This window comes from Aliidiomarina sanyensis, assembly GCF_003987175.1.
GTDB lineage: Bacteria > Pseudomonadota > Gammaproteobacteria > Enterobacterales > Alteromonadaceae > Aliidiomarina > Aliidiomarina sanyensis.
The window spans coordinates 346,030-403,700 of record NZ_PIPM01000001.1; the positions used below are offsets into that span (position 1 = coordinate 346,030).

Below are 57,671 nucleotides of genomic sequence, written 5' to 3' on the forward strand. Positions count from 1 at the left end.
TTTGACGAGCTGGTTAATGGGCACACTTTCAGGTGGAACAGGCATGTTGGCAAGTTGCTGCAACAGACCAATGCGGTCCTTCTGGTCTTCCCCCATGCCAACAATTCCCCCCGAACAAACCTTCATCCCAGCAGTCCGCACATGACTCAATGTATTCAGGCGATCTTGGTAGGTACGGGTTGTAATGATGTCCCCGTAGAACTCGGGCGAGGTATCGAGGTTATGGTTGTAATAATCGAGTCCAGCTTCGGCCAGTGCTTGTGCTTGCGCCTCGCTCAGCATGCCCAATGTCATGCAGGTCTCCAGACCCATGTCTCGAACACCCTGAATCATTGCGAGAAGTTTCGGCATATCGCGCTCTTTCGGGTTGCGCCATGCCGCTCCCATGCAAAACCGCGTCGCGCCGGTCTGCTTTGCACGCCCCGCTTGTTCCAGTACTTTCTGAACCTCCATCAGCTGTTCTTTTTCAAGGCCGGTATCGTAGCGGGCGCTTTGCGGACAGTATTTACAGTCTTCTGGGCAAGCGCCTGTCTTGATGGAAAGTAAGGTGCTTACCTGCACTTCGTTCGGATTGAAATGATCACGGTGAACTTGCTGAGCGCGAAACAGCAAATCATTAAACGGAAGATCAAACAATGCTTGAATTGCATCGCGCGTCCAGCGCATGGTGGATTGAGTCGTCGCCATGGGTTTCTCATTATTCTGGTTGAGGAAATTCTCGACTAGCTTACGGCCAGACCGTACACTGTCAACTTAAACAAGATTCACAAATTTACATCTAGTTAAATTATAGACTATGCAATTGATTGATCATGTGTTCGACCAGCGTCATATATGGCATCCCTACACATCTCTGACCACCCCACTGCCCGTCTATCCGGTCGTTTCAGCGCAGGGTGTTGAGTTGCAGCTTGAATCAGGCGAACGGCTTGTTGATGGCATGGCGAGCTGGTGGTCCGCTGTACACGGTTACAATCACCCCGAGTTAAATGCGGCGGCCAAGGCACAAATCGACCAGATGGCCCACGTCATGTTCGGGGGAATTACTCATGCCCCAGCCGTCGACGTCAGCAAGCGTCTGGTGGCCCTTACCCCCGATCCCTTAGACGCTGTTTTCCTCGCAGACTCGGGCTCTATCGCGGTGGAAGTGGCGATTAAGATGGCATTGCAGTATCAAGTGAGTCGCGGCAAGCCGAGTAAATCTTCGTTGATTACCATCCGCCAGGGATATCACGGCGATACGTTTGCTGCCATGTCTGTGTGTGATCCAGTGAATGGCATGCACGAACTTTTCACAGGCATCCTACCGAAGCACTATTTCGTTCCGGCGCCGACCCTGCGGCCATGGGACGCTTGGGATGAGCACGAGATGGCTGCGCTTAGAAACGAGCTTGAACAACATCATGAACATATTGCAGCGCTCATTCTCGAACCGATCGTGCAAGGCGCGGGTGGCATGCGCTTTTATCACCCGAACTATTTGAAGCGAGCTCGTGCGTTGTGCGACCAATTCGACATTCTGTTGATCGCTGATGAAATTGCGACGGGATTTGGCCGGACCGGTAAGCTATTTGCCTGTGAACATGCCCAGATAGTGCCTGATATTTTGTGTGTGGGTAAGGCACTAAGCGGTGGCTATATGACACTCGCTGCGACGCTGACAACCCGCGAGGTCGCCGACACCATTGGCCACGGTCCTGGCGGAGGTGCGCTTATGCATGGGCCGACTTTCATGGGCAACCCCCTCGCCTGTGCGGTAGCAGCAAAAAGTCTTGAATTGATCGCACGAAATGACTGGCAAGCCCAAGTTGCGGCGATAGGAAGGCAACTCAGCGAGGAATTAGCACCCTGCGCGGCACTTCAGGGGGTTGCCGATGTGCGATGCTTTGGTGCAATTGGGGTGGTGGAGATGCATCAACCCGTTGATGTTGCTGAAGCGCAGCGTTTTTTCGTTTCCCAAGGCGTTTGGATTCGGCCTTTTGGCAAGCTGATCTATATCATGCCGCCCTACATCATAACCCAAGCTCAACTTGCACGATTAACCACTGCGATTTTTGCTTGGTGTAAACAGGTTTCAGATTGAGATCAGGATTGCACGGATCGCAGCAAAAAAGTAACATACCGGGCTTATTCTTGTGCGATTTGTGCACTCCTTTTACTTTTATCTCGTTGCGAAGCGTTCCGGAGACAACTGCCCCATGACGATAGCCGTAATTAAAGACGTATTAGCTGGTAAATTTGCCGTTGGCGACACGGTCACAGTCCGCGGATGGGTCCGTACCCGTCGGGACTCGAAAGCCGGTATCTCATTCATCAATATTCACGATGGAACATGTTTTGATGCGGTTCAAGCAGTTGCCCCCAATACGTTGTCTAATTACCAAAATGAGGTGGTACGTCTAACCACGGGTTGTTCTGTGGTCGTGACCGGCACTGTGGCGGAGTCTGCAGGTCAGGGCCAAGCGTTCGAACTTCAAGCCACTGACGTTGAAGTGATTGGTTGGGTGGAAGATCCTGATACCTATCCAATGGCTCCGAAGCGGCATAGCATGGAATATCTCCGTGAGTTTGCCCACCTTCGTCCACGGACCAACATCACCGGAGCCGTCACACGTGTACGGCACTGCCTCGCCCAAGCGGTCCACCGCTTTTTCCATGAGCGCGGATTCTACTGGATCAGCACGCCAATCATCACGACGAGCGATGCTGAGGGGGCCGGTGAATTATTCCGCGTCTCGACCTTGGATTTAATGAACCTCCCACGCACTGAAAATGGTCAGGTTGATTTCAAAGAAGACTTCTTTGGTAAAGAAGCATTCCTCACGGTATCGGGTCAGTTAAACGTTGAGACATACGCCTGTGCGTTATCGAATGTGTATACCTTTGGTCCAACCTTTCGTGCAGAAAACTCAAATACCAGTCGTCACCTCGCTGAATTTTGGATGATTGAGCCAGAAGTTGCCTTTGCCGATTTAAACGATATGGCTGCGCTTGCTGAGGACATGCTTAAATATGTGTTCCGCGCGGTCCTCGAAGAACGCGCAGATGACATGGCTTTCTTTGCTGAGCGCATTGATAAAGAGGCTATTTCACGCCTGCAACATGTGATCGACAACGATTTTGTCCATATGGATTACACCGACGCCGTGGAGATCCTTCAAAAATGTGGCAAGACCTTTAATTATCCCGTGAGCTGGGGAACCGATTTACAATCCGAGCATGAGCGCTACTTGGCCGAAGAACATGTTGGCGCACCGGTTATCTTGAAAAACTATCCTCGCGATATCAAAGCGTTTTATATGCGCCAAAACGACGATGGAAAGACCGTCGCAGCGATGGATGTTCTTGCGCCAGGCATCGGAGAGATCATTGGTGGAAGTGCCCGTGAGGAGCGCCTCGACCTACTTGACCAGCGCCTTGAGGAAATGAACCTGCCGAAAGAAGAATACAGCTGGTATCGTGATCTGCGTCGTTATGGCACAGTTCCCCATGCGGGCTTCGGACTCGGGTTTGAGCGGCTCGTTGCCTATGTCACTGGCGTTCAAAATATCCGTGACGTAATTCCATTCCCACGTTCACCGAAGAACGCAGAATTCTAATCACGCTCCTACGCGATAAATGAACCAATAGAAAAAGCCGGTCGTCTCGCGACGACCGGCTTTTTGCTGTTTTGACTACGTCCTACAAGCGTATTTCGAGGCCTGTTTCATCGCAAGCATGCTTCCGCGGACAAAACTCGCAATCTTTCATGACTTTTTCAGGCCAACGACTCTTATCCGCCACAGCGAACCCAAGTTTCGCGAAGAATGCGGGCGCGCGGGTCAATGCAATCACACGCGCAATGCCAAGATTACGCGCTTGATCGAGCAAGAAATTCACCAACTCTGCACCCATGCCCTTTCCTTGCAATCCCGGCTGCAAGCCCAGGGAGCGTATCTCCGCTAACCCCGTGCCATAAACGTATAAGGCACCACAGCCAACTACCTCGCCGTCAATTTCCGCGACCGCAAACTGATGAATCGCCTGCATGATATCTTGCTCTTGGCGCGGCAAATGTTCGCCTTTGCCCGCCCAATAACGAATCAGATCCGCTATCTTGGGAACATCGGTCAGTTTTGCTTGCCGCACGTGGGTTAACGCCGCTGCGTGCGCTTGCGCCCGTTGACGTGCTCGACGTAACGCCGAATGTACTTTCGCTGGCGCAGTCCCGCCAAGCGCTGCCCGTCGACTCATACCGGCATCTAGTGCGAGGGCTGCGTACACGTCTTCAGCGATCGCATCATGTACTTCGCGCATGTCATTCAAAGAAAGTCCTTCGAGGGGGACTCCTTTACGCAACGCGGCAAGAACCAATTTTCCACTCAGCTCGTGCGCATCACGGAACGGCACCCCCTTCCCGACCAGATAATCAGCAAGATCCGTGGCATTTGAATAGCCAAGCTCTGCAGCAGCTTGCGCCGCTTGGGTATCGACGCGCAAATGAGGTAATGCATAAGCGATGATCGACAAACATTGCTGCCACTGCGCAAGCCCATCGAAAAACCCTTCTTTGTCCTCTTGCATATCTTTGTTGTAGGCCAGTGGTAAACCCTTGACGGTCATCAACATCGCTTGTAAATGCCCAGCAACCCGGCCTGTTTTTCCGCGAATAAGCTCAAATACATCGGGATTCTTCTTTTGCGGCATCAATGAGGAACCACTGGAGATGGCATCACCGAGGAGAAAGAACCCTGCCTCACCGGAACAATAAAACACTAGATCTTCCGACAGGCGTGACAAATGGACCATGCTCAAACTTGCGACACTCAAAAGCTCAATCACAAAATCTCGGTCAGACACGGCATCAAGGCTGTTCCGACAGGCACCGTTGAGACCGAGATCTTGCGCGATCTGATGGCGATCCACCGCAACACCTGATCCAGCCAAGGCGCCACAACCGAGTGGCGCTTGCGCGGTCCGCTCGCGTGCTTGCGTCAGACGCTCGAGGTCACGCTCAAGCATTTCTACATATGCGAGTGCCCAGTGGCTAACTAAGACCGGCTGTGCCCGTTGGAGATGCGTATAACCTGGCATGACCGCGTGTTCATATTGCTCAGCAAAAGCTAATAAGCTGTCCATGGCGGCGAGCAAATGTTCACCAATCACATGGGTTTGCGTGAGCGCCCAAAGACGCAAGTCCGTCGCTACGAGATCATTGCGCGATCGTCCGGTATGCAGCTTTCGGGCAACCTTTCCGACGATCTCCTGAAGCTCCGTTTCGACCCAACTATGAATATCTTCTTCGGATGAACTCAGTGGCGCTTTCGGGTTCGCTTCCACGCGCGCAAGCAACGTATCGAGGCCCGCTTGCAAGGTCGCTTGTTCCTCTGCATTAATCATTGCTTCTCGCGCTAATGCATCAACCCACGCCTTACTTGCCGCAATATCAAAAGGTGCAAGAACATAGTCAAATTTCAGCGAGTCATTGAACGCGCGAAATTCACCGGCAGTCGCTTGCTCGAAGCGACCTCCCCACATACTCATTGGAGGCCTCCTTGTTTTAAGGCACGGATCCGACTCGAAAGACTAAATAAGCGAATAAACCCTTCCGCGTCTTTTTGATGATAGACTTCGTCCTCCTCGAAGGTCGCAAAGGCCTCCGAATACAGGCTGAATTCTGATTTTCGTCCAACGACGGTGATATTTCCTTTGTACAAGGATACGCGGACCGTTCCAGTTAGTTTCTCAGCAAGCGTCGCTACCGCCGCGAGCAGCGCGTGGCGCACCGGGGTAAACCACTGCCCGTCATATAACAGATCCGCGAGTTGTTGCCCGAGCTGATGACGCAAGCGCTGACACGGTCGATCATGTACCAACTCCTCCAATCCACGCAGTGCGGTATACCAGATCGCCCCACCGGGAGTCTCATAACAACCTCGGGACTTCATACCCACCAAACGATTCTCAACAATATCAATACGACCAACCCCGTGCTCAGCACCGATTTGGTTTAACACAATCAAGGCCTCGGTTTGGCTGACTGACTGACCGTTCAGCTTAATGAGCTGACCGTTTTCAAAACTCAGCTCCACCAACTCACTTTGGTCTGGTGCGTCTTGCGGTGACTTGGAAAGCGTCCATACTTGCTCGCTTGGGGCTTGCCACGGGTCTTCGAGCTCGCCGCCTTCATGGGAGATGTGCCACAGGTTGGCATCACGGCTATAAATTTTCGTCGCACTGGCCGAAGTTTTAATGTCACGCTCGGCTAGGTAGTTCAGGAGGTCTTGCCGTGAACGCATATCCCACTCACGCCACGGCGCGATTACTTTTAAGTGTGGAGCAAGTGCCGCAAATGTGCTTTCGAAACGAACCTGATCATTACCCTTACCGGTGCATCCGTGACATACCGCATCAGCCCCTACTTCGAGCGCGACTTGCACTTGTGCCTCGGCAATGACCGGTCGAGCAAGGGCCGTTCCAAGCAAATACTGCTCCTCATAAATAGCCCCCGCCTGCATTGCGGGTGAAATCAACTCATTTACGAATTTGTCTTTAAGATCCACCACATAACAGGCGCTTGCACCCGTTTTCAGCGCTTTCTCCTCAATTCCCGCCAGCTCCTCTTCGCCTTGTCCAACGTCTGCCACAAACGCGATCACTTCGCATTGGTAATGCTCGCGTAACCACGGAATAATTGCTGACGTATCAAGACCGCCTGAATAAGCGAGAACCACTTTTTGCACGTCTGCGTGCGATGATGAATGATGTGCACTCATACGTTGCTAAACTCCTGAAATAAGTGATGGAAAACTGCTTTTTGTACGTATAACCGGTTTTCGGCCTGTTGCAAAACGGCACTGATTGAACTGTCCATGACCTCATCCGTAATTTCATCGTTTCGATGGGCCGGAAGGCAATGCATGACGGTGGTCGCAGTAAGCCGCGACACCAACGCTTGGTTCACCTGATATGGCGCAAAAATCTCGCAGGTTTTTTGATAATCCCGCGCATCGCCCATAGATAACCAAGTGTCCGTATAAATGACATCCGCGTGGCGAACGGCATTTAAATCGGTTCCTATTTCAATGCGATGATTGGGATACCGCGCATTTAACGTATCTAAAAACGATTGTTTCGGTCCATAGCTGGGCGGACAAATCACCGTAAGCTTTAAATCCAATGCCGCTGCACCTACCATGAAACTCTGACAGACATTATTCCCCTCGCCGACATAGAGGATATCCACGACCTTCATATCAATCGGGTAGCGCTCTTGAATTGTTAACAAATCCGCGAGGGTTTGGCATGGATGATGAATATCACATAGTGCGTTAATCACCGGAATGTTTGCTGCGGTCAGTTTATGTAGCGTCTCATGTTTAAACACCCGCGCGACAATTCCGTGAGTCCAACACGCTAAATTACGCGCGATATCCTCAACGGATTCCCGCTGACCGGGTTGCACCATTTGCGCATCCAAATAGATCGGCTGAGCACCTAACTGATGGATACCAACTTCGAAACTTACCCGCGTTCGCAAGCTTGGTTTTTCAAACAGCATCGCGATGGATTTATGCTTGAGCGAATTCTGAAAGCTCGCTGGATGCGCCTTCATATAGCCCGCCAAGGTCAGCATATGCGTAATTTCTTCAGCGCTGACGTCAAATAAAGACAACAAATGCATTGGGTTCTCTCTGCTACAAATATTCAAATAAGGGAAAACGTGGGGCGTTAGGCAGGATAGATCTGGGTGCCGCCTGCATGCCCATGAAGGAGTGCGATCACCGTGTCGGGGTCCGCCCAACCAGCAATCGCTGTGGTTCGTCGAGCCCGCTGGGCTGCATGAATGGCTGCAGCAAGTTTTACCCGCATGCCACCCTGAACAAAGTCTTGCTCAAGCAAAGCTTCCGCCTCGGGAATTGTTAATGAACCCACAGGATGGCCTTGAGCGTCAAGAATGGCTGGGACATCACTCAATAAAATCAGTGGCGCTTCAAGCAAATCCGCAACAGCTGCAGCTGCAAGGTCGGCGTTCACGTTGCATAAGATTCCGTCCTCTGTCACCCCAATAGAACTAATAATCGGGAGTGCCTTTGCGCGGAGTAACGCTGCCAAGACCATACGTCCCGACTCAAGTTTTCCATGGACAGATGGCTCACCAACACAACCAAGGGATGCATTGTGTTCTAGGGAAACTAACGGCCCATCCGCAAGACTTAAACCAACAGCAACAAAGCCGACCGCTTGGGCTTGAACCACCAGTGATTTGTTCGCAACGCCTGCAAGGGCCCCAGTCACCACGCGCATCTGCTCGGTTGGCGTAATACGCTGGCCGTCTCTTTTCTCGGTCTTAAAACCCGCTTGCGCGAGCATTTCATCGGTCATCTGCCCACCGCCGTGCACTAAAACGAAAGGAAGTGCACTGACATGCAGAGCCGATAATAGGCGATTTAAGGCGGCTGGGTTTGAAAGCACAGCGCCGCCAACTTTGATCACTGTGACCGTGGGCGTTTGATACTCAAACATTAGAAGCGCCCCCGCAAACCTGCTGTTTCTGGTTTACCAAATACCACGTTGGCTGCTTGCATGGCTTGTGCTGCAGCGCCTTTGAGCAAGTTATCAAGCACACTTACAACCACCAATGTACCGGCTTTGACATGGACATTGAGAAGACACATGGGCGTATGCGCCACATGATCCACGGCAACGGGTGTTTCCCGCACCTGAACCAACGGCGTATGCTGATAGGCTTGTTGATAAATGTCTTTGACCTGTTCTTCGGTAACTCCCGCTTGGAGCTCAGCCACACATGTCGCCAGAATGCCCCGTTTATAGGGGCCTAAAACTGGCGTAAAGACCACCTCCCGGTGGAGATTTTTCGCAATTTCCGGCGTATGGCGGTGATTCAACACACCATAAGCCTGCAGACTCACTTCACAAAATGATGTGCGTAGATTCGCTCCCCGGCCGGCGCCCGAAACACCGCTAATTGCAGTAATCACCGGACGTGCGTCCGGCACGAGAAGCGCACTCTCACACGCAGGTTTAAGCGCTAGTGTGGCAGCTGTTGGATAACAGCCAGGGATGGCAAACAACATTCCACGTGGGTCAAGCTGAGTCCATTCCATCAGCGCATACTGCGCTTGCTCGAATAATTCTGGGTGGGGATGTTCGAAGCCGTAGGCGTTGCGAAATGCATCGGCTGACTGAAAACGAAAAGCGCCCGAGAGATCGAATACTTTAATACCTCGCGCGATAAACTGCGCCGCAAGTTCCGCACTTGTTTCGTGGGGAAGTGCGAAGAAAACGGCATCCAGATCCTGAAGTCGATCGAGTTCCGATTCCTGCCACGGGTGTACCACAAGATCACAGTTCGCCGCGATGGCCGGTGCAATTGCATGAAGAGGTTGTGGCGTTGCTTGTGCCGAAGCATAGGCTGCAACTACCTTGAAATGTGAATTATTATGCAATAACCCAACAAGCTCGCTTCCACTGTATCCCGAGGCGCCAAGCACCGCAACGCGGATCAATTTCTGCTCACGATTGATCGCCTCCTTATCTTCATTGGAGGTATTTTGTTGGGTGTCACTGTCTGGAAGATTCATGCAATACGTCGCTATCTGTTGTAACGAATAAAGGGCGTTCTGCTCAGCAAGAATCACGCCCTAAAGCTGCGACGAATGGTAACGAAGTCCAGATCCTATTTCAACATATTTATGCTAATTTTATGCATATCTTTTCTTTTTCAGCGTTCTCCGAAGCGATACTGAAAGATCGATTTCTCCTTCGCTGGTTTGATCGGAGTCGGCACACTCGGCGTTCCCACATAGAGAAAGCCCACGATATCGTCCTCAATACGCATACCCAAGGCTTGCTTCATGTGTTCTGACTCTGCATAAATACCGGTTCGCCAGATGGCGCCGAGACCGAGAGCGTAAGCCATTTGTTGCATCGCCATCATTGCACATGCGGCCGATGCATATTGCTCTTGACGAGGAACCTTAGGCTCATCGACGTAGCATGTCTGCATGACGATGACGCATGGTGCACGCAATGGTAATTTCGGCGCCCGTGAACACTCCGCTTCCCCTAACCCTTCGAGTTGCGCAACCGCACTAAAATACTCACTGAGCTCCGCTAACCCTTCGCCCTGAAATACCAAGCATTGATAGGGTGTGAGATTCATGTGATCAGGGACACGAAGTGCAGCAGCTTGCAGCTGCTCTAATACCGCAGGGGATGGGCCGGGTGCATCAAGGCGAGGCATTGAAGAGCGTTGTAACAACAGGGTGACAGCATCCATTGGCATTTCCTTTATAACCGTGCGCTTACATCCGGCTGGAATGAGCATGTCCGATGCTACGAATTTATCCAAGAAACCGTTACACTAAGCGCCATTCATTGGCATGCTGTATCATCGCATATTCAATGACTTGTTGGGAACGTATCCAAAGGCAATTATCTGGTGCTCTGACGTAACGCTTTGCAAGGAATTTACTGTATGACCAAATTAGCCCGAAAACGGATTTACATTGCTTATACCGGTGGAACCATTGGTATGATGAAGTCCGCCCATGGATACGTCCCCGCGCCAGGATTTCTAGCTGAGAGTATTCAGGGAATGCCCGAATTCTATCGTCCTGAAATGCCTGAGTTCACGTTGTGCGAATATGCCCCCCTGATGGATTCATCTGATATGACGCCAGCAGACTGGCAGCGCATTGCACGGGATATCCAAGCGCATTATGCGGACTACGACGGATTCGTTATTCTGCATGGTACCGACACCATGGCCTACACCGCGTCAGCCCTCTCCTTCATGTTCCAGAATTTAGGGAAGCCGGTGATTGTCACTGGGTCGCAGATTCCACTTGCAGCACTGCGTTCAGATGGGCAGACGAACCTACTCAATGCGCTTTACTTAGCGGCCCATTATCCCATTCATGAAGTGACCCTTTTCTTTAATAATCGGCTATTTCGTGGAAATCGTGCAACAAAAGCCGATGCCGATGGCTTTGATGCGTTTGCGTCACCGAACTTTCCGGCGTTGCTAGAGGCGGGAATTGATATCGAATTAATAGCTGGTCGCGTTCAGCCGGTAACCGCGAAGGCTCTAAAAGTCGCTGAGATTCAAGCGCAAGAAATTGGCGTTGTCACCCTTTACCCGGGAATGAGTGCTTCGATTATCGATAATCTCGTGCAACTCCCCGTAAAAGCGCTGATACTGCAAAGCTATGGCGTGGGAAATGCCCCACAACATGGTGAACTCGTGAAAGCGCTCAAGCGAGCGGTTGCGTCGGGTGTGATTGTGCTGAATTGCACCCAATGCTTTAAAGGAACCGTGAATATGCAAGGCTATGCAACCGGAAATGCCCTAGCGGATATTGGCGTTCTCAGTGGTTTTGATCTGACCGTTGAAGCGGCATTGACGAAACTTCATTATCTACTGTCGGTCGAAAGCGACGCAGCACGCATTCGGACGCTGCTCTCGCAAAACTTAAGGGGTGAGCTTACTCCGCCAGAAAGTCAGTCCGAATGAGATTACGCCCGCTATTTTTCGCAGCGTAAGCTGCTTGGTCAGCCCGGGCGATGGAGATATCAAGGTCTGAGTCAGTATCTCTTAGTTCCGTCACACCAATACTTGCTGTTACGCGGGGACAATTGAATTTTTCGTGAATTGCCGCGATCTCCTGACTCATTTGCTTTGCGATGCGTAATGCGCGCTCGGATGGGCATTTTGGAAGCACTGCAATGAACTCATCTCCCCCGAGTCGTCCAATAATGTCGCGGTCGCGCGTATTGTCCCGCAAGACGTCGGCCACCGCTTTGAGGATCTCATCGCCCATGGCATGGCCCTTTTGATCGTTGACCTCTTTAAATCCATCCAAGTCAATGAGCATGATGACCACGGGCAATGCGTGGGCGCGCGCCGCTTGAAACACTGCTTCGAACGCACTTTCTTGTCCACGACGATTCAACAGACCGGTTAAAGCATCAAGTGTTGCCTGCGTGCGGAGCGTTTCCATCTCGGTGTGCGATGAGGTTACGTCTCGGACACTCCCGACGTGCCCCAAACACTCACCATCCACAAGTACCGGTGTCGTTTCTACGTGAAGCCAACGGATTCGACCGTTCTTGCAGCAAAACCGAAAATCAATTTCGGTGGGCCGCCCTTCACCGAGTGCTTTTGACCAAGAATCGATCACGGCCGGTCTATCTTCATCAATTATGTGGACTCGCATTCCCGTGGCTCGGAGCTCTTCAAAACTAAATCCCGTCATGGCCTCAAGTCGCGGGTTGATGTAGTCAAATTTACCACTAGGCTCCGTCATGAACTGACCTGCCGGTGATGTTCTGAGTAAGGTATCGAAATAGGCTTGGCGGGCTTGAAGAGCACGGGTTTGTGACTCATTTTGGCGCAATAATGTATTAAATCGCGCAACTAACTTTTTGAGCTCATGTAAACGAGGTTCCGGAAGATAAGTCGCTTTCCCTTGTAAAATCGCGTCGGTGGCCTGCCCGAGTTGTCGTAGCGGTCGAACCTGAATATGAATCAAAAGTGCCAGAATTAGAATGGTTAATAGCAGAACGATACTTCCAACCCATAACTGAATTTTTTGTAAGCGATGGGCCGATGCGTAAACACGTTCAAGTGGCCGCGAAATCGTAACCACCCAGTCAACGTAATTGAGTGCTTGGTGACTCAAGATACTCTGATTACCCCGAAAATCATCGCCTTGAAAAATGGTTTCGTTATGGTCATCAGCTAACTGAAACGCCTTACCGGCTGCCACGCGTCCAATAAATTCGGGCTCCGAATGAAAAAGAATGAGGCCGGATGCGGTTTGCAACACGATCTCGCCGTCTTGACTTAAGTGAATCGGGACCGTATCGCGAATGAATTCAAATGAAGCGAGTGTCAGTGATCCTACGATCACACCATGGAACCCTGCTTCATCTCGAATTCCATATGCAAAGTGCACAGTTGCGTTGGCAATATGTTGGCTCGGTTCAGGTTCAGCTATTACGAGCGCATTGGTCTGGTATGCATCACGAAAAAGCGTTTCTGCGAGGCGCGGTTCAAGCAACTGTTGAATACCATCCGTTGCCTCCTGCCGACTCCACGTATCAACAACTTCGCCTTGCGCGGAGATCAGCCAAAGACTATCGAACAACACTTTCAAACCTGCTTCATCGACAAGCTTTGGATGCGGCTCAGGCCATCGAATTAGGTTATTTCGAAGCTCTTGTAACGCCTGTTTCCGGACGAGAATTGTGGCATCGATCGCTTGTTTTTGTCCTTGTGCGAACTCAAGAACGAGCCGTTCTGCATCTGCGCGCAAAGTGCGTTGCTGCACGGAAAGCGTCAACGTGACCAAGACCACGAATACAACAATCAACCCCACAGTGAGTGAGATAAATAGGCGGGTCGAGAGCCGATTCGGTAGCACCAAAGCCTTCCTTAATATCAGTGATATCACTTAACCATAACGAAAGAATTGAATTTCCCCAACTTTCCTTGGAAGAAATTTGACATTTAATCTGCATCGTCTAATTTTTAAACAGACCCTGGATAAAACCTATGATGTCTTCATAGGCTTAGGTTTGGTCTTTATGGGCCAACTGCTGTTTTCTGCCCCCCTAATGGAAAGCAGCCGGTTGGTAAAAGCGCACGGCTCTGATATGAGCCCTTCCCCTAAGCTCGGAACACCTCCCCCTTGGTTCCGAGCTTTTCTTTTTTGCCATAAACTGTTCGCAGATTAGCACCGCACAAGCGTTTACAGCGGTGTTCGTTCAAGTTGAAATAACTGGTAGAAATTTTCTCGGGTTACGTGAGCAACCTCTTCCACCGAAACATCTTTTAATTTCGCCACGCATTCGGCAACATGACGAACAAACGAGGGTTCGTTCTCTTTTCCTCGATGTGGCACTGGGGTAAGCCAAGGCGCATCCGTCTCAATAAGCAGACGGTCTAAAGGAACTGCCCGAACAACGTCTCGCAAGGCATCCGCGTTGGCAAAGGTCACAATCCCAGAAATGGAAATGAAAAAACCTAACTCCATCGCTTGCTCTGCCATCTCGAGCGATTCAGTAAAGCAATGCATCACACCACCGCAGCGTTCGGCCTGACCTTCTTTTAAAATATCGATCGTATCCTTTCGAGCATCTCGCGTGTGAATAATCAGAGGCTTGTTCAGTTCCGTTGCGAGCGCCACATGGGCTGCAAAACTACGTTGCTGCAATCTATGGTTGTCTTTGTCATAGTAGTAATCAAGGCCTGTTTCACCCACTGCAATCACGTCATTTCTGGCGCACAGCGCACGTAAACTTGCTTCGTCGAAACCATGCTTTGCAACATAGAGCGGGTGAATACCACACGAAAAACTTACCTGCGGGTGGTCGCCCACAATCGTTTGCATGCTCGCAAAGTCATCCGGCGTCACACCGATACACAGCATGTGCTCTACCTGCGCCTGTTGCGCCTTTTCAAGGACAGCCTGAATACCGAGCCTTTCGGTCTGCTTTAACTTATCGAGGTGGCAATGAGAGTCAACAAACATACATGGTTCCAACTACTTGATGTTTACATAGGGGGTGAGTTGATGGTGACAATAATCAATCCAACGTTGGAGCAAGACGGGCGCGTTCATACCCGGCAAGAGCACCTCACGCTTCAGCACAATCCCCGCTTGATAACACGAATCAATCGCGCGTTTAAGCTCGAAGGAAGACAACGAACCTGACTGGAAGATAGGGTCTTGAGACGGTATCGCCAATGTACGTTGCGCTTGATGGAGCGCCTTAAGCAAGGAATCTACAATGCGAACGGCCTCGTCCTGATCGCGAGCCGTTGGCAACTGTTCGTTAAAAACGGCATCAAGGGAGATTGAATAGGATTGGCCTGACTTGATTTCCTGCAGGACCGTCAATGGCCGCTCGATTGCATGGTCTAAATCCTGTTCTTTTAGTTTGGCCCCCTCCCCGTGCACGAAAAACCAGTCTCGTATCTCATCATGGGAAGGCCGTGGAATCGTCACCATCATCAAGCGACTACGAATTGTGGGTAAAAGCAGCGAGAACCGGTGTGTACTGAGAATAATGAAGGTTTGCGCGGGCGGCTCTTCAAGGGTCTTCAATAAACTATTGGCCGAAGCGGGTGTCATGCGCTCCGCATCCCGAATGACAACGACCTTGTTTCCACCTTGTGCGGCTGTTTTCTGCACGAATTGACTGAGGCTTCGCACCATATCCACGCCGAGCTGTTTACCGGGTTCTGGTTCAATTCGAATCACATCAGGGTGCGAGCCTGCTTTCACGAGTAAACATTGCTTGCAGACGCCACAGGCGCGTGGGAGTTCGTCATGGCTGACCGGCTTTTGACACAAGAGCATCCGGATCATCTGCTCAATCAGATGATCACTTCCGCGCTCAGGTTTTGCCTCAATCCCGATACCATGGGGAAGCGTATCCTGTTTGATTGATTGTGCGAGCTGTTTCCATAAGGGGCGCAGCCAAGGGAAACTTATGCGGGCCATGCACGCTCCAGTGTTGCAATGATTTGCGCCTGTACATCGGCAAGGGGACGCCCTGCTTCGATAACATGCACCGTGTCATCCGCGGCAGCTAATTCGAGATAGCGCCTACGGGTACGTTCAAAAAAATCGAACGCTTCTTTTTCTATGCGGTCGAGCGTACCACGGGTTCGTGCTCTTTGCAGTCCGATGTCTGGATCGATATCGAGATAGAGTGTGAGATCAGGCCCAAATGTGCCAAGCGTCAAGCTTTTGAGCGTTTGTAATTTCTCGTCCCCAAGTTGCCGTCCCCCACCCTGATATGCTCTGGAGGAAAGGTCGTGGCGATCACCTATCACCCAAACCCCCGACGCAAGCGCCGGTCGGATAATGTTTGCCACAAGCTGCACCCGTGCCGCATACATGAGCAACAGTTCTGCTTCAGCAGTAATGGTCTCCTGCCAGTCTTGCTTGACCAGATCGCGGAGCGCTTCAGCAAATGGGGTACCTCCCGGCTCTCGGACCTGAGTGTACGCAATTCCGCGTTTTTCCAGCCATTGAGCAACCGTCGCCACTGCGGTACTTTTCCCTGCCCCTTCAAGGCCTTCAATCACAATAAATCGACCGCTCATCGGTTCCTCTGATAAGTTTGCACCGCTCGGTTATGCTCGGCGAGCGTGCGAGAAAAAACATGGGTGCCGTCATTTCGACTAACAAAATAAAAATAATCGGATGCGTCAGGTTGCAATGTTGCGCGAATTGCAGCGCGACCTGGCATGGCAATCGGTGTTGGCGGAAGCCCATGAATACGATAGGTATTCCATGGTGTGTGCTCCTGAATATCTGAACGGTAAATGACACCCCGATAGCGGTCCCCTAACCCATAAATAATGGTCGGATCCGATTGCAGGCGCATCCCTGTATGCAATCGGTTCACAAACACGCTGGCGACGAGGCCTCGTTCGTGTGCTGCGCCTGTTTCACGTTCAACGATCGATGCGAGAATTAACGCTTCGTAAGGACTCTCGAGCGGCACACTGCGATCGCGCTCCTCCCATGCCTCCATTAATATGCTCTGCATACGCTGATAAGCCTGTTGATAAATTCTTCGGTCTGTCGTCCATGCGAAAAAACGATAGGTATCTGGAAACAGGAGGCCCTCAGGGTGCGATAAGTCACTCCCAAGGATTTCCATCACCGCTTGAATGTCGGCATCAAACAGCTCACTGCGAATAAACGGATGCTCAGCGAGCTGGGCCTGCCAGTGTCGAAATTCACTACCTTCCACAAAGGTAATTGAAAAAAGATGCTGTTGCCCTTGAGTAATACGTTGCCAAATTTGTGCCGGCGTATCACCGTGATGCACAGCGTACACGCCGGCTTGGATTGCAGCGCTGCCCATAAACAGTCGAAAGCCTATTTGGTTTAATTGCGCCGAATCAATCCACTCCAGTTCTTCCAAAGTCCGAGCAATTGCATTTCGGCTCATTCCCCGACGCACTTCAAATAAACGCACGAACTCAGGATCCATCGAATCAAGCGACTCGATATGAAACTGTTGATTCGCACTAAAATCAACGTGCGTTCCCTTATGGAACCACCAGTAAAGCGCACCATATGCAAGGCCAACGCTGACCAGACCGCCGATGAACAGACTCATCAGCCACGTAACGACTCGAATCATTCAGACGCTTCCCGCGTTAATAAGGTTTCCACACCGTCCGGATAAAGCTGGACGTTTGGGAGTTGATAATCGGCAATTTGAAAAATTGGAACAAGTTCCATCAGCGCGTTGCACATAAACATTTCGTCCGCGTCCAGAAGAACATCTGGCGCCACGCGAACTTCCTGAATTTCAGGGTTTCGCATCATCACTGCTTGACGCATGACCCCATCCACTCCAGCCCGACTGAGACAGGGGGTGTACCAGGTCTCCCCTTTGCGCCAGAATATGTTGGCTGCTGTCGCCTCGGTGACATGTCCTTCCATATCGAGAGCAATCAACTCGTGCACTTCTGGGCGTTGAAGTAGCTCTTGTTTGAGAATAACTTGTTCCAAACGATTGAGTGTTTTCAAGCCAGCCAGAACCGGCTGGATTCCAAGCCGAAAGGACGCAAAGTCTGCTTTAACACCGCGGTGCTGCCACTCCAAATAATGGACCGGAAAAGAACCTAAGCTCAGCACGATGGTCGGCGCCGCATCACGCTCTGGTGCGTAACCATGGCCGCCTATCCCGCGCGTCACGGTGATCCGTAAAACAGCAAAATCAGAATCGCTCAACGCATCAATGACCGCCGATGCAAGAACCTTTTCAACGTGATCTGCTAAAACATCCGGCAACGAAATTCCGAGCGCTTGGCATGTCTCGTGGAGACGTTTTTGATGATATTCCCAAAGATCAGGATACCAGTAGCGGTCCGCTTTTCGTCGTAACCGCATGGTCGTAAAACATCCGTCTCCGTAGAGCAAGCCCCGATCCGAGGCAAATACCTCGGAGTAGTACTCGCCATTGACCCACGTCCATGCCATATGTCACCTCGACATTGTCGCTTGTTTTGGTCCGTGTTTAAACCGCTTGAAACAGCAAACTTCCGTTGGTGCCACCGAAACCAAATGAATTACATAAAGTAACAGAAACCTTTGCGTTGCGCGCCTCATTTGCCACATAGTCAAGATCGCACTCGTCGTCCGGCGTCTCGAGGTTGATGGTTGGAGGAAGGACTTGGTCGCGAATTGCGAGCACCGAGAAGATCGCTTCAACCGCGCCTGCAGCACCCAATAAGTGTCCGGTCATTGATTTTGTTGAGCTCACCGGTGTGCTTGCTGCGGCAGAGCCAAATACAGACTTAATGGCACGCGTCTCCGCGATATCACCAGCCGGTGTCGACGTGCCATGTGCGTTAATATAATCAACTTTTGCCGCAGGGAGACCGGCATCTGCAAGTGCGTTGGTCATCGATGCCGCAGCGCCGCGGCCATCCTCAGGCGGAGCAGTCATATGATAAGCATCAGCGCTCATCCCAAACCCTGTCAGTTCCGCGTAGATTTTCGCTCCGCGTGCCCGCGCATGTTCGTAGCTTTCGAGCACCATGACCCCAGCACCATCACCCAGCACGAAACCATCACGATTCTTATCCCAAGGACGACTGGCTTTCGTTGGTTCATCATTCCGAGTGGACAGTGCACGAGCAGCAGAAAAGCCCGCCATGCCGAGAGGAGTCGATGCTTTCTCAGCACCGCCAGCAATCATGACATCCGCGTCACCGTATGCAATGACGCGGGCGGCCTGACCAATATTATGCACGCCCGAGGTACACGCAGTTACGATCGCCATATTGGGTCCCGTGAAACCATACAGCATCGACACCTGACCTGAAATCATATTAATGATCGAGCTTGGCACAAAGAAAGGCGACACCCGACGTGGGCCACCATCAAGCAATTTTTGATGATTCTCTTCAATCCCCAACAGCCCGCCGATACCCGATGAAATCATCACCCCGATTCGATGCGCTTGCGTTTCGGTCACGCTCAGGCCCGCATCCGCAATTGCTTGTTGCGCGGCCACCACGCCGTACTGAATAAATGTATCCATTTTGCGGGCTTCTTTGGCGGGCATGTAATGCGTTGCATCGAACCCTTTTACGAGACATGCAAATTGCGTTGAAAATCCATCCGTTGGAAAATGCTCAATCGGACCTGCTCCTGATTGCCCCGCAATAATAGACGCCCATGTTGACTCGGTATCCAGACCGTTGGGCGTGACCATGCCTAATCCGGTAACTACCACTCGCCGCTTACTCATTTTTCTTTTCCTTTCTGCAATCTTCGTGGCGCATCAATAACTGTTGCACTATACCCTGTTAAAACTCGATTGTAGTACGCATTTAAAGCGAATTTAAGCCATAAAAAAAGGCGGAATTTTCATTCCGCCTTCTTTGATATCAAGACAAACTTACGAAGAATGCTTGTTGATGTAGTCGATTGCTGCTTGAACCGTACGGATCTTCTCCGCTTCTTCATCAGGAATTTCAGTCTCGAACTCTTCTTCCAGAGCCATAACCAACTCAACGGTATCCAAAGAGTCTGCACCTAGGTCATTTTCAAATGAAGCTTCTGGCTTCACTTCTTCTTCTTTCACACCCAGTTGCTCAATGATGATTTTCTTTACGCGTTCTTCGATAGTGCTCATGTCTAACCCTCAAATAAAGGTATCTTTAATAAATTTGCGTGTAGTGTAGTCAATCAGACCCCACGATTAAAGCAAAAATTTCCCCGAAAGGGGGAGGTCTTACCTCGCAGGCCCTAAAATTGCTGACATTTTCGGCGATTACGCCATATTCATGCCGCCATTCACATGAATTGTTTCCCCGGTCACATAGGCAGCACCCGATGACGCAAGGAACAACACAGCTGCCGCAATCTCTTCTGGCTTCCCGAGCCGGGCAGCTGGAATCGTATCAAAAATACGCTCTCGCTGATCATCGGTCAACGCCTTTGTCATATCCGTATCAATAAATCCGGGAGCCACCGCATTCACTGTAACCCCCCGTGAAGCGATTTCTTTCGCCAAAGATTTCGTGAAACCGATCAGTCCAGCTTTCGCGGCGCAGTAGTTCGCCTGCCCGGGATTACCCGTTGTGCCAACCACTGAACCAATATTGATGATACGTCCATGTCGATTCTTCATCATACCACGCATGACCGCCTTGCATATTTTAAAGACTGCGGTGAGATTGGTGTTAATCACTTGCTCCCACTCGTCGTCTTTCATGCGCATCAGCAAGTTATCTCGTGTAATTCCCGCATTATTCACGAGAATATCAATCTTTCCAAACTCGTTTTGCACATCTGCGATGAGGGCGTCAATGGCGCCTTCAGCAGTCACATCGAGCGTCTTTCCAACGCCATGATCGCCGAGATAAGCGCTAATCGCTGCCGCGCCATTCTCACTTGTCGCGGTGCCGATCACTGTCGCCCCAGCCGCAACGAATGCTTCCGCAATTGCCTTACCAATTCCGCGGGTCGCTCCAGTAACCAAAGCGATCTGCCCGTCTAGATTACCGATTAATGATGAACTCATAAAAAATATCCTTAAATTGCACACTCCCAATCATTTCACATGATCCGGAAGCGCCATGATGAACAATTAGCCAATAAGCGCCTTCACGGTGTCCGAGGTATTGACCGCCTGGCACGACACATCGCCGTGTATCCGTTTTGCCAAACCTGTGAGAACTTTTCCTGGCCCTATTTCAAAATGCTCGACAACACCCTGCTCTGCGATCCAGTTCACCGTTTCAGTCCAACGGACTGGTGAGTAGAGCTGCGCAACGAGTGCCTCACGAATTTCCTCACGTGTCGCCGCGATACCGACGTTGACGTTATGAATAACAGGAATCTGTGGTACCTGAACTTCGATATTATCCAGTGCGTTCGCTAATTTCTCAGCGGCCGGCGCCATCAGCGTACAGTGCGACGGGACACTGACAGGAAGTGGTAAAACGCGTTTAGCGCCCGCTGCTTTACACAGCTCGCCCGCACGCTCAACGGCAGCTTTATCTCCAGCAATGACCACTTGCCCCGGTGAGTTGAAATTAACTGCAGCAACAATCTCGGTCTGCGCTGCTTCAGAACACGCCGAAACAACCGCACTATCCTCAAGCCCGATCACCGCCGCCATAGCTCCCTGACCGGCAGGAACCGCTTCCTGCATTGCTTTACCGCGAAGCTCCACCAACTGGATGGCGTCGCCAAAATCCAGTGCACCCGCACAGACTAATGCAGAGTATTCACCGAGGCTGTGCCCTGCTAGGTAGGTTGGCTTTACGTGATCCTGCAAGCAGCGAAAAATAGCTACACTTGCAGCCAATAGTGCAGGTTGAGTGACTTCAGTTTGGTTTAACCGCCCCGTACTGTCGTTCTGTACGACATCCCAGAGATCATAACCAAGCACCTTGGACGCCTCGTTAAAGGTTTCTCGAACCTGCGGGTAGTGTTCCGCGAGTTCCCCAAGCATCCCAACCGTTTGAGAACCTTGCCCAGGGAATACAAATGCACATGATTGAGTCATGTCCTATCCTTATTTATCTTTTAATCAATCGACGTTATGCAGGGACTAAGTATAACGAATCAGAGCCGAACCCCAGGCAAAACCACCGCCAAAAGCCTCAAGTAGCAGCGTCTGCCCTGGCCGAACCCGCCCATCGCGAATTGCGACATCGAGTGCAATAGGTACCGATGCTGCTGAGGTGTTGCCGGTATGCTCAAGGGTCATCACGACTTGCTCCATTGGCATCCCCAACTTCCTCGCTGTTGCTTGAATAATTCGATAATTCGCTTGGTGCGGAATCAACCAGTCTAGGTCGTCAGCCCCTAAATTGTTATGACGCAGCGTATGTTCTACCAATTCCGCCAATTTTTCTACCGCGACCTTGAACACTTCGCGCCCGCGCATGTAGAGCCAGGCTTCCTGTTGGAACGCTTCATCGCTTCGCGAGGGATGGTCCGCACCCAATAAGGAAGCAAATTCCCCAGCACTATATATGTGTGTTGAGAGAATACCGGGAGTTTCAGATGCGGAAAAGATAGCCGCTCCCGCGCCATCACCGAACAAAACAACGGTATTTCGGTCATCGGGGTTGCACAAACGAGTGAGCGCGTCACTGCCAATCACAAGCACGTGCTTGGCTGCGCCGGAAATAATGTATTTTTCCGCGACAGAGACGGCAAAAAGAAACCCCGAGCATGCTGCTGCAACGTCAAAGGCGGGGGTGTCGGTGATTCCGAGGGCATGTTGTACTTCGCATGCCGCACTGGGAAAAGCCCGGTCTGCTGACGTGGTTGCAACAACGATAAGATCTAAATCAGCCGCTGGGATTTGTGCCGCTTCAAGTGCTTTTTTCGCCGCTTCTGTTGCCATACTAACGACAGACTCATCAGGGCCACACACGCGCCGTTCACGAATTCCCGTGCGCTCTCGGATCCACGCATCGCTGGTATCAACGCGCTTTTCAAGGTCGGCGTTGGTGAGAATCTGAGGGGGTAGGTAGTGGCCTGTACCGGCTAGTTTTGCAAACATGCGACTCCTCGTTGATCTGAGCCGCCTTGCGACTCTTAGGTATGCTGTTCAGACAGCACTTGTTCTACTCGGTCATGAATTCGGGCCGGGAGGTCCGACGCAGCCTCTGCGATCGCATGCTCAATTGCACTAAAAAAGGCGTTCGCAGAAGCATTCCCGTGACTTTTCACGACAACTCCGCGCAATCCTATCAAACTTGCACCATTGTACTGGTCGGGGTTGAGCCAAGACCACGCCTTTCGTTGCCGGCGATAGAGAAACCAGACGAGCGCACGACTCAACCAATGCGATTTCAAACTCCGTTTAAAATGGTCGTACACCATTCGAGCCATGCCTTCGCAACTCTTCAGGGCAATATTTCCAGTGAATCCATCACAAACCATCACGTCAGCATGTCCAGAGAACAGATCTGAGCCCTCAATGAAGCCCTGATAAGCGACATGGCTTGATTGTCCAAGTAATACGGCGGCCTGTTTGACCACATCGGGGCCCTTGATATCTTCGGTGCCCATATTGAGTAAAGCCACCCGCGGGGTCGGGATGTCATGCAGTTCCTGAGCGAGTACCGAACCCATCACCCCGAATTGGAAAAGTGAATCCGAATCACACCCCGGATTTGCCCCAAGATCCAGTAAAAAACTTTGTCCACCTTGCTCATTCGGAATGGCCGCGACAAGCGCTGGACGCAGAACACCAGGTAACGCTTTTAAGCGAAGATAAGCAATCGCCATCAATGCGCCAGTATTTCCTGCACTGACCACACCATGCGCTTCACCGTCAGCGACAAGATCAATCGCGACACGCATGGAGGAGTCTGTCTTATGTCGCAGACATTGACTGGGCTTGTCATCCATTTGCACGATTTGGGAGGTATGGCGGAAGTGAACGCGGGCGCGTTCCGGGGCTTTGAGATTCTTTCCTTCGCGCTTGAACAGCGCTTGGAGTCGCGGTTCGTCACCGGTCAGTATAAATTCTACGTCCGGAAACGACTGCAGCGCTCTAATGAGCGCTGCAACAACGATGGAGGGACCGCGGTCTCCACCCATCGCATCGATGGCAAGCGTTAATTTTGCCATACGCCTTAGCCGGCGATGACTTTCTTACCTTTGTAGTAACCGTCAGCGGTTACATGGTGACGACGGTGAGTTTCACCACTGGTCTGATCGACAGACAGTGCAGCGCCACTCAGCGCATCGTGCGAACGACGCATACCGCGCTTTGAACGGGTTTTGCGATTTTGTTGTACAGCCATTTGACTCGTCTCCTGAATCGGTTATTTCTTAAGCTTCTGTAATACGGCGAACGGGTTCTTTTTCTCTGCTTCCGCAGGGAGCTCACCCCAGCTCATTGCATCACTTTTGATTTTACATTCCTGCTCTGTATGCTTTGCGACTAAGGGCAACGCGACCAGCAGCTCATCTTCAACTAGGGGATGGAGCAGCACCTCTCCCAGCTCGTTTAACTCTGCTGCTTCGTAATGCTCCGGCAACTCATCAGCGCTTTGGCGACGTGTTATCGGTGCATACTGAAACTCTGTCTCTAGTTCATAGCCCATGGGAGTCCCACAGCGCTGACAAACTAACTCGACGGTTGCTTTCGCTTGACCACGAAAATAGTGAATCTTTTGCTCATCTGTCCCGAACGTTAGCGTGACCTCTACGTCTGGACAGGGTGATGCCAGTACTTCATTAAAACGCGGCAGATTACTTGATGGAATCACTCCATCAAAAGAAAGGCGTTTTCCTGAATTACGTACTGGGTCGACCGAAAGCGGTATACGAACCTTTTGCATAGCGCGCGAATGATAATAGTTGAAGGGTGGATAGTCAAAGAAATTTCGTGTCCAAACCTCTGTTTTCGCGAAATTCTCTCAATTTATGTCAGAATAACGACACCAACTCATTCTAACATATCGAATACGCAGACACACCAAAGGAATTTATTATGTCACTCCCCTTGTGCCTGGCTTCTAGCTCCCCTTACCGTCGTCAGCTTTTAGAACGGCTTGGCCTGCCGTTTACGAGCGCGCGCCCTGATATCGATGAAACCGCGCTCGAAGGAGAACTCCCGCAAGCACTGGTAGAGCGGCTCGCCATCCAAAAAGCTCGGCAAGTTGCCGAGGCCTATCCTGACCATCTCATCATCGGATCGGATCAAGTGGCGGTCAGCGAAGGAATCATTCTCGGGAAGCCGCATACCGTTGAACGTGCAATTGAACAGCTGGCATCTTTTTCTGGGAAGCGCGTCACGTTTTATACTGGACTTGCGGTTCTAAACGGGAAAACAGGTCATTGTTATTCGTGTGTCGAACCGTTTATCGTTCACTTTCGAACGCTATCGACTCGCCAAATTGAACGCTATGTGAAAGCAGAGATGCCCCTTGATTGTGCGGGAAGTTTTAAGAGTGAGGGGCTGGGTATCACCTTATTCGAACGCTTGGAGGGGAATGACCCGAACGCACTCGTCGGATTGCCCCTAATTCAGTTGGTGAACCTCTTGCAGCGACACGGAATTGAGCTTCCGTAACCAGTCCGGAAGCTCATTCAGGTTAGCAAGCGTCACAAGCGGACCTTCCTGCTCAAGACGCTCACGATCGTGAACGCCCCACAAAATACCGGCGGACTGAACCCTCGCATGCCTTGCCATTTGCAGATCATATTGTGAATCCCCAATCATCAATGCCTGGGAGGCAGGTATTTGAGTTTCCTGCAAGATCGCTTGCAGCATTTCCGGATGAGGCTTGGACTGCGCCTCGTCCGCACAGCGTGATGACATAAAAAAATGACCGGTATTGGTCTCGCGCCAAGCCCTTTCGAGTCCTTGCCGGGCTTTCCCAGTGGCTACCGCTAACTGGTAACCATCGTCATGTAATTCATGCAGCACGCCCTCTACCCCCGGAAATAAAGGTGATGGTGTTGTGTCTCGGTGAACATAAAGCTCACGATACACTGCAATTAGGCGGGCTTGTTCTTGTGGGTCGGAACAGCCGAACAATCGCTCTAATGCAATCCACAAACTCAGACCAATAATATCGCGGACCGCCGATTCAGACGGGACAGGCAAACCGGTGCTTTGAGCCATCTTTTGCATACAGGAAACGATACGAGGCACCGAATCCATCAAGGTGCCATCCCAATCAAAGACAAGTAAATTGAAGGAACGCTTTATCGTAGCCATGCTTATTTAACGTGTTCCCGTTCGGAGTGCCTGGAGCACCATTTTCAATTCATCGTCGAGCGGCGCGTGAAAGGTTACGGATTCCCCACTCTTGGGATGCTGAATCTGTAATCGTTCCGCATGCAAAAATAAGCGATTCAATCCGAGCTGCTTCATTTGCTCATCGAAACCACGAATTCCATATTTACTGTCGAGTGCGATGGGATGCCCGACACATTGGGTATGCACCCGAATTTGATGGGTCCGACCGGTCACTGGTGACGCCTCAATCAATGTGGCTGATATACCACTCTCAGGAAAGCGTTCGCGTACCTTAAAGCGAGTTAATGACGCTTTTCCATCAGCATCGGTTCTGACGATTCGCTCGCCCGATTGCAAGGTGTTTTTCTGAAGTGCTTGATCCACTTTTTTTAATTGGCCAGGCCACGAGCCAAAAACTAATGCAACGTAGGTTTTTTCCATGTCTTTGTCGCGCAGTTGCTCATGCAATGCGCGCAGTGCGGATCGTTTCTTCGCGATCATGAGCACCCCTGAGGTATCCCGATCGAGGCGATGCACTAGTTCAAGAAATTTCGCTTGTGGGCGCAGCGCACGCAAACCCTCAATGAGACCAAACTGCAAGCCGCTTCCGCCATGCACTGCGAGTCCTGCCGGCTTGTTGACCACCATCATGCAATCATCTTCAAATATGATGCAGGCTTCCAGACCGGCGATTTTCTCAAGTTTGGGATTCGGCAACGGCTGCTTTTCCGCCACACGAACAGGCGGAATTCGGACGCTATCCCCCGCTTCGAGCCGATAATCAGGCTTTGCGCGCTTTTTATTGATGCGCACCTCGCCCTTTCGGACGATCCGATAAATCATACTTTTGGGAACGCCTTTCAGCTGTGCAAGCAAAAAGTTATCAAGACGCTGCCCCGCTTCATCGGCACTTACCGTGTAAAAACGGACTTGCTGCGGGACGGTATTTGGTTCGTTTTGGATGTCGCTCATCGGGCACTTCATTGGTGTTAAAATCGGATCAAGCTTATCACGCTGGCTATCTAAACGCATCCGAAATGCGGTTATCACACGCAATACAGAGGCGCCGTCTGATGGCACAATTGCGACTTGTTACTTTGCGAAGTAAATGCGACAATACCCTGTCAGACCTCTGTGGTCTGCGTAAAACTTTTTTCTCGATGAATTTTCTCGAAAAACACAACACTGAATAGAAGTGAACGCCTGTTTCGGCATGTAAGAAATTTATTGTTACACGTAGCCACCGTCACCGCAGTCGGTCACGGAAAGAGATACGGGTAACTTCGCGAAGCTTTCCAGTGAAAGCCCCGCGTTAAAAGATAAGTACAGTAAGCAGCAATAGCATTGGCTTTGTCGGACAAGAGAATCGAGCGCACCTCTCAGAGATACGGTGCCAGACGACAGACTGTGCAACGGAACAGGACCGTGAGCAAGCGGTACAGTGTTGTGATTTCGTACCTAACAAAAGTATGAGTCACACAATATGAAAAGAATGCTAATCAACGCGACGCAACAGGAAGAACTCCGCGTTGCGCTCGTGGATGGTCAACGGTTATACGATCTGGATATTGAAAGTCCAGGACACGAACAAAAAAAAGCAAACATCTACAAGGGTAAAATTACCCGCGTCGAGCCAAGTCTCGAAGCTGCATTTGTTGATTACGGTGCAGAACGCCATGGCTTCCTTCCTTTAAAAGAAATCGCCAAAACCTATTTTCCCAAAGATTATCGCTTCGATGGTCGTCCGAACATTCGCGACGTCGTCAAAGAAGGTCAAGAAGTTATCGTCCAGATCGATAAAGAAGAACGTGGCCAAAAAGGGGCCGCGTTAACGACTTTTATCTCACTGGCCGGAAGTTATCTTGTCTTAATGCCAAATAACCCGCGCGCAGGTGGTATTTCACGCCGGATTGAAGGTGACGAACGGACTGAACTGAAAGACGCACTCTCTACACTTGAAATCCCAAATGGAATGGGACTGATTGTGCGGACCGCAGGCGTCGGGAAATCAGCCGAAGAGCTTGCGTGGGATTTAAACGTTCTTGTCCATCATTGGCAAGCAATCGAACAGGTCTCGGGTAACCGCCCTGCTCCATTTCTTGTCCATCAAGAATCCAACGTCATCTTCCGTGCGATACGTGATTATTTGCGTCGGGATATCGGTGAAATCTTAATTGATGATACCCAAATGTTTGAGCAAGCCCGCGAGCACATTCAGGTTGTACGACCTGATTTTGTCAGCCGCGTGAAGCTCTACAAGGGTGATGTCCCGCTATTTAGTCACTATCAAATCGAAAGCCAGATTGAATCCGCCTTTCAGCGCGAAGTCCGGCTTCCGTCCGGTGGCTCAATTGTCATCGATCCCACTGAGGCTTTGACATCAATCGATATCAACTCCGCGAAAGCGACCAAGGGCGGTGATATTGAAGAAACTGCATTGCAGACAAACTTAGAAGCAGCCGATGAAATTGCACGTCAACTTCGTTTGCGTGATGTGGGTGGTCTGATTGTCATCGACTTTATCGACATGACGCCGCCCAAGCATCAACGAGAAGTAGAAAATCGTTTGCGTGATGCGTTAAAGCACGATCGGGCACGGGTTCAAACAGCACGAATTTCGCGCTTTGGCTTACTCGAAATGTCGCGGCAGCGCTTGCGTCCATCGCTTGGTGAATCAGCAAACCATGTATGTCCGCGTTGTGATGGTCAAGGAACAATTCGCAGTGACGAGTCACTCTCGTTGTCAATCTTACGCTTGATCGAAGAAGAAGCCCTCAAAGACAACACAGCACAAGTAAATGCTCAAGTGCCGGTCAGCGTGGCAACTTACCTATTAAATGAAAAACGTGAGGCACTTCGTTCAATTGAGAAACGAAATGAGGTGAATGTTCTGGTCATTCCAAACCAGAACCTAGACACGCCTCATTTCGATGTGCAGCGATTGCGTAAAGACGAGATCACAGACGTGCAAAGCTATCGTCTGATTCAAGCGGTGGAAGTGAAGGAAATCGAATTTGCGAAGCCAAAAGAAAAGGTCGCGGATGAACCCGCACTGAAAACGCTGGTCGCTCCTACGCCTCCACCCCCCGCTGCACCAGCAGAAAAATCACGGGATCAAGGCCCGGGGCTCTTCACCAAAATCGCGATTTGGTTGAAAGGTTTATTTACGTCAGACGAGACGTCAGATAAAAAACCGAAGCAAGAAAATACAAATCGCAATCGTCAAGGCAAGCCGCGAGATGATCGTCGTCGCAATGGTCGCGGTGGTCGCAACAACAACCGCCGGGGTGCAAACCGCGGAGGTCGTGGAAAGGCTGATGAGGCTGAAAAGAGCAACGAGCAACTGAAGCACGATACAAAACCTGCAGAAAAAGCGGCTGATCATCGCGATTCAGATAACAAAGGGAATGAACGTGGCCCTCGCCGTCGGCGTCGCCGCGGCGGCAAGAATCAAGCGGATGGTGCACAAAAGCCAACAACAACCGAGCAGGATCAAAGCGCACAACAAGCAGACGATAAAGGTTCTGAATCGAAAAAATCGTCTCAGGATAGCGCGCCGCAAATGCCACGGGAACGTCGGGAGCGTCGTAAGCTCGAACAAAGCGTACGAATGGGCAAAGGCAGCGTAGCGCCTGCGCAAACGGCTGTTGAACACGGAAGTTCAGATGAGCCTAAAGCAACGGCAGCAGATACAACTGAAAGCACCGTCCCGGCGAATGACAACACCGTTCAGGTGAGCGACAGCGCTGGACAAAGAACAGAAGAGAAACCAGCACAGCAAGAAAGCACAGCTGAGCAAACGGTTGACCAAGTGCCCACAGGAAAGCAAACGAGTGAGGACAACGCAGAAGCTGACGTGAAGAAGCCTCGCCGCCGCACACGTCGTAAACCGAAAGCCGAGACTGCTGAGCAGGAAAATGCAGAAGCGTCTGAAAAAACTGAAGAAACAAAGGTTTCCGACAAAAAAACGGCAACAACTCCGAGTGAAGCCGAGGACGTTCAGGTCAGTGAGAGTGAGCGTGTTGAAGACCAGGTACAAGCTAAAGATTCAGTGACGGAAACGGAATCGGCAATCGAAGAAGCCGGAGACCCAAACGTGAAAGCGCAGCGCCCAGTCGACACCGTTGCCGCGGACACAACTGAGACAAAAGAGCGTCCCGAGGATAACGAAAGCCCAGTTTCAGAAGCGTCAGATCAAGGCACCGAGGCACCGGCCAGTGAAGTGAAAACGTCCGGACAACCGCCCGCTGAGGAAGTAATGGAACCCGCGGCAGAAGAGAAGCCGAAGCGCGAAGCGACCAAGGCAAGTAAAGCGAAAAAGCCCCAGAAAGGAGGCAGTCGTATTTCCGCGCCGATGGCTAAAGCAAGTGCAGAAACGGTGTCTGATAACATCGTATTTCCACCCGCTCGATCCGACAGCGAGCGAGCCCAGGTCCATCATTCAGGTCGCCACTCTGGCCTAGCAAATGCTGTCAATAAGTCAGCGTCGGGAGCAGTACGCTGTCAACCTGAGTAAGTAAAGCGGAACCACAACTAAAAACGGCATATCGATGGATATGCCGTTTTTTTTATTTCTCGTTTAAAGAATAATGCGATCTCGGTTGTGATTCAGAACTTGAATGCCAAGCCCGCGAACCTCAAGCAGTTGATCAATGTCAGTAAACCCACCGAGTTGCTCGCGCAGTTCAATAATCGCTCGAGCCCGGGCAAGCCCCACTCCTCTTAGTTTCGCTGCAAGTTCCTCCGCATTTGCGACATTTACATTGACCATCGCGTTTTGTTCGGAGCGCAATCGCTGCCCTGCTTGATGGACGGGGTTCATGGATGTTTCGCTCATACTGACATCCATTGCTGAAGCGGAAGCCAAATACAACGATGAGGAGGCAAGAATTGCCGACACCAGCATGGGGAGTACACGTTTGTGGTAAAGCATAAAGGTATCCTTTTTCAAGTAATGCACAACCTCCCTGGTTGCACGTTTTTAGTATGAAATAAGGATACCGAGGGCGCTAGACGAGGTGCTCTAAAATTTGCTGGTTGATGGCTGAAAGCGTGGCGTTTGGATCCTTGCTTTCACGAATTGGACGGCCCAATACGAGGAAGTCGACCCCAGCATCGATCGCTGCGCCAGGTGACATGACCCGATGTTGATCATGGGTGGCGAATCCCTCAGGCCGGATACCCGGTGTAACTAACAAGAAATCAGCTCCCAAGGCACCCTTTAGCATTACCGCCTCGCGCGCTGAACAAACGACGCCATCGAGACCCGCCGACTTTGCAAGTTCTGCCAGTGCTAAAACCTGCTCATTTAATGAACGTTGAATTCCTACTTCCGGTAAGCTCTCACTCGCCATACTCGTTAGGACCGTTACTGCGATGAGTTTTGGTCGCTTTTCACCATATGGCTCGAGCACGTGGCGCGCCGCTTTCATCATATCGACGCCGCCCGAGGCATGAACGTTCACCATCCAAACACCGAGTTCAGCCGCAGCTTTCACCGCTTTCGCTACTGTATTTGGGATGTCATGAAACTTGAGATCGAGGAATACATCAAAGCCGAGTTCATGAAGTGTTCGTACCAAGGCAGGCCCAGCAGTCGTGAATAGTTCTTTTCCTACCTTGACCCGACATTGCTGCGGATCCAGCGTTTTAACAAAGGCCAAGGCCTGTTCTGCGTCATCAAAGTCAAGTGCTACGATAATACGTTTTTCTGTCATTCCCCGTCTAATCCTCGTGTCGGTTTGATGGACCCCCAATATTTACATGAGGGGCAGTGCCAATAGAGTGTTTGACCTGAAAACCCGCAGTGACGGCAGCGATATTTAGCGCGTTGCTTTAATTGCTCCGACACCATGGTACCGAGTAACTGCAAGCTCTTACGTGATTTTTCTGAATCCGCCGACGCCGCGTTAAATTGAATAAGTTTATGGAAGGCACGCATGGTTGGATTCTTTTGCAGTGCAACCATCATAAACTGTTCCGCAGACTCGCGGTCATTACGCCCGGCAATAATATCCGCCAGCATGACGGTTGCACTCGCACAAGGTTTCTCCATCACGACATCGTGTAGAAAACTCACGAGCCCGTCTTGATCCTCTAAACGCTCATATGCTGCGCGAATTAGCGGGAGCACTTCGGGAATGAAATCTTTATCTTCATCCGCAATCGGAAGCAAGTAGCCAAGCGCCTTTCGTGCTTTGTCCTGCCCGAGCCACCACCGTCCGAGTGAAAGCCGCGCGCGAATACAGCCCTTATCATGTTTGAGTGCTTTTTCGTAAAACTTGAGTGCTGCGTTCGTATCCTCTTGCATGTCAGCGAGTTCACAGTAAAGCTGTGAAACCACAGGAAGAACGCTTCGGTCTGTTTTTGACAGCTTCAGTGCAACACGAATTGCCTTATCCCACTCGTGTGTGGCCTCGTACAGCGACAGAAGATGGGTGAGACTCTCGGCTTGATAACTCGAGTGGGCCTGTAGCTCGGTAAACATTTGTTCGGCTCGATCATAGAGCCCTGCTGAGAGATAATCCTGGCCTAACTCGAACATCGCCTGATAGCGTTCTTGCTCAGATAATGACGGACGAGAAATTAGGTTTTGATGAATGCGTATCGCGCGGTCGACCTCACCGCGGCGCCGAAAGAGTTTTCCAAGGGTCCAATGGGTTTCGATCGTCTCACTATCAATGTCGAGCATATCAATGAACAGATCGACCGCTTTATCGCTTTGTTCGGAAAGTAATAAATTGATACCCGTAACATAGTTCTTCGAGAACTCTTCTTGCTCTTTTCTCTGTTCTACACGAACACTATTCCGGCCCATAAACCAGCCATAGGCAGCGGCAACTGGCAGGAGTAGGAAGAGCAATTCAAGCATGGGTTAGTGTTTCCCTTCAACCGATGTTCCTGTTTGGCTGCATTCGCTTGCCACCTGTTTGACTAAGGCCTTGCGCAAACGTCGAACCGTCCATTTTAGCCGCAGATATGCACCTGCAATCGTTAGCAAACCGAGTATAAACCCAACAGCAAGTGTCACACCAATGACTGCACCGAGGCTATAGGTCTGCTCTACAACGAGCAAATTCACGGACACGTCCTGCGCATTATTCTTTCCCAGAATAAAGGCGAGGAGAAACAGCAAAATTAAAGGTATGAACGAAAGTACGATACGAGCCATAACAAATCCCTGATCGGCAACAAGAAAAAAGGCATGCCATTATAGCATGCCTTTTCGGAATTACTGCGTACTGACAAAAGTCAACAGACGCCTAGCCTTGCGCTGATTCATTGACGCGTTCCCGAAGCGCTTTTCCAGGTTTGAAGTGCGGGACATACTTTCCACCCAATTCAACCTTGTCACCCGTCTTCGGGTTCCGGCCCACACGGGGTCGGCGAAAGTGAAGGGAAAAACTCCCAAACCCCCGGATCTCAATCCGGTCGCCATCCGCGAGGGCATGAACCATGACTTCGAGAATTTCTCGAACGCCTCGCTCCACGTCCTTTGGCTGCAGCTCTGGCTGCTTCGCAATCAAAATTTCAATCAGCTCAGACTTCGTCATAACAGATCCTCAATTGATGCACAAAGCAGCCATCGGTTTGATCAACGATTAATCGTCAGTCTTCGCCGCTTTGAACGCTTCTGCCATTGCGTTGTTGAACGCGTTGTCTTCAGTCGCATTTACGCTATCAAGTGCCGCTTTTTCTTCTGCTTCGTCTTTCGCTTTGATTGACAAGCTGATGACACGATTTTTGCGGTCGATGCCCATGTAACGCGCTTCAACAGCATCACCTGACTTCAGCACAGTGCTCGCGTCTTCAACCCGGTCACGTGAAATGTCAGATGCACGGACGTAACCTTCTACGCCGTCAGCCAAGCTGACCGTTGCGCCTTTCGCGTCAACTTCAGTGACTGTACCGTTAACAATAGCACCCTTCTTGTGAGCCGCAAGGAAGTTGTTCACTGGATCTTCAGAAATTTGCTTGATCCCCAGTGAGATACGCTCGCGCTCTGCGTCAACTTGCAGAACCACAGCTTCTACTTCTTCGCCTTTCTTGAAGTCACGTACCGCTTCTTCGCCTGCTGCATTCCAAGAAATGTCAGACAAGTGAACAAGACCGTCAATGTTGCCATCCAAGCCAATGAAGATACCGAAGTCAGTGATTGACTTGATCTTGCCAGAGACTTTGTCGCCTTTCTGGTGGTTCTTCGCAAACTCTTCCCATGGGTTTGGTTTGCACTGCTTGATGCCCAGAGAAATACGACGACGCTCTTCGTCGATCTCCAACACCATCACTTCAACCACGTCGTCTAAGTTAACGATCTTCGATGGATGCACGTTTTTGTTCGTCCAATCCATTTCAGACACGTGAACCAAACCTTCTACGCCTTCTTCGATTTCGACGAAGCAGCCGTAGTCAGTCAGATTGGTGACGCGACCTTGCAGGGTTGAGCTCTCTGGATAACGCGCAGAGATATCGCTCCACGGATCTTCGCCCAATTGCTTGAGGCCCAAAGATACACGCGTACGATCACGATCAAACTTCAATACTTTACAGGTGATTTCGTCACCAACATTCACGATTTCGCTTGGGTGCTTCACACGCTTCCAAGCCATATCTGTGATGTGCAACAAGCCGTCAACGCCGCCAAGGTCTACGAACGCGCCGTAGTCAGTCAAATTCTTCACGATACCAGTGACTTCTTGACCTTCTTGGAGGTTTTCCAGCAATGCATCACGCTCAGCGCTGTTCTCTTTCTCAATCACTGCACGACGTGAAACAACCACGTTGTTGCGCTTCTGATCGAGCTTGATAACCTTGAACTCAAGGTCGCGATTCTCGAGGTGTGCTGTGTCGCGAATTGGACGCACATCAACCAAAGAACCAGGCAAGAACGCGCGCACGCCGTTCAGGTCGACGGTGAAGCCGCCCTTCACTTTGCCGCTAATGATTCCCGTAACTGTCTCATCATTTTCATGAGCAGCTTCTAGTTGCAACCATGCTTCGAAACGCTTCGCTTTTTCGCGCGAGAGAATCGTTTCGCCGAATCCATCTTCAACTGCATCCAAGGCAACTTCAACGGTATCGCCAACAGCGATTTCCAGTTTACCTTCAGAGTTCATGAATTGTTCAGCAGGAATGGCGCTTTCAGACTTTAGGCCGGCGTCAACCAGTACCAGATCTTTTTCGATAGCAACAACGGTGCCTTTTACGATAGAGCCAGGACGGGTTTCTGTTTCTTTGAGGCTTTCCTCAAACAGTTGGGCAAAATTTTCAGTCATAGATTTAGTTAACTTTTAAGTGAGTCACATCCACCGAACTTCCGTGACGGCGGGGTTGTTTTACTTTGTCGGCACAATCCTTAGCACCGACCCTTGACGGCCTTTGGCCCTCAATTTGAGCAACCCGTGAGCGCTCGCTCCGCGGGTCTAAATTCTGTTTTCGTCCGCTTTCCCTTCAGAGGCAGAAAGCTTCGTGTGTGCAAACTGCAACACTTTCGCGACAACATCCTCAATGGATATTTCAGTTGAATCGATAAATAGCGAATCCTCCGCAGGCTTTAAAGGCGCTACAGAGCGATTTGTATCGCGATGGTCACGATCTTTGATCTCATCAACTAACGTGCTCATATTAGCATCAAAGCCCTTTTCCTGCAATTGCAGAAAACGCCGTCGCGCCCGTTCTTCGGCGCTCGCAGTAAGGAAGATTTTGGCTTGCGCATCGGGGAATACGACCGTACCCATATCGCGACCATCGGCCACCAAACCTGGAAGCTCACGGAAAGCGCGTTGTCGACGCAGCAGCGCTTCGCGAACGCGTGGTAACGCGGCTATTTTGGATGCATTCATTCCCACCTCTTCGGTGCGAATGGTCATGGTGATGTCCTCACCTTCTAAGATGGTATGCGTCAGGCCGGTTTCTTCGTTTGCAACAAACTCAACGTCCAAGTCTGTTGCCAATGCAACGAGACTATCTTCGTCTGATGGTTCAAAGTCGTGATGCACTGCTGCAATCGCAAGAACACGATAAATTGCGCCGCTGTCGAGCAAATGCCATCCAAGCTTCTCTGCCAGTAACCGACATACCGTGCCCTTCCCCGAGCCGCTTGGGCCATCGATGGTGATCACTGGCGCTAAGACCGGCGTGGGTGGTGTCGACTTCCCTGGTTCGATATCCGACATGCGTACCTCTTAAGAAAAAATTCAAGCGCCGAGATTATACGGATTTTGTGCAAAATTGCATCTTTAATCAGCGATTACCTCAAAACCCATTTCACAACGAGCCCTTGCGGGCCCACCGAAATAGCATGCCTGAGGTTTATGAAATTTAGGTGAGCAAGGATTGAAAAGTTTGAAAATAATCTGGAAATGTCTTCTTGCAACACGCCGGATCCAAAATAGTGACCCCAGCGGGCGCGAATGCGAGCAATGAGAAACACATTGCCATTCGGTGGTCATCATAGGTCTCTATCGTGCCATGATGAATCGTTGCGGGTGGCACAATAGTAATCGCATCCGCGTCCTCGACCACTTCTGCACCGGTTTTCCGAAGTTCCGTGGCCATGGCATGAAGTCGATCCGTTTCTTTCAAGCGCCAATTGTAGACATTTCGAATACGAGTTGCGCCTTTTGCAAACAACGCGGTAGTCGCAATCGTCATCGCCGCATCTGGAATGGCATTTAAATCAAAGTCGCCGCCGCGAAGTGCATCACCCTTCTCTACCGTGATACTGCGCTCCGCATAGGTGACGCGCGCGCCCATCTTCGCGAGAACATCGGCAAACTTTTTGTCCCCTTGGAGACTCGCAGAGCCAACGCCGTGCACGGTCACGGGCCCACCCGCAATCGCTGCCGCAGCTAAAAAATAGGAAGCGGAGGACGCATCCCCCTCGATCCAGTACACCCCAGGGCTTTTGTACCCCTGACCACCCTTCACGCGATATTCGCGATCAGATACCACCTCAACCTGAGCGCCAAAACTACGCATCATCGCAACGGTTAGATGAATGTAAGGGGCTGAAACGACCTCACCGGTAAGCTGCAATTGAGAGTCCTGTGGGAGCAAAGGGAGGACCATCAGTATGGCACTCACATATTGACTCGATAAACTCCCATCCAGAGTGATGGTCCCGCCGTACAATGATGTACCCCGAATACGCAACGGGGGATAACCAGATTCTGCTAGATACTCAATATCCGCCCCAATCTGGCGCATTGCTTCAATTTGTGGACCAATCGGGCGCTCGTACATCCGCGGTTCACCGGTCAAGATGAACTCCCCATCACTCGCTGCAAGCACTGCCGCAAGGGGGCGCATTGCAGTTCCCGCGTTTCCGAGAAAAAGTTCCACGGCCCGCGCGGTAGAAAAACGTCCGCCTTTACCGTGCACCAGAATTTGGGTTGCCTCATCACCGGATTCCATCGAAACATCGAGTGCCGTCAAGGCCTCCCGCATTCGCGCGGTATCATCACTTAACAGCATATTTTCCAGCCGAGTGCTCCCCTCAGCCAATGCCGCAAGCAAAAATGCACGATTTGCGATGCTTTTTGAACCGGGTAGCGTCACCTCTCCCTGAATTCCTCGAGCATACGATAAACTTATTGCAGGTGATGACATGATTATTGACCGTTTAAAATTTCCGCCATGGCATTACAAAACGCATCGTTCTCTTGTGGCAAGCCAATGCTTACGCGCAAATGATTGGGTAATTCATAGCCTGCAACTGGGCGCACGATGACCCCCTTATGCAATAGCTTCTGAAACATTTCTGCGGACTGTGGCCCAACTTCGATGGTTAAAAAATTTCCATGTGAAGGAATGAAGGGCAATTTATATTGCTCGCAAAACGCGATAAGTTGGGCCATACCGTCACGATTAACAGAGACTGAACGGGCAATAAAATCCTCATCTTGTAAAGCCGCAATGCTAGCCGTGAGCGCCAACTCATTCATGTTAAATGGCTGTCGAATCCGGTTCATTAAGTCAGCAATTGCCGGATGGGAAACCATATAACCAGAACGAATTCCAGCCAGTCCATAGGCCTTCGAAAACGTGCGACTCACGACGAGATTCGGATACTTTTCGATCCATGCCAAGCTCGGTGCCCGCTCTGACTCTGGGACATATTCATAGTAGGCTTCGTCGAGTACGATTAAGACATGGTGAGGCACGCGGGCGATGAACGCCTCGAGAGCTTCTTTGCTTAGGAAAGTCCCAGTTGGGTTGTTTGGATTTGCCACGAAAATCATCCGAGTTTTATCCGTGACCGCAGCGAGCATCGCTTCCAAATCATGCCCATAGTCTTTTGCTGGAACGGCAATTCCAGTCGCGCCGATCGCCTTGGTAACAAGCGGATAAACCACAAATGCATGTTGCGCATAAATGACTTCATTTTCAGCCGTCACAAAGGTGCGGGCGAGCAGCTCGAGCACGTCGTTTGAGCCATTTCCTAGCGTAACTTGCTGAGGCTTAACAGAAAACTTATCGGCAATTGCTTGTTTGAGGTAGAACCCATTCGCATCCGGGTAGCGTGCAAGACCCGTAATTTTTGCAGCGAGCGCATCCCGCACTTTCTGACTGACGCCCAAAGGATTCTCATTGGAAGCGAGCTTAACAATATTCTTAATTCCCAGCTCCCGTTCAACCTCTTCAATTGGTTTTCCTGCTTGATAAGGTTGCAGCTCACGAATTCCAGGAAGGGCCAAACGTGCGGCATCAAAATCGTGCATGGTATTCCTCTATTTTTTATTTACGAGCACCTGAGCGGCACTTCTTATGCATATTCATTTTCAAAGCGAGTCATAAAATCGACGAGTGCTTGCGCGCCTTCAAATGGCATCGCGTTGTACATGCTAGCGCGCATTCCCCCAACGAAACGATGTCCTTTCAATGACAACAGCCCCTCGCTTTTCGCGCGACGCAAAAATTCCGCATCAAGATCAGGGTTCGCCAATTGAAATGGGATATTCATCATCGAACGGTTTTCTTGAGCGATTGTGTTGCGATAAAACGATGAATTATCAACGCACTCGTACAGTAATTTGGCTTTTCTTCGGTTTACCTCGGCCATGGCTTCGACACCACCCTCGGCTTTCAACCACTTAAAAACTTCGGCCGCCAGATACCAAGCAAAGGTGTTTGGCGTGTTATACATAGACTTTTCAGCGGCCTGCACCTGATAGTTCATCACGGTGCACACACTGTTTTGCGCGGTGCGTTCAAGCAGATCGTTTCGAACAATGACCACCGATAAGCCCGATGGCCCGATATTTTTCTGCGCCCCAGCATAAATGATACCGAATTTTGATACGTCAATTGGCTCTGCAAGGATGACCGAAGACATATCAGCCACTACGGGCACATCAACTTCCGGTACTGTGTGAAGCGCTATCCCGTCTACCGTCTCATTTGGACAGTAGTGCAAATACGTTGCGTTCTCTGACAGAGACCATGAATCAACGGAGGGAATCATCTTTCCACTCGGCCCCTCTGTCACATGCGCAACCTCATTCACGTGAGCAACGTATTTCTTTGCCTCACGAATCGCAAACTGAGACCAAATTCCTGAATTTAGATAATCGACAGTATCCTGTGGGCCTGCGATATTCAGTGGGACCGCTGAAAATTGTCCTCGCCCACCACCATGCATAAATAGCACAGAATAATTGTCGGGAATTTTCATGAGGTCGCGGAGATCTTGCTCCGCTTGCTCCGTCATTTGAACATAGATGGGATCCCGATGGCTGATCTCCATCACGGAAATTCCGAGACCCTGCCAGTCGAGTAATTCAGTTTGAGCTTTCTTTAAAACAGGAGCCGGCAACATGGCCGGCCCCGCTGAAAAGTTATAAATCATCTCCCGTGACTCCGGAATCTGAAACATCGATTGAACCGTCCTCCGCAACCTCAGCTGCCTCGGTACCCTCTTCTAATTCCAATTCTTCTTCATCGATTTCTGCAACACGCGCCATCCCAACGACCACCTCATCCGCACCGGTGCGAATTAAGGTGACACCCTGGGTATTCCGACCCACGGTTGAGACTTCATCGACTCGTGTTCGGACTAAGGTTCCACGGTTACTGATAAGCATCAGGTGCTCTCCCGGGACCACTTCAAGGGCTCCGACCACTGCCCCATTTCGCTCGGATACCTTGATGGACACAACCCCCATGGTCGCCCGACTCTTCGCTGGATAATCTGCCAAAGGAGTCCGTTTTCCGAAGCCATTTTCCGTGACTGTTAAAATAGCACTCTCGGCACTGCGCGGAACAATCAACGAGACAATCCGTTGCTCCTCGCTAATCCGCATACCCCGAACGCCTGTTGCGGTGCGGCCCATAGAGCGTACTTGGTCTTCTGTAAAGCGCACCACCTTGCCCGCATCTGAGAACAAGAGAATTTCGGATTGCCCGTCAGTAATATCGACGCCGATCAACTCATCGCCCTCATTCAGACTCAAGGCAATAATTCCGCTGGTACGGGGGCGTGAATAGTCTACAAGCGGCGTCTTTTTCACAGTCCCTTTGCGTGTTGCCATGAACACAAACTTATCCGACTCAAAATCAGACACTGGTAGAATCGCGGTGATCCGCTCCCCATCCTCGAGTGGCAACAGATTCACGATCGGCTTGCCTCGTGCTGCACGGCTTGCATACGGAAGCTGATACGTCTTCATCCAATAGACACGCCCGCGGCTCGAGAAGCACAAAATCATATCGTGAGTATTCGCCACCAAGAGACGTTCGATGAAATCTTCATCTTTCATCTTAGTCGCCGCTTTGCCTTTGCCACCACGTTTTTGCGCTTCGTATTCTTTCAGTGATTGGTATTTTACGTAGCCTTGATGTGACAGCGTGACTACAACATCTTCACGCTCAATCAAGTCTTCCATATTAATGTCATGGCTTGCTGCGGTAATTTCTGTTCGACGCGCGTCACCAAACTCTGCTTTAACCGCTTCGAGTTCTTCGCGAATAACTTCCATTAGCCGCTCCGAACTTCCCAGGATACGCAGAAGTTCAGCGATGGTATCGAGAAGCCCCTTGTACTCATCAAGAATTTTCTCGTGTTCGAGACCTGTTAATTTGTGCAGGCGCAGGTCAAGGATAGCTTGGGCCTGGTTCTCGGTTAACCGGTAGCTACTCTCGACGACACCAAATCCGGGCTCAACCCAGTCTGGACGCGCAGCATCCACGCCAGCACGCTCTAGCATGACCGCCACATCACCAAGGCCCCATGCGTGAGCAATCAACTGTGCTCTGGCTTCCGCTGGAGATGGTGAGCGTTTAATCAGTTCAATAATTTCATTGATGTTCGCCAACGCGACAGCAAGGCCTTCCAAAATGTGTGCACGTTCACGGGCTTTGCGGAGTTCATAAACCGTGCGCCGCGTGACGACTTCACGGCGATGCGTGATAAATGCTTCGAGCATCTCACGCAGGTTAAACAGCTTCGGTTGGCCTTTATCCAACGCCACCATATTGAAGCCGAACGCAACCTGCATCTGGGTGTTCTGGTACAGGTGATTCAGCATCACCTCACCTGATTCACCGCGTTTGAGCTCAATGACAATGCGCATTCCATCTTTGTCAGATTCATCGCGTAATGCGCTGATGCCTTCAATTCGTTTCTCTTTCACCAGCTCGGCAATTTTTTCAATGAGCTTGGCTTTGTTTACCTGGTAAGGGATCTCGTGGACAATAATCGTATCGCGACCGTTATTCTCGTCCGTGATCGCGTCTGCGCGCGCGCGAATGTAAATCTTGCCTCGCCCCGTTCGATACGCATCAATAATCCCCTGTCGGCCTGACACAATACCTGCTGTCGGGAAGTCTGGCCCTGGGATGTACTCCATGAGTTCTTCGAGTTGGATATCAGGATTGTCGACCATGGCCAAACAGCCATTCACGACCTCGGTTAAATTGTGAGGAGGAATATTGGTCGCCATGCCCACCGCAATACCTGAGGAGCCATTGGCCAACAAGTTGGGAACGCGCGTAGGCAATACTTCTGGGATGAATTCGGTGCCATCATAGTTCGGTACAAAATCGACTGTTTCTTTGTCGAGATCTGCCAGGAGTTGATGGGCTATTTTCGACATCCGAACTTCGGTGTAACGCATCGCTGCTGCTGAGTCACCATCGACCGAACCGAAGTTACCTTGCCCATCGGCTAGCATATATCGCAGTGAAAATGGCTGCGCCATCCGTACGATGGTGTCGTACACAGCACTATCACCATGGGGGTGATATTTACCGATCACGTCACCGACGACCCGGGCTGATTTTTTGTATGGTTTGTTGAAATCATTTCCAAGTACATTCATCGCAAAGAGAACGCGACGATGGACCGGTTTCAGACCATCCCGAACATCGGGGAGTGCACGTCCGATAATGACGCTCATTGCGTAGTCGAGGTATGAATTCTTGAGTTCGTCCTCGATGTTAATCGGCATGACTTCTTTGGCAAGATCGCTCATATATTTTCCCTAACCAGTACTCTTTGTATCGTTATAGTTTTCGAGTAAATCGCCTTTTTAGAATCGCCCCAGAATATCACAGGGGAGCGTTCTTGACGACTGTCTTTGCCCTTATCCAACGAGTTTTCCCATCATCCGTTCCAACCTGCAAACCGACACTGGTGTCCCACGCTCGCTTTCGGTACACTTCAGGCAACTGTGCCATGGAAAGTCAGCGCGCGCCACTCCCTTAAGCGCCTTTCATCCACGGCTTTATCGTTAGGAAGTATTGAATGTCTGAGCACACACAGCACGCGAATGTTGATCCCACTGAAATTGAAAAGTTTAATGCTATGGCATCCCGCTGGTGGGATCCCGAGGGGGATTTCCGTCCCCTCCATCAAATCAATCCCCTGCGGGTCGAGTTTGTCGAACAATATGGACTAGGCGTTGCTGGAAAAGACATTGTCGATGTCGGTTGTGGTGGCGGTATTTTGACCGAGGCTTTGGCCCGTGCCGGTGGACGTGTTACCGGAATCGATATGAGTCCTGATGCGCTCGGTGTCGCACATCTGCACGCCTTAGAGCATGGGCTTGATATCCGCTACGAGCAAACCACCGCGGAATCCTTTGCGGCGAATCATGCAGGACAATTTGATGTGGTGACCTGTATGGAAATGCTTGAACATGTTCCGGATCCTTCGGCTGTCGTTCGGGCCTGTGCGACACTCGTGAAGCCCGGCGGGCGCATTATTTTTTCCACGTTAAATCGCACGCTGAAAGCGAAGCTTCTTGGGGTCTATCTTGCAGAATATGTGTTGCGATGGGTTCCCAAAGGAACGCACGAAGCAGAGAAGTTTATCCGTCCATCTGAGCTTATGCAGTTTGCCGAGCACGCCGGCTTACAGGAAGTTGCCGCTACCGGCATTCATTACAATCCTATTCTAGGGCAGTTCTTCCTGAGTGATCGGAACCTCGATGTAAACTACTTATTTGCAGCTGAGCGTCCTGCCGAAGCATAGCGTCATCCGCAAGGGAGCGAAAAGGAACAATCCCATGACCACCAAAAACGATCCTGTACGTACCGCACCACAAGCGATCCTTTTTGATCTTGATGGCACACTTCTCGATACGGCTCCAGATCTCGGCTTTGCTCTGAACGAAGTGTTAAAGAAATATCAATTACCCATAAAAACTGCTGAAGAATACCGGCCTTATGCATCCCATGGTTCGATGGGACTTTTGCAATTTGGATTTGGAAGTTCGCTTGAACGGTTTGATAAACACGCGCTAAGACAAGAGTTCCTGGCGATTTATGAGACGAATGTCTGCGTCCACACCCAATTGTTCCCGCATGTCGAAGAGACGTTAGCTCGCTTGGTAGAAAAGAACGTGCGATTAGGTATCGTTACCAACAAACCAACCCGCTACACAGATCTCGTTCTTGCCGAGTTTCCTGCCCTTGCGGCAATCGACGTCGTAGTCTGTGGTGATACGCTACCGGTGAGTAAGCCCGATCCTGCTCCGTTACGCTTCGCCGCAGAACAGTTGGGGCTCGCCCCAACGCAGTGTCTCTACGTGGGCGATGCTGAGCGCGACATCACAGCGGGCCGACGAGCGCAGATGAAAACGGTGCTCGCCACTTATGGCTATCTTGGAGAAGACGATCGTCCAGAATTGTGGGCGGCCGATTATGAAATTCAATGCATTTCGGAGCTGATAGAATGGTTTTCTGATCCATTTCATTCATGACCTTGGATCTTGCGCTGCAAACGCCCATGTAAGCAAAGATCATATATTCCTCTTTGTATTATAAAAACTTAACGAAATAACCAATCATTCTAAAATCAGAAATTCGCCGCTACGCCTTGAGTTGCGTGAAATTCTCATTTTGCAACCCACCCCGGCATGAAAAAAGCGAAATTCTTCGCTTGATCAAACCCCCATCCATGACTAGCATACGACTTACACCGCAACACTATATATTGTGTGAAATCCCGCCACGTTCGATCTTGAAACACAAGATATAGTGATAAGACCAAAAACACCTGCGAGGGTCCTATGAGCCAGTCAATCTATGTCACAAAACGCGATGGAAACCGCGAACCACTCGATCTCGAAAAGATTCACCGTGTCATTCACTGGGCCGCTGAAGGGCTTCGTAATGTCTCGGTTTCCCAGGTCGCGTTAAAAGCTCGGATCCAGTTTTACGATGGAATTAAAACAGCGGATATCCATGAAACCATTATTCGTGCAGCCGCTGATCTCATCAGTGAAGAAGCTCCAGACTATCAATACCTCGCTGCACGCCTTGCGATCTTCCACCTGCGCAAGAAAGCCTACGGGCAATTTGAACCACCGCACCTATACGCACATGTAAGTCGACTGGTCGGTATGAACCGCTACGACCAACATCTTCTCGATGACTACACCAAGGAAGAGTTCGAGCAGTTGAATAGCTACCTTGACCATAGTCGCGATCTGAATTTTTCATACGCAGCGGTAAAGCAGCTTGAAGGCAAATACTTGGTACAGAATCGCGTAACCGGTGATGTCTACGAGAGTGCCCAGTTCCTCTACATTCTGGTCGCTGCATGTTTGTTCGCTGATTACCCTCGGGAAACGCGTCTGGACTATGTTCGTCGGTTCTACGATGCGACTTCACAGTTCAAAATTTCACTGCCCACACCCATTATGTCGGGTGTACGGACACCAACACGCCAATTCAGCTCGTGTGTTTTGATTGAGTGTGGCGACAGCCTCGATTCCATTAACGCAACCGCAAGCGCCATCGTAAAATATGTATCACAGCGCGCAGGTATCGGGATTAATGCAGGACGTATCCGCGCTCTTGGCAGCCCCATTCGTAATGGTGAGGCCTTCCACACGGGATGTATTCCATTTTTCAAATACTTCCAAACTGCCGTCAAAAGCTGTTCGCAAGGCGGTGTCCGTGGCGGCGCAGCCACTTTGTTCTACCCACTCTGGCATCTAGAAGTTGAGTCACTCCTTGTGCTCAAAAACAATCGTGGTGTAGAAGAGAACCGTGTCCGGCATTTGGATTACGGCGTGCAGTTTAACAAGGTTATGTATCAACGGTTGGTCAAAGACCAGTACATTACCCTGTTTAGTCCATCCGATGTGCCCGGGTTATATGATGCATTCTTCGCGGATCAGCATGAGTTCGAGCGTCTTTATGTTCAGTACGAAGCCGACGAAAGCATTCGCAAGAAGCGCATTAAAGCGATTGAGCTATTCAGCCTGTTTATGCAAGAGCGCGCAAGCACCGGCCGAATTTACTTACAGAATGTGGACCATACCAACAACCACAGTCCGTTCAATCCAAAATTGGCGCCGGTTCGCCAAAGTAACCTGTGTTTGGAAATCGCGCTCCCAACCAAGCCTTTGCAGCACATCAACGATGAAGAAGGCGAGATCGCGCTTTGTACCCTCTCAGCATTTAACTTAGGAGCCATCCAATCATTGGATGACTTTGAAGAGCTCGCCGATCTAGCAGTCCGTGCACTGGATAGTCTCCTTGATTATCAAGACTATCCGGTTCCAGCAGCCAAAAATGCCTCTATGGCGCGTCGGACGCTTGGGATTGGGGTGATTAACTTCGCTTACTATTTGGCGAAGAATGGCGTCCGCTACAGCGATGGCAGTGCCAATAACTTGGTTCACCGCACGTTTGAAGCAATCCAATATTACTTAATGAAAGCATCGAATGAGCTAGCGAAAGAGAAAGGTGCCTGTCCGAAGTTTAATGAGACCACTTATGCCGAGGGTATTATGCCCATCGACACATACAAAAAAGATCTCGATGCAATCTGCAGCGAGCCGCTCCATTACGATTGGGATGCTCTACGCAAGTCAGTCCAACAGTATGGATTGCGAAACTCCACACTATCAGCACTCATGCCATCTGAGACGTCTTCACAAATCTCAAATGCGACCAATGGCATCGAGCCACCGCGTGGCCATGTGAGCATCAAATCATCGAAAGATGGGGTCCTCAAACAAGTGGTGCCAGATTATGAGAATTTGAAAGATCAGTATGAACTGCTTTGGACAATTCCGAGTAACAAAGGGTATCTGGAACTCGTTGGAATTATGCAGAAGTTTGTTGATCAAACCATCTCTGCAAATACCAATTATGACCCATCGAAGTTTGAAGGTGGCAAAGTTCCGATGAAACAACTTCTGCAAGATTTGCTCTACGCCTACAAGTTGGGTGTTAAAACGATGTACTACCACAATACGCGTGATGGTGCCTCAGACAGCCAAACGGACATGAGTGCTGCGATGCGGAAGAAGTTAGAAGCGAACGCAGAAAATTCGCAAGCGGTCACCGCCGTCATTGAAGAAGATGATGATTGTGCCGGTGGCGCATGCAAAATTTGAGGTAATCATGCGATATTCAACGTTTAATCAAACGAACGTCAACCCACTGGGCGAACCTATGTTTTTTGGGAACCCAGTGAACGTAGCGCGTTACGACCAACAGCGTCATCCAATATTTGAAAAGCTCATTGAAAAACAACTGAGCTTTTTCTGGCGCCCTGAGGAAGTGGATGTCAGCCGTGATCGGGTCGACTTTCAGAAGGTTTCAGATTCGGAAAAACATATTTTTATTTCCAATCTGAAGTATCAGACGTTGCTCGATTCTGTACAAGGACGGAGTCCAAATATCGCCCTCCTCCCTATCGTGTCTTTACCAGAACTCGAAACTTGGATTGAAACTTGGGCGTTCTCAGAGACCATTCACTCACGCTCATACACGCATATCTTGCGGAACTTGTTCAGCGATCCAAGTGCAGTTTTTGATGACATCGTAACTAACGAGGAAATCCAGTTGCGCGCGACGGATATCTCAAAGTACTACGATGACCTTATTTTCCATACACAACTGTGGCAAACCTACGGCGAAGGTGAGGTGACTCTCGACGGGGAAACCTACCATGTGAATGTTCGAAATCTGAAGAAAAAGCTTTTTTTGTGCATTAATTCAGTGAATGCCCTCGAGGCAATCCGTTTTTATGTCAGCTTTGCTTGTTCCTTCGCATTCGCAGAACGTGAGTTGATGGAGGGGAATGCTAAGATTATCCGCTTGATCGCGAGGGATGAAAACCTCCATCTCACGTCAACACAACACATCATCAATCTGTGGCAGCACGGTGAAGACGATCCCGAGATGCAAGAAATCGCCAAAGAGTGCCGCGAAGAAGCGCTTGAGATTTTTCGCAAAGCGGTTCAGCAAGAGAAGAAATGGGCCAACTATTTGTTCCAGCATGGTTCAATGATTGGATTGAACGAGCAGATTCTCTGTCAATACGTTGAGTACATTGCCAACCTGCGCATGCAAGCGATTGGATTTGAACCCGAGTATGAGCAGAAAAGCAATCCTCTTCCTTGGATGAACAAATATCTGGTTTCAGACAACGTACAGGTTGCACCGCAAGAAGCTGAGATCAGCTCCTATTTGGTCGGCCAGATCGACAGTCAAGTCAGCGTCGACGACTTTGGAGATTTCGATCTGTAAGCCATGAGTTGCTTTCGTATCGTCATTAATCAGCAGATTACCACAGAGGTCGAGGCAGATGCCCCGGCCTCTTTGCTTGAAACGATGGAAGCAACCGGACTTGAGACTCGTTACCATTGTCGGAATGGTTTTTGTGGTGCATGTCGAACCAAGCTCATCTCAGGCACGGTTGAATACCTCGCCGATCCCCTCGCCTACGTCCGCCCAGGTGACATATTGCCCTGTGTCTGCCGAGCGACCTCCGATCTCGAGCTCGAACACACCTAACCCACAGAAACCAAAAGCCACAAACCGAACAGGGGTATCGCTTTTCTCGATTTCACTTTCCGCTGCTGTTTTGGCATACTGCGCGCCATATTACTTTGTGCAACAACTGCACGTACACGCGTACGAAATTATGATGAGGTACTCTACATGTTGACGGTTATTTTCGGTCGCCCCGGTTGTCCTTTCTGCGTTCGCGCAGAACAAATCGCCGCAAAACTTGCTAGCGATCGCGACGATTTCGAGTATCGCTATGTCGATATGATGAAAGAAGGGATCAGCAAAGCCGACTTAGAGAAAACCATTGGTAAGCCAGTGATGACTGTCCCCCAAATTTTTGTGGATGAAACGCACATTGGTGGCTGTACCGAATTTGAAGCGTACGCAAAAGCAAACCTCGGGCTCTACGCCAACGTTTCCTGAGTGTCGACGACAGCCATAAAAGTTCCATAAAAAAGGCCCGCTCAATCATATTGCGGGCCTTCCTCCTGTATACGCACCTTGATCCGACGTGTTGCTGACGAGGGAATACCCGACCTGCCCGTGCAACCAAAGCGACTCATTGCGGTGGTTCTAGAAGGAGTCACCCGGGACACGCACCCAACCTTCCATGAGAATTCGCGCACTACGACTCATCAGGGCTTTAGTTGCTGTCCATTGTCCGTTCACCTGTGCCACTTCAGCACCTACGCGCAAGGTGCCCGAAGGATGTCCAAAGGTCACTTCAGAGCGTTCGCCACCACCTGCTGCTTGATTCACAAGCGTTCCAGGGACCGCTGCAGCTGTGCCAATGGCAACTGCCGCTGTGCCCATCATGGCATGATGTAGCTTCCCCATAGACAGTGCCCGCACCACCAAATCAATATCAGCCGAATCCACACCTTTACCACTGGAAGTCGTATAACTTTGTGGTGCGCCAACAAACGCGATTTTGGGGGTGTGCTGACGAGACTCCGCTTCCTGCAAATCGCGGATAAGGCCCATTTTTAGCGCACCATGAGCGCGAATCAGTTCAAACATTGCAAGTGCTTTTGGATCTTCATTGATTGCGCCCTGCAGTTCCGTACCGGTGTAACCAATACTTTCTGCGTTCACGAATATCGTCGGGATCCCGGCGTTGATAAACGTAGCTTGCAAGCGACCCAATCCGGGCACTTCAAAATCATCGACCAGATTGCCGGTTGGAAACATGGAACCAGCATCACCGTCATCCGCGGCAGGATCCATAAATTCAATTGGGACCTCAGCCGCCGGAAACGTAACGCCATCCAGTTCAAAATCTCCAGTTTCTTGCACTTGACCGTCTTGGATTGGAACATGTGCAATGATGGTTTTTCCAATATTCGCTTGCCAGATCCGCACGGTCACCGTGCCGTTCTCTGGAATTCGGGCAGGAGGAATCAGGCCACTATGAATGGCAAAAGGTCCCACCGCAGCGGAGAGATTTCCACAATTTCCAGACCAATCCACAAACGCCTTATCAATACTCACCTGACCGAACAAGTAGTCAATATCATGGTCTGGTTGCGAGCTTTGAGACACAATAACGCTTTTGCTCGTACTGGAGGTTGCCCCACCCATGCCATCAATTTGCTTTTGATAGGGATCTGGGCTTCCGATCACACGCAGCAACAACGCATCCCTTGCCTTCCCCGGCTGCTGAGCAGCCGGAGGAAGGTCATCAAGGCGAAAGAAAACGCCCTTGCTCGTGCCGCCCCGCATGTAAATCGCGGGGATCTTCACTTGAGGTACGGTACGCATGATTAAGCTCCTGCCTCAAGGAAGTCCTTTGCGAATCGCTGCAACACACCGCCAGCAGAATAAATTGTCAGTTCTTCAGCGGTATCCAAGCGACATTTCACTGGAATTTTACTTGTCTCACCATTCTCACGATGAATCACGAGAGTTAGCTTGGCGCCTGGTGAAGGCTCGCCTTCGACATCAAAGACTTCGGTTCCATCAATGTGCAATGATTTACGTGTCGTGCCCGGTTCGAACTCAAGTGGCATGACCCCCATCCCAATCAAGTTCGTCCGGTGAATTCGCTCAAAGCCTTCGGCTACAATTGCCTCGACTCCGGCGAGCCGCACACCTTTCGCTGCCCAATCACGTGAAGAGCCTTGACCGTAATCCGCACCTGCAATAATAATCAACGGTTGCTTCCGCTCCATGTAGGTTTCGATCGCCTCCCACATGCGAACGACTTTACCGTCCGGCTCAATACGCGCCAATGAACCTTGCTTCACTTTTCCATCTTCCAAAACCATTTCGTTAAACAGCTTCGGATTCGCAAGGGTTGCTCGCTGTGCGGTCAGGTGATCCCCTCGGTGCGTGGCGTATGAGTTGAAATCCTCTTCCGGCACACCCATGCTGGCGAGATACTCTCCCGCTGCACTGTCAGCCATGATTGCATTCGATGGAGACAAATGATCGGTCGTAATGTTGTCCCCAAGCACAGCGAGTGGACGCATTCCTTTTAAACTCACCTCATTTGCGAGCGCGCCTTCCCAGTAGGGCGGACGACGAATATAGGTGCTCTGAGGGCGCCATTCATACAGCGGATTGGTCTGTGTGCCGTAATCCACGTTAAGCTCAAACATGGGGTCGTAGGTTTTTTTGAACTGTTCCGGCTTTACAGCCTGCTTTACAATCGCATCGATTTCTTCGTCACTTGGCCAAATATCTTTCAATGTGATCGCATTACCATTCGCGTCAAATCCCAACGCATCTTTTTCGATATCGAAGCGAATTGTCCCTGCAATCGCATAGGCAACAACCAAGGGAGGCGATGCCAAGAACGCTTGTTTTGCGTAGGGATGGATGCGACCATCGAAATTGCGATTCCCAGACAACACCGCCGTGGCATACAGATCCCGTTCAACGATCTCCTGCTGAATTTTAGGATCCAACGCACCACTCATGCCATTACATGTGGTACAAGCGAATCCAACAACGCCAAATCCTAGCTGTTCCAACTCAGGCAACAAACTTGCCTCTTCAAGATACATTTTGACGGTTTTAGACCCAGGCGCGAGAGAAGTCTTTACCCATGGCTTGCGGACCAGACCCAATTTGTTCGCGTTGCGGGCAATTAAGCCTGCAGCAATCATATTGCGTGGGTTGCTGGTGTTAGTACAGGACGTAATGGCAGCAATAATACAAGCGCCATCAGGCATTTTGCCGTCTTCTTGCGTCCACGCACCGGCAATACCGCGGCTGCTTAACTCACGTGCTGGGAGCAAGGCATGCGGATTGGAGGGGCCTGCCAAGTTCCGCTCAACGGTACTTAAATCAAAGCGAAGCACACGTTCATATTCCGCAGTCTTTAAACTGTCGGCCCAGAGCCCCGTATGTTTCGCATAGGACTCAACCAACGCGACTTGGTCGTCATCACGTCCTGTTAGTTTTAAGTAATCAATGGTTTGATCATCGATATAGAACATAGCCGCTGTTGCGCCATATTCTGGGGTCATATTCGAGATCGTCGCGCGATCACCAATAGATAAGCCATCCGCGCCCTCACCAAAGAACTCGAGATAGGCTCCTACCACTCGCTCACGACGCAGAAATTCTGTAATGGCGAGCACCAGATCAGTCCCTGTGATACCTGGCTTCAGCTTCCCAACAAGCTCAACCCCAATAATGTCGGGCAAGCGCATGTAAGAAGCTCGGCCAAGCATGACACTCTCCGCTTCCAATCCACCGACACCCACGGAAATGACGCCAAGCGCATCTACCATTGGGGTATGACTGTCTGTTCCCACACAAGTGTCTGGAAACGCCACACCATCACGGACTTGCACCACAGGAGACATTTTCTCCAAGTTAATTTGGTGCATAATGCCGTTCCCCGGTGGAATCACATCGACATTCTTAAATGCCGTTTTGGTCCAATTAATAAAATGGAACCGGTCATCATTCCGACGGTCCTCGATGGCTCGATTCTTCTCGAACGCATCCTTTTCAAAACCAGCATGTTCCACCGCGAGCGAGTGATCAACAATTAACTGAGTCGGAACCACAGGGTTTACCTTCGCAGGATCACCGCCCTGCTCCGCGATTGCATCACGCAAACCGGCTAGATCGACAAGCGCCGTTTGACCCAGAATATCGTGACACACCACACGGGCGGGAAACCACGGAAAGTCGAGATCGCGTTTGCGCTCGATCAGTTGTTTCAGACTTGCAGTCAACTGGTCCGGCTCACACCGACGGACGAGGTTCTCCGCAAGAATACGAGACGTGTAAGGGAGCCCTTCGTAGGCTCCCGGTTGGATAGCGTTTACCGCTTCTCGCGTATCGAAATACTCAAGATGGCTTCCCGGTAAACGTTTGCGATACGATGTATTCATAATGACCTTACCGTTCGTTCAACGCAGGTACTTTACGCGGCGCAGGGCCCGTATAGTCAGCGCTTGGGCGAATGATTCGATTATTTGCACGTTGTTCTTTCACGTGCGCAGTCCACCCTGTAACACGCGACATCACAAAGATTGGCGTGAACAGCTTGGTTGGAATCCCCATGTAATGGTAGGCAGACGCATGGAAGAAGTCTGCGTTGGGGAACAACTTCTTCTCCCGCCACATCACCTCTTCGCAGCGCACCGAGACATCATATAAGCGGCTATCGCCAAATTCTTTCGCAAGCTTTTCCGACCATTCTTTAATAATGTCATTACGTGGATCGAATTCACGATAGACCGCGTGTCCAAAGCCCATGATCTTCTCTTTGCGCGCCAGCATTTCCATCAAGGTTTTTTCAGCATGATCGGGATCTTTCATGTCCTGAATCAGATCCATGGCTGCTTCGTTCGCGCCACCATGCAATGGGCCGCGCAACGAACCAATGGCACCCGTCACACAAGAGAAAATATCAGACAGTGTTGAGGCACACACCCGGGCGGTAAATGTAGAGGCATTAAACTCGTGCTCAGCATACAGAATAAGCGAGGTGTTCATTACTGCGGTATGCAGCTCAGAGGGCTTCTTGTCATGGAGTAAATGCAAGAAATGCGCACCAATCGATTCATCATCTGTTTCCGTTTCGATGCGAACCCCTTCATGACTGAAGCGATACCAGTACAACAGAATGCTTGGGAATGCAGCAAGTAGCCGCTCAATTTTGTCGTCTGCTTGGCTGAAATCTTCCTCGCCTTCGATATTTCCAAGGAATGAACAGCCGGTGCGCATGACATCCATCGGGTGGGCATCGGCGGGAATCCGCTCAAGAACATCCTTTAAGCTTTGCGGCAAACCGCGCAACGTTTTGAGACGGCCACGATAAGCGATTAATTGATCACTATTTGGGAGTTCACCATGGGCCAGCAAATAAGCGACTTCTTCGAACGATACTTTGTCGGCAAGTTCTTTAATATCATATCCGTAATACGTCAATCCAGAGCCACTTTTCCCGACCGTGCATAACGCAGTTTCGCCAGCTACTTGTCCACGCAAACCTGCGCCACCTAATTTTTTATCGACCATGATTCTCTCCTTCCAATATCTAATGTAATTCGGGATACGTCGTTGGGTTATTTTTTACCAAACAATGAGTCAAGCTTGTCTTCAAACGCGTGATAGTTCAAAAAGTCGTACAGTTCAGCCCGCGTTTGCATGCTTTCAACCACCGCTTTTTGATCACCGTGTGCCAGAATACTCTCATAGACATTCAAGGCTGCTTTGTTCATAGCGCGGAAGGCACTGAGTGGATAGAGCACCATCTCTACCCCGACACTGGCCAATTCCTCTTTATTAAACAAGGGTGTTGCACCAAATTCAGTGATATTCGCCAAAACGGGAACCGAAAGTGCTTTCGTGAACGCTTCGTATTGCTCTAGGGTGTGCACTGCCTCGGCAAAAATAGCGTCGGCACCTGCTTCGACACAGGCCTGAGCACGCTCTATCGCTGCGTCTAATCCCTCCTGTTGCAATGCATCTGTTCGCGCCATGATCAAAAACTGATCGTCTGGACGAGCATCAACGGCTGCTTTCACGCGATCAACCATTTCCCCTTGGGTAACAATTTCTTTATTCGGACGGTGCCCACAGCGTTTCTGTGCGACTTGATCTTCAATGTGAAAACCAGCAGCACCCGCCCGCGTCATTTCTTTTACGGTGCGAGCGATATTAAACGCACCGCCCCACCCGGTGTCTGCATCCACCAACAAGGGTAACTCTGTCGCTCCCGTAATGCGGCGGATGTCCTCACACACGTCATTCAAAGAGGTCATTCCAAGGTCCGGTAGACCAAACGATGCATTCGCAACACCTGCTCCGGACAAATAAAGTGCTTTGTGACCGACTCGTTCCGCCATCATCGCAGTGTAGGCATTAATCGTCCCAACGATCTGAAGGGGCTTTTCCTGCGCAACCGCTTGGCGTAACTTTGCACCTGCGCTCAGTATCTTAGTCATGTTCTTTCCTTGTGTTCTGTAATTGAATTTCAACATTTCGTCGTGATGCGCCAATATGGCGACGCATCAGAAGGTCGGCGAGTTCGCCATCACGATTCGCAATGGCCTGTAAAATTGCTTTATGTTCATCAAAGGCCCGCGAGACTCGCGGCCCGTTCATCCCCATCTGGACGCGATACATCCGGACCAGAAAATAAAGTTCGTCGCACAGAATATTAATCAGATAGGGATTCTTACTCCCAAGAATGATTCGGTAATGAAAATCAAGATCACCGGCTTCTTGGTAATAACTTTCCCCTTCGCGTACCCGTTGTGTTTCCAGATGACGATTTAACAACGCCTGCATTTCCTCGATCTCATCGTGTGGCATATGTTCGGCAGCCAAGCGACAAGCAAGACCTTCCAGCTCCTCGCGCAACTGGTAAAGCGAAATCAGTCCCTCATGGGAGAGGGTCACCACCCGCGCTCCCGCGTTTGGCGTCCGTTCAATTAAATGGCAGCGTTCTAAACGCGCCAATGCCTCACGGAGCGGAGCGCGACTGACGGAAAAACGTCGCGCAAGCTCGGGCTCGCTGATTTTGCTCCCTGCGGGAATTTCTCCTTCCACAATGGCCCGCTGGATTTCAAATAGAACCCGATCGGAACTGGTAATTGGCAAACGCCATGTGGGGGCATATCCGTTCACTGAAGTGCTCGCAATTGTCGACATAGGGTATGATCGGACCTGAATAATACGCTTCAAATATGACATTTTCAAGAAAACGACGCCTTGATTGTCGACAATCCAGCACCAATTACCGTAAATGTAAAAAATTAGTTGGTGAATTCGGTATTTCTGCTTATATTTCGAACAGTACAACACATCAACGGAGGCTTTATGCGTCGGTTTATCCTTCTCTCCGCGGTCTGTGGATTCAGTATCGCGCTTCCTTTTTCACTCACAGGATGTGACGCAACAGAAGCGGCTAATTTCAGTTTGGCATCCGAGTGCTATAATCGGCACCCCAATGATATGTGGGCGCGGCAACAGTGTGTTGATCGCGGAATCTACCAGCGCGAGGCGACGGCCTGCCAACATGACGTGAACGGCTTACGGGCAACCTACGGTGGAAACCGTATAGAGAACCTTCATCTTCAGGCCGATCGACAGATTCAAATCGCCTGGCAATGGGTTGAGCCTTACAGCGATAATTTCAATCAGTGCCTTGCGTCCAATACCTACTCGGTGTGCTACAACAACCTCACAGCCCCCTCACTGAATCACATCGCTGCAGCACGTGAACAGGCGCTTCGGGTGGCCGCGGAAGAGAATGGGTATGCGCAACGCTGGAATTCAATTTTAAATCGGTGCTCGCAATACATGAATCAACAGATTCCATACAAAGACCATTACAACAACGCAGATCTCATTGCAGAGCTTGATAGCTGGACACTTTTCGTCAACAATTCAACAAACTATTGGCGTCAAGTTCATCAGAAGTAATCAAAGAGCCGAACAAAGGAGCCCCTATGCAACCCAAGCACATTGCTTGGATCGTTTTTTTAATTCCAATTTTAGCAGCAAACGGAGCATACCTGATTGGACGATTCGAAGGGGTTGCGTACGAATGCATACCCTATTTGCATGGGTGCACATCCATCAGCCGAGCCGCTCGGCTCGGGAGCGCCATCTTTTGGTTTCGCGGGCTCATGATGCCCATTGCCGTCTTTTTGTTTGCATTTTGGTACCTTCATTATCACTGGCTAGCCCACATCACAGGCAAACGCCCGTTCCACGTGCTGATCAGTGGCGTCATCGGTGCAGTTTTTCTCATATTGTATGTGGATTTTTTGGGGACCGAAGGGGATTTCTACCGCTTCATGCGTGAACAAGGAATTCTTTTTTATTTTGCGTTTACCGCACTCGCCCAAATGTTCAGTATTCATTGGCTTCATGCGAAAACAGAAGTTCTCCACAGACGCCTCAAACGCCTTTTACAAGCCCAAGCAAGTCTTATCATCATCGCATGGGGCTTTGCCATGGTCCAGTTGACCGTCAAGACGCTCGAATTAAGCTGGTCGAGTCAAATGGAAAACGCGGCTGCGTGGAATGTATCCTTGTTGATGTCGTTTTTTTACTTGTTTACTGCCTGGATGTGGCAACACACCCAGTACCGCTGGACGCTCCTCAATAAATCCTGACGCGCTGCTCTATGCTTTGGACATGAGCGCTTCAATCTCATCGAGCCGCTGTTTTAAGCGCTGTTCAGATACTGGGAATGCGGTTCCGAGTTGTTGAGCAAACGTCGAGACCCGAAACTCCTCGAGATACCAACGAAACTCAGTCCATTCATCTGGCGCAGCTTCGCCTGGAAGAATTTTCTTCTCCAGAGCCTGCCAACGTGACTCTAGTTTTTCAAAAACAAGGCACCGGAGACGGTCTTTGTTTGGATCAACAGGTAATTTCTCGACCCGTTGAGCGAGCGCTTTCAGATAACGCTCGGCGTCACTCAGGCGGGCTTCTCCAAAATCACTGACAAACCCTGGATAGACCAAGCGTTCAAGGTGTGCTTTGACATCATTGTAGGAGTTCACCAGAGGTAACGGGATCTTACCTTTTAACTGTTTTTGTATTTGATGGCTGAGTAAAAGACAACGTTCGACCTGTTGCGCAATCGACAACGTTTTATCATTCAGTTCGGCTCGAACACGATCGCACAGGGCGCGAAACTCAGTTTCATTTTTAGGTTCACTCTCACCGATCAAGCTATCGATCGCGGCCAACATGCAATCTTCAATCAACGACTCAACTCGTCCCCACGGGTTGAAGTACATTGCGAGCTTCGCCTTGTTAGGGAGCTTCTCGCGTAAATAACTCACCGGTGAAGGGATCTGCAAAAGGACTAATTTACGCAGGCCCTGACGATTTGCTTGTCTTGCTTCCTCCGGGTTATCGAACACGCGAATTGCGACAGTTTTCCCTTCATCCTGAAGTGCCGGAAACGCTTGAATGGCGAAGCGGCCTGTTTTCTTTTCAACGGGTCGAGGAGCTTGGCCGAACGTCCAATCCGTCAAGCCAGATTGCTCGACATCATCTCCAGCGGTCGCTACCAGAGTTTCGGTAACTTTCGGCTGCAGCTGAACTTGAACTTGACGGAGGTCCCTGCCCCGCGCAATCACTTGGTCATGTTCATCAAGTACACGGAAGTTTACTCTTAAATGGTCTGGGACCAAGTCCCACTGCCAAGCGTC

Annotated in this window: 53 protein-coding genes (2 of these 53 only partly in view); 13 read left to right on the plus strand and 40 right to left on the minus strand. The window is 50.5% G+C overall.

Features of this window, described 5'->3' with window-relative positions:
• Positions 1 to 687 carry the 5' portion of a biotin synthase BioB gene (gene bioB / locus CWE11_RS01585; protein ID WP_126775844.1) on the minus strand. Its footprint begins 318 nt before the window's first position, so 687 of the gene's 1,005 nt are visible here — the first part of the coding sequence; its start codon is at positions 685 to 687; its stop codon lies off the left edge, out of view.
• Positions 688 to 796: 109 nt separating this feature from the next.
• On the opposite strand from bioB, the gene bioA reads away from it, so the two are divergent.
• Both bioA and asnS read left to right on the plus strand, forming a co-directional pair.
• Complete coding sequence (gene bioA, locus CWE11_RS01590; RefSeq protein ID WP_126775845.1) at positions 797 to 2,083, plus strand: adenosylmethionine--8-amino-7-oxononanoate transaminase; 1,287 nt, start codon at positions 797 to 799, stop codon at positions 2,081 to 2,083.
• A gap of 115 nt (positions 2,084 to 2,198) precedes the next feature.
• Positions 2,199 to 3,599, plus strand: coding sequence for an asparagine--tRNA ligase (gene asnS / locus CWE11_RS01595; RefSeq protein WP_126775846.1), 1,401 nt, complete (start codon positions 2,199 to 2,201; stop codon positions 3,597 to 3,599).
• Between the two features lie 82 nt (positions 3,600 to 3,681).
• Here asnS and argH read toward each other — a convergent pair whose 3' ends face one another.
• From argH to CWE11_RS01625, 6 genes are all read right to left on the minus strand, one after another.
• Positions 3,682 to 5,523, minus strand: a complete 1,842-nt coding sequence (gene argH / locus CWE11_RS01600; protein WP_126775847.1) for an argininosuccinate lyase — start codon at positions 5,521 to 5,523, stop codon at positions 3,682 to 3,684.
• On the minus strand, positions 5,520 to 6,755 hold the full coding sequence (locus CWE11_RS01605; RefSeq protein ID WP_126775848.1) for an argininosuccinate synthase: 1,236 nt from the start codon (positions 6,753 to 6,755) through the stop codon (positions 5,520 to 5,522). Before CWE11_RS01605 ends, argH begins: the two co-directional genes overlap by 4 nt.
• A complete protein-coding gene (gene argF, locus CWE11_RS01610; RefSeq protein WP_126775849.1) occupies positions 6,752 to 7,663 on the minus strand; it encodes an ornithine carbamoyltransferase in 912 nt (303 codons plus the stop codon). The genes CWE11_RS01605 and argF overlap by 4 nt, the downstream gene beginning before the upstream one ends.
• 47 nt (positions 7,664 to 7,710) lie before the next feature.
• Positions 7,711 to 8,505, minus strand: a complete 795-nt coding sequence (gene argB / locus CWE11_RS01615) for an acetylglutamate kinase (RefSeq protein WP_126775850.1) — start codon at positions 8,503 to 8,505, stop codon at positions 7,711 to 7,713.
• On the minus strand, positions 8,505 to 9,584 hold the full coding sequence (argC, locus tag CWE11_RS01620; protein WP_126775851.1) for an N-acetyl-gamma-glutamyl-phosphate reductase: 1,080 nt from the start codon (positions 9,582 to 9,584) through the stop codon (positions 8,505 to 8,507). The genes argB and argC overlap by 1 nt, the downstream gene beginning before the upstream one ends.
• 140 nt (positions 9,585 to 9,724) lie before the next feature.
• Positions 9,725 to 10,282, minus strand: coding sequence for a nitroreductase family protein (locus tag CWE11_RS01625; protein WP_126775852.1), 558 nt, complete (start codon positions 10,280 to 10,282; stop codon positions 9,725 to 9,727).
• 198 nt (positions 10,283 to 10,480) lie between these two features.
• Here CWE11_RS01625 and ansA point away from each other — a divergent pair, with 198 nt between their 5' ends.
• The gene (ansA, locus tag CWE11_RS01630) at positions 10,481 to 11,518 is read left to right on the plus strand and encodes an asparaginase (RefSeq protein WP_126775853.1); all 1,038 of its coding nucleotides are present in this window, start codon (positions 10,481 to 10,483) and stop codon (positions 11,516 to 11,518) included.
• On the opposite strand, the gene CWE11_RS01635 is transcribed toward ansA, so the two are convergent.
• The 14 genes from CWE11_RS01635 to yceD form a co-directional block, all read right to left on the minus strand.
• Positions 11,490 to 13,430: a sensor domain-containing diguanylate cyclase gene (locus tag CWE11_RS01635; protein ID WP_198675557.1), complete on the minus strand. Its 1,941-nt coding sequence runs from the start codon at positions 13,428 to 13,430 to the stop codon at positions 11,490 to 11,492. The genes ansA and CWE11_RS01635 overlap by 29 nt on opposite strands.
• A gap of 327 nt (positions 13,431 to 13,757) precedes the next feature.
• Complete coding sequence (locus CWE11_RS01640) at positions 13,758 to 14,540, minus strand: TatD family hydrolase (protein ID WP_126775855.1); 783 nt, start codon at positions 14,538 to 14,540, stop codon at positions 13,758 to 13,760.
• A gap of 12 nt (positions 14,541 to 14,552) precedes the next feature.
• Positions 14,553 to 15,515, minus strand: a complete 963-nt coding sequence (locus CWE11_RS01645) for a DNA polymerase III subunit (RefSeq protein WP_126775856.1) — start codon at positions 15,513 to 15,515, stop codon at positions 14,553 to 14,555.
• Positions 15,503 to 16,123 (minus strand): dTMP kinase, encoded by a 621-nt coding sequence (gene tmk, locus CWE11_RS01650; protein WP_126775857.1) that lies wholly within the window; start codon positions 16,121 to 16,123, stop codon positions 15,503 to 15,505. Before tmk ends, CWE11_RS01645 begins: the two co-directional genes overlap by 13 nt.
• Positions 16,120 to 17,175, minus strand: coding sequence for an endolytic transglycosylase MltG (gene mltG / locus CWE11_RS01655; RefSeq protein WP_241971689.1), 1,056 nt, complete (start codon positions 17,173 to 17,175; stop codon positions 16,120 to 16,122). Before mltG ends, tmk begins: the two co-directional genes overlap by 4 nt.
• Positions 17,172 to 18,020, minus strand: coding sequence for an aminodeoxychorismate lyase (gene pabC / locus CWE11_RS01660; RefSeq protein WP_126775858.1), 849 nt, complete (start codon positions 18,018 to 18,020; stop codon positions 17,172 to 17,174). Before pabC ends, mltG begins: the two co-directional genes overlap by 4 nt.
• 37 nt (positions 18,021 to 18,057) lie before the next feature.
• Entirely contained in the window at positions 18,058 to 19,296 is a 1,239-nt protein-coding gene (gene fabF, locus CWE11_RS01665) for a beta-ketoacyl-ACP synthase II (protein ID WP_126775859.1), read from the minus strand.
• A 150-nt stretch (positions 19,297 to 19,446) separates the two neighbouring features.
• Positions 19,447 to 19,683, minus strand: coding sequence for an acyl carrier protein (acpP, locus tag CWE11_RS01670; RefSeq protein WP_126775860.1), 237 nt, complete (start codon positions 19,681 to 19,683; stop codon positions 19,447 to 19,449).
• A gap of 138 nt (positions 19,684 to 19,821) precedes the next feature.
• Complete coding sequence (fabG, locus tag CWE11_RS01675; RefSeq protein WP_420808379.1) at positions 19,822 to 20,574, minus strand: 3-oxoacyl-ACP reductase FabG; 753 nt, start codon at positions 20,572 to 20,574, stop codon at positions 19,822 to 19,824.
• Between the two features lie 66 nt (positions 20,575 to 20,640).
• Positions 20,641 to 21,564 carry an ACP S-malonyltransferase gene (fabD, locus tag CWE11_RS01680; RefSeq protein ID WP_126775861.1) on the minus strand — a complete coding sequence of 308 codons (924 nt, stop codon included), beginning with the start codon at positions 21,562 to 21,564 and terminating at the stop codon, positions 20,641 to 20,643.
• A 45-nt stretch (positions 21,565 to 21,609) separates the two neighbouring features.
• Complete coding sequence (locus tag CWE11_RS01685) at positions 21,610 to 22,572, minus strand: beta-ketoacyl-ACP synthase III (protein WP_126775862.1); 963 nt, start codon at positions 22,570 to 22,572, stop codon at positions 21,610 to 21,612.
• Positions 22,573 to 22,607: 35 nt separating this feature from the next.
• Positions 22,608 to 23,648: a phosphate acyltransferase PlsX gene (gene plsX, locus CWE11_RS01690; protein ID WP_126775863.1), complete on the minus strand. Its 1,041-nt coding sequence runs from the start codon at positions 23,646 to 23,648 to the stop codon at positions 22,608 to 22,610.
• A 5-nt stretch (positions 23,649 to 23,653) separates the two neighbouring features.
• A complete protein-coding gene (rpmF, locus tag CWE11_RS01695; RefSeq protein WP_126775864.1) occupies positions 23,654 to 23,824 on the minus strand; it encodes a 50S ribosomal protein L32 in 171 nt (56 codons plus the stop codon).
• A gap of 21 nt (positions 23,825 to 23,845) precedes the next feature.
• The gene (gene yceD / locus CWE11_RS01700; RefSeq protein ID WP_126775865.1) at positions 23,846 to 24,364 is read right to left on the minus strand and encodes a 23S rRNA accumulation protein YceD; all 519 of its coding nucleotides are present in this window, start codon (positions 24,362 to 24,364) and stop codon (positions 23,846 to 23,848) included.
• 152 nt (positions 24,365 to 24,516) lie between these two features.
• Between yceD and CWE11_RS01705 the strand changes: the two genes are divergently transcribed.
• Complete coding sequence (locus CWE11_RS01705; RefSeq protein WP_126775866.1) at positions 24,517 to 25,098, plus strand: Maf family protein; 582 nt, start codon at positions 24,517 to 24,519, stop codon at positions 25,096 to 25,098.
• On the opposite strand, the gene CWE11_RS01710 is transcribed toward CWE11_RS01705, so the two are convergent.
• Together CWE11_RS01710 and rluC are read right to left on the minus strand one after the other, a co-directional pair.
• Entirely contained in the window at positions 25,048 to 25,749 is a 702-nt protein-coding gene (locus CWE11_RS01710) for an HAD family hydrolase (RefSeq protein WP_126775867.1), read from the minus strand. The two genes, CWE11_RS01705 and CWE11_RS01710, sit on opposite strands and share 51 nt — an antisense overlap.
• A 6-nt stretch (positions 25,750 to 25,755) precedes the next feature.
• The gene (gene rluC, locus CWE11_RS01715; protein WP_126775868.1) at positions 25,756 to 26,742 is read right to left on the minus strand and encodes a 23S rRNA pseudouridine(955/2504/2580) synthase RluC; all 987 of its coding nucleotides are present in this window, start codon (positions 26,740 to 26,742) and stop codon (positions 25,756 to 25,758) included.
• Between the two features lie 511 nt (positions 26,743 to 27,253).
• On the opposite strand from rluC, the gene rne reads away from it, so the two are divergent.
• Positions 27,254 to 30,286 carry a ribonuclease E gene (gene rne / locus CWE11_RS01720; protein ID WP_126775869.1) on the plus strand — a complete coding sequence of 1,011 codons (3,033 nt, stop codon included), beginning with the start codon at positions 27,254 to 27,256 and terminating at the stop codon, positions 30,284 to 30,286.
• Between the two features lie 63 nt (positions 30,287 to 30,349).
• Here rne and CWE11_RS01725 read toward each other — a convergent pair whose 3' ends face one another.
• From CWE11_RS01725 to gyrA, 11 genes are all read right to left on the minus strand, one after another.
• A complete protein-coding gene (locus CWE11_RS01725) occupies positions 30,350 to 30,703 on the minus strand; it encodes a ComEA family DNA-binding protein (RefSeq protein ID WP_126775870.1) in 354 nt (117 codons plus the stop codon).
• 76 nt (positions 30,704 to 30,779) lie between these two features.
• Positions 30,780 to 31,487: an orotidine-5'-phosphate decarboxylase gene (gene pyrF / locus CWE11_RS01730; protein ID WP_126775871.1), complete on the minus strand. Its 708-nt coding sequence runs from the start codon at positions 31,485 to 31,487 to the stop codon at positions 30,780 to 30,782.
• A complete protein-coding gene (lapB, locus tag CWE11_RS01735; protein ID WP_126775872.1) occupies positions 31,484 to 32,641 on the minus strand; it encodes a lipopolysaccharide assembly protein LapB in 1,158 nt (385 codons plus the stop codon). Before lapB ends, pyrF begins: the two co-directional genes overlap by 4 nt.
• 3 nt (positions 32,642 to 32,644) lie before the next feature.
• Positions 32,645 to 32,941, minus strand: a complete 297-nt coding sequence (locus CWE11_RS01740; RefSeq protein WP_126775873.1) for a LapA family protein — start codon at positions 32,939 to 32,941, stop codon at positions 32,645 to 32,647.
• Between the two features lie 91 nt (positions 32,942 to 33,032).
• Positions 33,033 to 33,323 (minus strand): integration host factor subunit beta, encoded by a 291-nt coding sequence (gene ihfB / locus CWE11_RS01745; protein WP_126775874.1) that lies wholly within the window; start codon positions 33,321 to 33,323, stop codon positions 33,033 to 33,035.
• A gap of 48 nt (positions 33,324 to 33,371) precedes the next feature.
• Positions 33,372 to 35,045, minus strand: coding sequence for a 30S ribosomal protein S1 (gene rpsA / locus CWE11_RS01750; RefSeq protein ID WP_126775875.1), 1,674 nt, complete (start codon positions 35,043 to 35,045; stop codon positions 33,372 to 33,374).
• Between the two features lie 147 nt (positions 35,046 to 35,192).
• Entirely contained in the window at positions 35,193 to 35,945 is a 753-nt protein-coding gene (gene cmk, locus CWE11_RS01755; RefSeq protein ID WP_126775876.1) for a (d)CMP kinase, read from the minus strand.
• Between the two features lie 145 nt (positions 35,946 to 36,090).
• A complete protein-coding gene (gene aroA / locus CWE11_RS01760; protein ID WP_126775877.1) occupies positions 36,091 to 37,380 on the minus strand; it encodes a 3-phosphoshikimate 1-carboxyvinyltransferase in 1,290 nt (429 codons plus the stop codon).
• Positions 37,381 to 37,382: 2 nt separating this feature from the next.
• On the minus strand, positions 37,383 to 38,492 hold the full coding sequence (gene hisC / locus CWE11_RS01765) for a histidinol-phosphate transaminase (RefSeq protein ID WP_126775878.1): 1,110 nt from the start codon (positions 38,490 to 38,492) through the stop codon (positions 37,383 to 37,385).
• Positions 38,493 to 38,536: 44 nt separating this feature from the next.
• The gene (gene serC / locus CWE11_RS01770) at positions 38,537 to 39,619 is read right to left on the minus strand and encodes a 3-phosphoserine/phosphohydroxythreonine transaminase (RefSeq protein WP_126775987.1); all 1,083 of its coding nucleotides are present in this window, start codon (positions 39,617 to 39,619) and stop codon (positions 38,537 to 38,539) included.
• Entirely contained in the window at positions 39,609 to 42,242 is a 2,634-nt protein-coding gene (gene gyrA, locus CWE11_RS01775; RefSeq protein ID WP_126775879.1) for a DNA gyrase subunit A, read from the minus strand. Before gyrA ends, serC begins: the two co-directional genes overlap by 11 nt.
• A gap of 272 nt (positions 42,243 to 42,514) precedes the next feature.
• Between gyrA and ubiG the strand changes: the two genes are divergently transcribed.
• The 6 genes from ubiG (at position 42,515) to CWE11_RS01805 (ending at position 48,450) form a co-directional block, all read left to right on the plus strand.
• Complete coding sequence (ubiG, locus tag CWE11_RS01780) at positions 42,515 to 43,243, plus strand: bifunctional 2-polyprenyl-6-hydroxyphenol methylase/3-demethylubiquinol 3-O-methyltransferase UbiG (protein ID WP_126775880.1); 729 nt, start codon at positions 42,515 to 42,517, stop codon at positions 43,241 to 43,243.
• 34 nt (positions 43,244 to 43,277) lie between these two features.
• Entirely contained in the window at positions 43,278 to 43,973 is a 696-nt protein-coding gene (locus CWE11_RS01785; RefSeq protein WP_126775881.1) for an HAD family hydrolase, read from the plus strand.
• A 309-nt stretch (positions 43,974 to 44,282) separates the two neighbouring features.
• Complete coding sequence (gene nrdA, locus CWE11_RS01790) at positions 44,283 to 46,625, plus strand: class 1a ribonucleoside-diphosphate reductase subunit alpha (RefSeq protein ID WP_126775882.1); 2,343 nt, start codon at positions 44,283 to 44,285, stop codon at positions 46,623 to 46,625.
• Between the two features lie 7 nt (positions 46,626 to 46,632).
• Complete coding sequence (gene nrdB / locus CWE11_RS01795; protein ID WP_126775883.1) at positions 46,633 to 47,763, plus strand: class Ia ribonucleoside-diphosphate reductase subunit beta; 1,131 nt, start codon at positions 46,633 to 46,635, stop codon at positions 47,761 to 47,763.
• Positions 47,764 to 47,766: 3 nt separating this feature from the next.
• On the plus strand, positions 47,767 to 48,030 hold the full coding sequence (yfaE, locus tag CWE11_RS01800) for a class I ribonucleotide reductase maintenance protein YfaE (protein WP_126775884.1): 264 nt from the start codon (positions 47,767 to 47,769) through the stop codon (positions 48,028 to 48,030).
• A gap of 147 nt (positions 48,031 to 48,177) precedes the next feature.
• Positions 48,178 to 48,450, plus strand: coding sequence for a GrxA family glutaredoxin (locus CWE11_RS01805; RefSeq protein ID WP_126775885.1), 273 nt, complete (start codon positions 48,178 to 48,180; stop codon positions 48,448 to 48,450).
• A 150-nt stretch (positions 48,451 to 48,600) separates the two neighbouring features.
• Here the strand turns inward: CWE11_RS01805 and prpF are convergent, their stop codons facing one another.
• From prpF to CWE11_RS01830, 5 genes are read right to left on the minus strand one after another with little or no spacing between them, the layout of a single operon-like run.
• Positions 48,601 to 49,788: a 2-methylaconitate cis-trans isomerase PrpF gene (gene prpF, locus CWE11_RS01810; RefSeq protein ID WP_126775886.1), complete on the minus strand. Its 1,188-nt coding sequence runs from the start codon at positions 49,786 to 49,788 to the stop codon at positions 48,601 to 48,603.
• Positions 49,789 to 49,790: 2 nt separating this feature from the next.
• On the minus strand, positions 49,791 to 52,379 hold the full coding sequence (gene acnD, locus CWE11_RS01815; RefSeq protein ID WP_126775887.1) for a Fe/S-dependent 2-methylisocitrate dehydratase AcnD: 2,589 nt from the start codon (positions 52,377 to 52,379) through the stop codon (positions 49,791 to 49,793).
• A 7-nt stretch (positions 52,380 to 52,386) separates the two neighbouring features.
• The gene (prpC, locus tag CWE11_RS01820; protein WP_126775888.1) at positions 52,387 to 53,511 is read right to left on the minus strand and encodes a bifunctional 2-methylcitrate synthase/citrate synthase; all 1,125 of its coding nucleotides are present in this window, start codon (positions 53,509 to 53,511) and stop codon (positions 52,387 to 52,389) included.
• 47 nt (positions 53,512 to 53,558) lie between these two features.
• On the minus strand, positions 53,559 to 54,428 hold the full coding sequence (gene prpB / locus CWE11_RS01825) for a methylisocitrate lyase (RefSeq protein WP_198675564.1): 870 nt from the start codon (positions 54,426 to 54,428) through the stop codon (positions 53,559 to 53,561).
• Positions 54,429 to 54,432: 4 nt separating this feature from the next.
• Positions 54,433 to 55,149: a GntR family transcriptional regulator gene (locus CWE11_RS01830; RefSeq protein ID WP_126775890.1), complete on the minus strand. Its 717-nt coding sequence runs from the start codon at positions 55,147 to 55,149 to the stop codon at positions 54,433 to 54,435.
• Between the two features lie 168 nt (positions 55,150 to 55,317).
• On the opposite strand from CWE11_RS01830, the gene CWE11_RS01835 reads away from it, so the two are divergent.
• The gene (locus CWE11_RS01835; protein ID WP_126775891.1) at positions 55,318 to 55,923 is read left to right on the plus strand and encodes a hypothetical protein; all 606 of its coding nucleotides are present in this window, start codon (positions 55,318 to 55,320) and stop codon (positions 55,921 to 55,923) included.
• Between the two features lie 26 nt (positions 55,924 to 55,949).
• Positions 55,950 to 56,621: a hypothetical protein gene (locus CWE11_RS01840; RefSeq protein ID WP_126775892.1), complete on the plus strand. Its 672-nt coding sequence runs from the start codon at positions 55,950 to 55,952 to the stop codon at positions 56,619 to 56,621.
• A gap of 9 nt (positions 56,622 to 56,630) precedes the next feature.
• On the opposite strand, the gene hrpA is transcribed toward CWE11_RS01840, so the two are convergent.
• Positions 56,631 to 57,671, minus strand: the 3' portion of a protein-coding gene (gene hrpA, locus CWE11_RS01845; RefSeq protein WP_126775893.1) for an ATP-dependent RNA helicase HrpA. Its footprint extends 2,724 nt past the window's final position; only the last 1,041 of its 3,765 coding nucleotides appear in the window; its start codon lies beyond the right edge, outside the window; its stop codon occupies positions 56,631 to 56,633.

Bases quoted from the DNA above. Each gene is read 5' to 3' on its own strand.
- mltG (WP_241971689.1), bottom strand. From the start codon at position 17,175: ATGATTCGAGTCGTTACGTGGCTGATGAGTCTGTTCATCGGCGGTCTG.
- CWE11_RS01805 (WP_126775885.1), top strand. From the start codon at position 48,178: ATGTTGACGGTTATTTTCGGTCGCCCCGGTTGTCCTTTCTGCGTTCGC.
- rne (WP_126775869.1), top strand. From the start codon at position 27,254: ATGAAAAGAATGCTAATCAACGCGACGCAACAGGAAGAACTCCGCGTT.
- acnD (WP_126775887.1), bottom strand. From the start codon at position 52,379: ATGAATACATCGTATCGCAAACGTTTACCGGGAAGCCATCTTGAGTAT.
- tmk (WP_126775857.1), bottom strand. From the start codon at position 16,123: ATGAGCGGTCGATTTATTGTGATTGAAGGCCTTGAAGGGGCAGGGAAA.
- CWE11_RS01785 (WP_126775881.1), top strand. From the start codon at position 43,278: ATGACCACCAAAAACGATCCTGTACGTACCGCACCACAAGCGATCCTT.
- nrdB (WP_126775883.1), top strand. From the start codon at position 46,633: ATGCGATATTCAACGTTTAATCAAACGAACGTCAACCCACTGGGCGAA.
- nrdA (WP_126775882.1), top strand. From the start codon at position 44,283: ATGAGCCAGTCAATCTATGTCACAAAACGCGATGGAAACCGCGAACCA.
- CWE11_RS01710 (WP_126775867.1), bottom strand. From the start codon at position 25,749: ATGGCTACGATAAAGCGTTCCTTCAATTTACTTGTCTTTGATTGGGAT.
- pyrF (WP_126775871.1), bottom strand. From the start codon at position 31,487: ATGACAGAAAAACGTATTATCGTAGCACTTGACTTTGATGACGCAGAA.
- CWE11_RS01725 (WP_126775870.1), bottom strand. From the start codon at position 30,703: ATGCTTTACCACAAACGTGTACTCCCCATGCTGGTGTCGGCAATTCTT.
- argH (WP_126775847.1), bottom strand. From the start codon at position 5,523: ATGAGTATGTGGGGAGGTCGCTTCGAGCAAGCGACTGCCGGTGAATTT.
- rpmF (WP_126775864.1), bottom strand. From the start codon at position 23,824: ATGGCTGTACAACAAAATCGCAAAACCCGTTCAAAGCGCGGTATGCGT.
- CWE11_RS01625 (WP_126775852.1), bottom strand. From the start codon at position 10,282: ATGGATGCTGTCACCCTGTTGTTACAACGCTCTTCAATGCCTCGCCTT.
- bioA (WP_126775845.1), top strand. From the start codon at position 797: ATGCAATTGATTGATCATGTGTTCGACCAGCGTCATATATGGCATCCC.
- rluC (WP_126775868.1), bottom strand. From the start codon at position 26,742: ATGAGCGACATCCAAAACGAACCAAATACCGTCCCGCAGCAAGTCCGT.
- argC (WP_126775851.1), bottom strand. From the start codon at position 9,584: ATGAATCTTCCAGACAGTGACACCCAACAAAATACCTCCAATGAAGAT.
- CWE11_RS01685 (WP_126775862.1), bottom strand. From the start codon at position 22,572: ATGTTTGCAAAACTAGCCGGTACAGGCCACTACCTACCCCCTCAGATT.
- pabC (WP_126775858.1), bottom strand. From the start codon at position 18,020: ATGGCATGGACGTGGGTCAATGGCGAGTACTACTCCGAGGTATTTGCC.
- asnS (WP_126775846.1), top strand. From the start codon at position 2,199: ATGACGATAGCCGTAATTAAAGACGTATTAGCTGGTAAATTTGCCGTT.
- acpP (WP_126775860.1), bottom strand. From the start codon at position 19,683: ATGAGCACTATCGAAGAACGCGTAAAGAAAATCATCATTGAGCAACTG.
- CWE11_RS01645 (WP_126775856.1), bottom strand. From the start codon at position 15,515: ATGGCCCGCATAAGTTTCCCTTGGCTGCGCCCCTTATGGAAACAGCTC.
- ansA (WP_126775853.1), top strand. From the start codon at position 10,481: ATGACCAAATTAGCCCGAAAACGGATTTACATTGCTTATACCGGTGGA.
- gyrA (WP_126775879.1), bottom strand. From the start codon at position 42,242: ATGAGCGATCTTGCCAAAGAAGTCATGCCGATTAACATCGAGGACGAA.
- CWE11_RS01640 (WP_126775855.1), bottom strand. From the start codon at position 14,540: ATGTTTGTTGACTCTCATTGCCACCTCGATAAGTTAAAGCAGACCGAA.
- prpC (WP_126775888.1), bottom strand. From the start codon at position 53,511: ATGGTCGATAAAAAATTAGGTGGCGCAGGTTTGCGTGGACAAGTAGCT.
- fabG (WP_420808379.1), bottom strand. From the start codon at position 20,574: ATGAGTTCATCATTAATCGGTAATCTAGACGGGCAGATCGCTTTGGTT.
- fabD (WP_126775861.1), bottom strand. From the start codon at position 21,564: ATGACTCAATCATGTGCATTTGTATTCCCTGGGCAAGGTTCTCAAACG.
- argB (WP_126775850.1), bottom strand. From the start codon at position 8,505: ATGTTTGAGTATCAAACGCCCACGGTCACAGTGATCAAAGTTGGCGGC.
- CWE11_RS01830 (WP_126775890.1), bottom strand. From the start codon at position 55,149: ATGTCGACAATTGCGAGCACTTCAGTGAACGGATATGCCCCCACATGG.
- aroA (WP_126775877.1), bottom strand. From the start codon at position 37,380: ATGTCATCACCTGCAATAAGTTTATCGTATGCTCGAGGAATTCAGGGA.
- hisC (WP_126775878.1), bottom strand. From the start codon at position 38,492: ATGCACGATTTTGATGCCGCACGTTTGGCCCTTCCTGGAATTCGTGAG.
- plsX (WP_126775863.1), bottom strand. From the start codon at position 23,648: ATGGCAAAATTAACGCTTGCCATCGATGCGATGGGTGGAGACCGCGGT.
- argF (WP_126775849.1), bottom strand. From the start codon at position 7,663: ATGCATTTGTTGTCTTTATTTGACGTCAGCGCTGAAGAAATTACGCAT.
- serC (WP_126775987.1), bottom strand. From the start codon at position 39,619: ATGATTTATAACTTTTCAGCGGGGCCGGCCATGTTGCCGGCTCCTGTT.
- lapB (WP_126775872.1), bottom strand. From the start codon at position 32,641: ATGCTTGAATTGCTCTTCCTACTCCTGCCAGTTGCCGCTGCCTATGGC.
- ubiG (WP_126775880.1), top strand. From the start codon at position 42,515: ATGTCTGAGCACACACAGCACGCGAATGTTGATCCCACTGAAATTGAA.
- CWE11_RS01740 (WP_126775873.1), bottom strand. From the start codon at position 32,941: ATGGCTCGTATCGTACTTTCGTTCATACCTTTAATTTTGCTGTTTCTC.
- rpsA (WP_126775875.1), bottom strand. From the start codon at position 35,045: ATGACTGAAAATTTTGCCCAACTGTTTGAGGAAAGCCTCAAAGAAACA.
- yceD (WP_126775865.1), bottom strand. From the start codon at position 24,364: ATGCAAAAGGTTCGTATACCGCTTTCGGTCGACCCAGTACGTAATTCA.
- CWE11_RS01605 (WP_126775848.1), bottom strand. From the start codon at position 6,755: ATGAGTGCACATCATTCATCATCGCACGCAGACGTGCAAAAAGTGGTT.
- prpF (WP_126775886.1), bottom strand. From the start codon at position 49,788: ATGCGTACCGTACCTCAAGTGAAGATCCCCGCGATTTACATGCGGGGC.
- CWE11_RS01705 (WP_126775866.1), top strand. From the start codon at position 24,517: ATGTCACTCCCCTTGTGCCTGGCTTCTAGCTCCCCTTACCGTCGTCAG.
- yfaE (WP_126775884.1), top strand. From the start codon at position 47,767: ATGAGTTGCTTTCGTATCGTCATTAATCAGCAGATTACCACAGAGGTC.
- cmk (WP_126775876.1), bottom strand. From the start codon at position 35,945: ATGTCGGATATCGAACCAGGGAAGTCGACACCACCCACGCCGGTCTTA.
- CWE11_RS01840 (WP_126775892.1), top strand. From the start codon at position 55,950: ATGCAACCCAAGCACATTGCTTGGATCGTTTTTTTAATTCCAATTTTA.
- fabF (WP_126775859.1), bottom strand. From the start codon at position 19,296: ATGAGTAAGCGGCGAGTGGTAGTTACCGGATTAGGCATGGTCACGCCC.
- ihfB (WP_126775874.1), bottom strand. From the start codon at position 33,323: ATGACGAAGTCTGAGCTGATTGAAATTTTGATTGCGAAGCAGCCAGAG.
- CWE11_RS01835 (WP_126775891.1), top strand. From the start codon at position 55,318: ATGCGTCGGTTTATCCTTCTCTCCGCGGTCTGTGGATTCAGTATCGCG.